This window comes from Pseudomonas brassicacearum (assembly GCF_003732175.1).
In the GTDB taxonomy this organism is placed as follows: Bacteria; Pseudomonadota; Gammaproteobacteria; order Pseudomonadales; family Pseudomonadaceae; genus Aquipseudomonas; species Aquipseudomonas brassicacearum_G.
This window is the reverse complement of the sequence record NZ_MOBI01000004.1, coordinates 56,496-111,577: the sequence shown is the minus strand read 5'-3', so window position 1 is coordinate 111,577 and position 55,082 is coordinate 56,496. Positions and strand designations below refer to the sequence as shown.

The 55,082-nt window shown below is 59.9% G+C and carries 58 protein-coding genes and 1 pseudogene (2 of these 59 cut by a window edge); 30 read left to right on the top strand and 29 right to left on the bottom strand.

The features are described from left to right. Together BK658_RS03390 and BK658_RS03385 are read right to left on the bottom strand one after the other, a co-directional pair. Positions 1–29, bottom strand: partial view of a BRO-N domain-containing protein gene (locus BK658_RS03390; RefSeq protein WP_123581061.1) — the 5' portion only. 499 nt of this gene lie to the left of the window's left edge; 29 of the gene's 528 nt are visible here — the first part of the coding sequence; its start codon is at positions 27–29; the stop codon falls past the left edge of the window. A 420-nt stretch (positions 30–449) separates the two neighbouring features. Beyond that, positions 450–710 (bottom strand): accessory factor UbiK family protein, encoded by a 261-nt coding sequence (locus BK658_RS03385; RefSeq protein ID WP_010465113.1) that lies wholly within the window; start codon positions 708–710, stop codon positions 450–452. Between the two features lie 413 nt (positions 711–1,123). Between BK658_RS03385 and glnK the strand changes: the two genes are divergently transcribed. The 4 genes from glnK (at position 1,124) to sutA (ending at position 3,902) form a co-directional block, all read left to right on the top strand. Next, entirely contained in the window at positions 1,124–1,462 is a 339-nt protein-coding gene (gene glnK / locus BK658_RS03380) for a P-II family nitrogen regulator (RefSeq protein ID WP_002555808.1), read from the top strand. A gap of 33 nt (positions 1,463–1,495) precedes the next feature. Beyond that, positions 1,496–2,833: an ammonium transporter gene (locus BK658_RS03375; RefSeq protein ID WP_123581060.1), complete on the top strand. Its 1,338-nt coding sequence runs from the start codon at positions 1,496–1,498 to the stop codon at positions 2,831–2,833. Between the two features lie 214 nt (positions 2,834–3,047). Then, positions 3,048–3,473, top strand: a complete 426-nt coding sequence (locus BK658_RS03370) for a secondary thiamine-phosphate synthase enzyme YjbQ (protein WP_019694243.1) — start codon at positions 3,048–3,050, stop codon at positions 3,471–3,473. Positions 3,474–3,575: 102 nt separating this feature from the next. Next, positions 3,576–3,902 (top strand): transcriptional regulator SutA, encoded by a 327-nt coding sequence (sutA, locus tag BK658_RS03365; protein WP_123581059.1) that lies wholly within the window; start codon positions 3,576–3,578, stop codon positions 3,900–3,902. 200 nt (positions 3,903–4,102) lie between these two features. Here sutA and BK658_RS03360 read toward each other — a convergent pair whose 3' ends face one another. The 6 genes from BK658_RS03360 to lptM are packed head-to-tail and all read right to left on the bottom strand — an operon-like array spanning position 4,103 to position 8,716. Further along, complete coding sequence (locus tag BK658_RS03360; RefSeq protein ID WP_123581058.1) at positions 4,103–4,807, bottom strand: HAD family hydrolase; 705 nt, start codon at positions 4,805–4,807, stop codon at positions 4,103–4,105. Further along, the gene (xerC, locus tag BK658_RS03355; protein WP_123581057.1) at positions 4,804–5,703 is read right to left on the bottom strand and encodes a tyrosine recombinase XerC; all 900 of its coding nucleotides are present in this window, start codon (positions 5,701–5,703) and stop codon (positions 4,804–4,806) included. The genes BK658_RS03360 and xerC overlap by 4 nt, the downstream gene beginning before the upstream one ends. Positions 5,704–5,705: 2 nt before the next feature. Next, a complete protein-coding gene (locus BK658_RS03350; RefSeq protein WP_123426204.1) occupies positions 5,706–6,431 on the bottom strand; it encodes a DUF484 family protein in 726 nt (241 codons plus the stop codon). A 13-nt stretch (positions 6,432–6,444) separates the two neighbouring features. After that, positions 6,445–7,275, bottom strand: a complete 831-nt coding sequence (gene dapF, locus BK658_RS03345) for a diaminopimelate epimerase (protein WP_123581056.1) — start codon at positions 7,273–7,275, stop codon at positions 6,445–6,447. 4 nt (positions 7,276–7,279) lie between these two features. Beyond that, entirely contained in the window at positions 7,280–8,527 is a 1,248-nt protein-coding gene (lysA, locus tag BK658_RS03340) for a diaminopimelate decarboxylase (protein WP_123581055.1), read from the bottom strand. Positions 8,528–8,536: 9 nt separating this feature from the next. Further along, positions 8,537–8,716 (bottom strand): LPS translocon maturation chaperone LptM, encoded by a 180-nt coding sequence (lptM, locus tag BK658_RS03335; RefSeq protein WP_123581054.1) that lies wholly within the window; start codon positions 8,714–8,716, stop codon positions 8,537–8,539. Between the two features lie 238 nt (positions 8,717–8,954). On the opposite strand from lptM, the gene cyaY reads away from it, so the two are divergent. From cyaY to rnk, 3 genes are all read left to right on the top strand, one after another. Further along, the gene (gene cyaY / locus BK658_RS03330) at positions 8,955–9,287 is read left to right on the top strand and encodes an iron donor protein CyaY (RefSeq protein WP_019694235.1); all 333 of its coding nucleotides are present in this window, start codon (positions 8,955–8,957) and stop codon (positions 9,285–9,287) included. Between the two features lie 4 nt (positions 9,288–9,291). Then, entirely contained in the window at positions 9,292–9,510 is a 219-nt protein-coding gene (locus BK658_RS03325; protein WP_123581158.1) for a DUF1289 domain-containing protein, read from the top strand. Between the two features lie 270 nt (positions 9,511–9,780). After that, positions 9,781–10,191 (top strand): nucleoside diphosphate kinase regulator, encoded by a 411-nt coding sequence (gene rnk, locus BK658_RS03315; protein WP_123581052.1) that lies wholly within the window; start codon positions 9,781–9,783, stop codon positions 10,189–10,191. A 6-nt stretch (positions 10,192–10,197) separates the two neighbouring features. Here the strand turns inward: rnk and BK658_RS03310 are convergent, their stop codons facing one another. The 3 genes from BK658_RS03310 to BK658_RS03300 form a co-directional block, all read right to left on the bottom strand. Next, positions 10,198–13,047: a class I adenylate cyclase gene (locus tag BK658_RS03310; RefSeq protein ID WP_123581051.1), complete on the bottom strand. Its 2,850-nt coding sequence runs from the start codon at positions 13,045–13,047 to the stop codon at positions 10,198–10,200. A 184-nt stretch (positions 13,048–13,231) separates the two neighbouring features. Further along, on the bottom strand, positions 13,232–13,477 hold the full coding sequence (locus BK658_RS03305; protein WP_123581050.1) for a TIGR02647 family protein: 246 nt from the start codon (positions 13,475–13,477) through the stop codon (positions 13,232–13,234). A 267-nt stretch (positions 13,478–13,744) separates the two neighbouring features. Next, positions 13,745–14,029, bottom strand: coding sequence for a hypothetical protein (locus BK658_RS03300; protein WP_123581049.1), 285 nt, complete (start codon positions 14,027–14,029; stop codon positions 13,745–13,747). A gap of 125 nt (positions 14,030–14,154) precedes the next feature. On the opposite strand from BK658_RS03300, the gene BK658_RS03295 reads away from it, so the two are divergent. Next, positions 14,155–14,814, top strand: a complete 660-nt coding sequence (locus BK658_RS03295) for a glutathione S-transferase family protein (protein WP_123581048.1) — start codon at positions 14,155–14,157, stop codon at positions 14,812–14,814. 115 nt (positions 14,815–14,929) lie between these two features. On the opposite strand, the gene argH is transcribed toward BK658_RS03295, so the two are convergent. Further along, positions 14,930–16,324: an argininosuccinate lyase gene (gene argH / locus BK658_RS03290; RefSeq protein WP_123581047.1), complete on the bottom strand. Its 1,395-nt coding sequence runs from the start codon at positions 16,322–16,324 to the stop codon at positions 14,930–14,932. Between the two features lie 252 nt (positions 16,325–16,576). Here argH and BK658_RS30240 point away from each other — a divergent pair. The 8 genes and pseudogenes from BK658_RS30240 to BK658_RS03250 form a co-directional block, all read left to right on the top strand. Then, positions 16,577–16,826 (top strand): annotated as a pseudogene (locus tag BK658_RS30240) (sensor histidine kinase); the annotation flags it as partial. Continuing rightward, on the top strand, positions 16,823–17,569 hold the full coding sequence (locus BK658_RS03280) for a LytR/AlgR family response regulator transcription factor (RefSeq protein WP_123581046.1): 747 nt from the start codon (positions 16,823–16,825) through the stop codon (positions 17,567–17,569). The pseudogene BK658_RS30240 and the gene BK658_RS03280, both read left to right, overlap by 4 nt. Positions 17,570–17,707: 138 nt before the next feature. Beyond that, positions 17,708–18,649 (top strand): hydroxymethylbilane synthase, encoded by a 942-nt coding sequence (gene hemC / locus BK658_RS03275; protein ID WP_123581045.1) that lies wholly within the window; start codon positions 17,708–17,710, stop codon positions 18,647–18,649. Further along, complete coding sequence (locus BK658_RS03270; RefSeq protein WP_123581044.1) at positions 18,646–19,410, top strand: uroporphyrinogen-III synthase; 765 nt, start codon at positions 18,646–18,648, stop codon at positions 19,408–19,410. The genes hemC and BK658_RS03270 overlap by 4 nt, the downstream gene beginning before the upstream one ends. Before the next feature lie 16 nt (positions 19,411–19,426). Then, a complete protein-coding gene (locus tag BK658_RS03265) occupies positions 19,427–20,551 on the top strand; it encodes a uroporphyrinogen-III C-methyltransferase (RefSeq protein ID WP_123581043.1) in 1,125 nt (374 codons plus the stop codon). After that, positions 20,548–21,786, top strand: coding sequence for a heme biosynthesis protein HemY (locus BK658_RS03260; RefSeq protein WP_123581042.1), 1,239 nt, complete (start codon positions 20,548–20,550; stop codon positions 21,784–21,786). The genes BK658_RS03265 and BK658_RS03260 overlap by 4 nt, the downstream gene beginning before the upstream one ends. Positions 21,787–22,016: 230 nt before the next feature. Then, the gene (locus tag BK658_RS03255; RefSeq protein WP_123581041.1) at positions 22,017–22,568 is read left to right on the top strand and encodes a disulfide bond formation protein B; all 552 of its coding nucleotides are present in this window, start codon (positions 22,017–22,019) and stop codon (positions 22,566–22,568) included. 175 nt (positions 22,569–22,743) lie between these two features. Next, a complete protein-coding gene (locus BK658_RS03250; RefSeq protein WP_054594603.1) occupies positions 22,744–23,202 on the top strand; it encodes an Rsd/AlgQ family anti-sigma factor in 459 nt (152 codons plus the stop codon). 69 nt (positions 23,203–23,271) lie between these two features. Here BK658_RS03250 and BK658_RS03245 read toward each other — a convergent pair whose 3' ends face one another. Beyond that, a complete protein-coding gene (locus tag BK658_RS03245) occupies positions 23,272–23,937 on the bottom strand; it encodes an FKBP-type peptidyl-prolyl cis-trans isomerase (protein ID WP_123581040.1) in 666 nt (221 codons plus the stop codon). A 192-nt stretch (positions 23,938–24,129) separates the two neighbouring features. Here BK658_RS03245 and BK658_RS03240 point away from each other — a divergent pair, with 192 nt between their 5' ends. Beyond that, entirely contained in the window at positions 24,130–25,212 is a 1,083-nt protein-coding gene (locus BK658_RS03240; RefSeq protein ID WP_123581039.1) for an AlgP family protein, read from the top strand. Here BK658_RS03240 and BK658_RS03235 read toward each other — a convergent pair. Then, a complete protein-coding gene (locus BK658_RS03235; protein WP_123581038.1) occupies positions 25,209–25,673 on the bottom strand; it encodes a TIGR02444 family protein in 465 nt (154 codons plus the stop codon). The genes BK658_RS03240 and BK658_RS03235 overlap by 4 nt on opposite strands. Before the next feature lie 50 nt (positions 25,674–25,723). Between BK658_RS03235 and BK658_RS03230 the strand changes: the two genes are divergently transcribed. Then, positions 25,724–27,634, top strand: a complete 1,911-nt coding sequence (locus tag BK658_RS03230) for an ATP-binding cassette domain-containing protein (protein ID WP_123581037.1) — start codon at positions 25,724–25,726, stop codon at positions 27,632–27,634. Positions 27,635–27,822: 188 nt separating this feature from the next. Beyond that, positions 27,823–28,455 (top strand): LysE family transporter, encoded by a 633-nt coding sequence (locus BK658_RS03225; protein ID WP_123581036.1) that lies wholly within the window; start codon positions 27,823–27,825, stop codon positions 28,453–28,455. Between the two features lie 63 nt (positions 28,456–28,518). On the opposite strand, the gene BK658_RS03220 is transcribed toward BK658_RS03225, so the two are convergent. From BK658_RS03220 to BK658_RS03205, 4 genes are read right to left on the bottom strand one after another with little or no spacing between them, the layout of a single operon-like run. Beyond that, the gene (locus BK658_RS03220) at positions 28,519–29,262 is read right to left on the bottom strand and encodes a penicillin-binding protein activator LpoB (RefSeq protein ID WP_123581035.1); all 744 of its coding nucleotides are present in this window, start codon (positions 29,260–29,262) and stop codon (positions 28,519–28,521) included. Positions 29,263–29,265: 3 nt separating this feature from the next. Further along, positions 29,266–29,853, bottom strand: a complete 588-nt coding sequence (gene lpoB, locus BK658_RS03215) for a penicillin-binding protein activator LpoB (RefSeq protein WP_123581034.1) — start codon at positions 29,851–29,853, stop codon at positions 29,266–29,268. Between the two features lie 34 nt (positions 29,854–29,887). After that, positions 29,888–30,259, bottom strand: a complete 372-nt coding sequence (locus BK658_RS03210) for a YcfL family putative periplasmic lipoprotein (RefSeq protein WP_054594595.1) — start codon at positions 30,257–30,259, stop codon at positions 29,888–29,890. Between the two features lie 13 nt (positions 30,260–30,272). Continuing rightward, positions 30,273–31,670, bottom strand: a complete 1,398-nt coding sequence (locus BK658_RS03205; RefSeq protein WP_123581033.1) for a COG3014 family protein — start codon at positions 31,668–31,670, stop codon at positions 30,273–30,275. A 308-nt stretch (positions 31,671–31,978) separates the two neighbouring features. Between BK658_RS03205 and BK658_RS03200 the strand changes: the two genes are divergently transcribed. Together BK658_RS03200 and BK658_RS03195 are read left to right on the top strand one after the other, a co-directional pair. Continuing rightward, the gene (locus BK658_RS03200; RefSeq protein WP_123581032.1) at positions 31,979–33,877 is read left to right on the top strand and encodes an FTR1 family protein; all 1,899 of its coding nucleotides are present in this window, start codon (positions 31,979–31,981) and stop codon (positions 33,875–33,877) included. 120 nt (positions 33,878–33,997) lie between these two features. Beyond that, positions 33,998–34,453, top strand: coding sequence for a YaiI/YqxD family protein (locus BK658_RS03195; protein WP_123581031.1), 456 nt, complete (start codon positions 33,998–34,000; stop codon positions 34,451–34,453). Between the two features lie 117 nt (positions 34,454–34,570). Here BK658_RS03195 and elbB read toward each other — a convergent pair whose 3' ends face one another. Then, a complete protein-coding gene (gene elbB / locus BK658_RS03190; RefSeq protein WP_123581030.1) occupies positions 34,571–35,239 on the bottom strand; it encodes an isoprenoid biosynthesis glyoxalase ElbB in 669 nt (222 codons plus the stop codon). 115 nt (positions 35,240–35,354) lie between these two features. Here elbB and BK658_RS03185 point away from each other — a divergent pair, with 115 nt between their 5' ends. Then, positions 35,355–36,590, top strand: a complete 1,236-nt coding sequence (locus BK658_RS03185; protein WP_123581029.1) for a sterol desaturase family protein — start codon at positions 35,355–35,357, stop codon at positions 36,588–36,590. On the opposite strand, the gene BK658_RS03180 is transcribed toward BK658_RS03185, so the two are convergent. Next, positions 36,571–37,203, bottom strand: a complete 633-nt coding sequence (locus tag BK658_RS03180; protein WP_123581028.1) for a DedA family protein — start codon at positions 37,201–37,203, stop codon at positions 36,571–36,573. The two genes, BK658_RS03185 and BK658_RS03180, sit on opposite strands and share 20 nt — an antisense overlap. Positions 37,204–37,410: 207 nt before the next feature. On the opposite strand from BK658_RS03180, the gene hemB reads away from it, so the two are divergent. Next, on the top strand, positions 37,411–38,424 hold the full coding sequence (gene hemB / locus BK658_RS03175) for a porphobilinogen synthase (RefSeq protein WP_123581027.1): 1,014 nt from the start codon (positions 37,411–37,413) through the stop codon (positions 38,422–38,424). Positions 38,425–38,442: 18 nt separating this feature from the next. Then, entirely contained in the window at positions 38,443–40,668 is a 2,226-nt protein-coding gene (gene ppk1 / locus BK658_RS03170) for a polyphosphate kinase 1 (RefSeq protein ID WP_123581026.1), read from the top strand. A 59-nt stretch (positions 40,669–40,727) separates the two neighbouring features. Here ppk1 and ppx read toward each other — a convergent pair whose 3' ends face one another. The 5 genes from ppx to BK658_RS03145 all read right to left on the bottom strand — a co-directional run bounded on the left by ppx (position 40,728) and on the right by BK658_RS03145 (position 45,320). Next, the gene (gene ppx, locus BK658_RS03165; RefSeq protein WP_123581025.1) at positions 40,728–42,230 is read right to left on the bottom strand and encodes an exopolyphosphatase; all 1,503 of its coding nucleotides are present in this window, start codon (positions 42,228–42,230) and stop codon (positions 40,728–40,730) included. A 230-nt stretch (positions 42,231–42,460) separates the two neighbouring features. Further along, positions 42,461–43,198: an amino acid ABC transporter ATP-binding protein gene (locus BK658_RS03160; RefSeq protein WP_123581024.1), complete on the bottom strand. Its 738-nt coding sequence runs from the start codon at positions 43,196–43,198 to the stop codon at positions 42,461–42,463. Continuing rightward, positions 43,185–43,835, bottom strand: a complete 651-nt coding sequence (locus tag BK658_RS03155; RefSeq protein ID WP_123581023.1) for an amino acid ABC transporter permease — start codon at positions 43,833–43,835, stop codon at positions 43,185–43,187. Before BK658_RS03155 ends, BK658_RS03160 begins: the two co-directional genes overlap by 14 nt. Beyond that, positions 43,832–44,500, bottom strand: coding sequence for an amino acid ABC transporter permease (locus BK658_RS03150; RefSeq protein ID WP_123581022.1), 669 nt, complete (start codon positions 44,498–44,500; stop codon positions 43,832–43,834). Before BK658_RS03150 ends, BK658_RS03155 begins: the two co-directional genes overlap by 4 nt. 34 nt (positions 44,501–44,534) lie before the next feature. Beyond that, positions 44,535–45,320, bottom strand: a complete 786-nt coding sequence (locus BK658_RS03145) for a transporter substrate-binding domain-containing protein (protein WP_123581021.1) — start codon at positions 45,318–45,320, stop codon at positions 44,535–44,537. Positions 45,321–45,575: 255 nt separating this feature from the next. Here BK658_RS03145 and BK658_RS03140 point away from each other — a divergent pair, with 255 nt between their 5' ends. From BK658_RS03140 to BK658_RS03120, 5 genes are all read left to right on the top strand, one after another. Further along, entirely contained in the window at positions 45,576–46,280 is a 705-nt protein-coding gene (locus BK658_RS03140; protein ID WP_123581020.1) for a FadR/GntR family transcriptional regulator, read from the top strand. Positions 46,281–46,400: 120 nt separating this feature from the next. Next, positions 46,401–46,730, top strand: a complete 330-nt coding sequence (gene trxA, locus BK658_RS03135) for a thioredoxin TrxA (protein ID WP_003206727.1) — start codon at positions 46,401–46,403, stop codon at positions 46,728–46,730. Between the two features lie 249 nt (positions 46,731–46,979). Continuing rightward, positions 46,980–48,239, top strand: coding sequence for a transcription termination factor Rho (rho, locus tag BK658_RS03130; RefSeq protein WP_007899384.1), 1,260 nt, complete (start codon positions 46,980–46,982; stop codon positions 48,237–48,239). Positions 48,240–48,380: 141 nt separating this feature from the next. Then, positions 48,381–49,847, top strand: a complete 1,467-nt coding sequence (ubiD, locus tag BK658_RS03125) for a 4-hydroxy-3-polyprenylbenzoate decarboxylase (RefSeq protein ID WP_123426241.1) — start codon at positions 48,381–48,383, stop codon at positions 49,845–49,847. Next, a complete protein-coding gene (locus BK658_RS03120; RefSeq protein ID WP_123581019.1) occupies positions 49,847–50,833 on the top strand; it encodes a CDP-6-deoxy-delta-3,4-glucoseen reductase in 987 nt (328 codons plus the stop codon). The genes ubiD and BK658_RS03120 overlap by 1 nt, the downstream gene beginning before the upstream one ends. Here the strand turns inward: BK658_RS03120 and BK658_RS03115 are convergent. Next, positions 50,830–51,309 (bottom strand): sn-glycerol-3-phosphate transporter, encoded by a 480-nt coding sequence (locus BK658_RS03115; RefSeq protein WP_123581018.1) that lies wholly within the window; start codon positions 51,307–51,309, stop codon positions 50,830–50,832. The genes BK658_RS03120 and BK658_RS03115 overlap by 4 nt on opposite strands. Before the next feature lie 342 nt (positions 51,310–51,651). On the opposite strand from BK658_RS03115, the gene BK658_RS03110 reads away from it, so the two are divergent. After that, a complete protein-coding gene (locus tag BK658_RS03110) occupies positions 51,652–52,290 on the top strand; it encodes a gamma-glutamylcyclotransferase (RefSeq protein ID WP_123581017.1) in 639 nt (212 codons plus the stop codon). Here BK658_RS03110 and glpT read toward each other — a convergent pair. From glpT to BK658_RS03095, 3 genes are all read right to left on the bottom strand, one after another. After that, on the bottom strand, positions 52,287–53,636 hold the full coding sequence (glpT, locus tag BK658_RS03105; RefSeq protein WP_123581016.1) for a glycerol-3-phosphate transporter: 1,350 nt from the start codon (positions 53,634–53,636) through the stop codon (positions 52,287–52,289). The two genes, BK658_RS03110 and glpT, sit on opposite strands and share 4 nt — an antisense overlap. Before the next feature lie 226 nt (positions 53,637–53,862). Next, a complete protein-coding gene (locus BK658_RS03100) occupies positions 53,863–54,477 on the bottom strand; it encodes a flagellar basal body-associated protein FliL (RefSeq protein ID WP_123581015.1) in 615 nt (204 codons plus the stop codon). Positions 54,478–54,528: 51 nt separating this feature from the next. Further along, positions 54,529–55,082, bottom strand: partial view of an NADPH:quinone oxidoreductase family protein gene (locus BK658_RS03095; RefSeq protein ID WP_123581014.1) — the 3' portion only. 424 nt of this gene lie beyond the right edge of the window; only the last 554 of its 978 coding nucleotides appear in the window; its start codon lies off the right edge, out of view; it ends in the stop codon at positions 54,529–54,531.

Sequence of the window (55,082 nt, the reverse complement as noted above, 5' to 3'; positions counted from 1 at the left end):
GGGATCAGGTAGGCGTCATTGCTATTCATCGATGCAGCTCCTTTTGCTTAAGGGGCTGCCAGTAATCGTCGCCAAACGATTGGGTGGCAGCTGTACGCGGGTTGGCGAACCGGAGCAAAAGGAACCCGGCAGACCCGAAGATCTCCCACGCACAACCGCCATGACTCGAGTCGACGGGCAAAAATAGCCCGCCATCGGATGGTCGTCGTGCACCTTAAGCTTTCCAGGTCGCCAAACCCAGTGCTGAACACTCAGCTGAAGTGAGCTTAGGAACCGGGGCTTGGCGGCGCAATCGGAAAGCAGTGGTGTTTTTGTAGGACTCAGGCTGAAGTTAGAGATCGTTCCCTCGCTCCCGCGTGGGAATGCATCCCGTGACGCTCTGCGTCACATCCAGGGCGGAACGCGGAGCGTCCCCGGCGGCATTCCCACGCAGAGCGTGGGAACGAGCATCACTCGGCGGGTGGATTCAGCTTTGCTTCCAGCTCGGCGACTTTTGCCTCAAGGCTTTCAAGGCGTGCCCGGGTGCGTGCCAGGACGACCATCTGACTGTCGAATTCTTCCCGGCTCACTAGATCAAGCTTGCTGAAGCCGCTTTGCAGCAGGGCTTTGAACTGGCTTTCGATTTCGCTTTTTGGCAGCGGGGTTTCGCCGCTGAACAAGCGGGAGGCGGTGCCGCTCAGGGCATCGAGGAAGTCTTTGGGTGCGAGCATGAGAAATGTCCTGGAAACAATGGCGGCAGTGTATCACGCAGTGTCTATAGTCATTGACGCGGGCACGAATGCACGCTTTTCGCGCATGTTGTCGGGCGTTCGCGCACTGTTTTTGTGCGTATCGCCGGCGGTGATGGGGCGTTGGCGCCTGTGACAGCGGCCAAGGGATTGAAATCAGTGGGTTTTCACGAGATGGCAAGCTTTCTGCTTAGTCCCAAGTGACCTATGCACTGATGCAGTCGCTGTGACGAATGCAGTGTGGCAGGCGGAGCGGGGAGTTTCGTCAGGAACGGTTAACTGGCGTCGGTCGGGCGAGTAGGGCCGACGATGCGTTACAAAGCCAGGCACTGCGCTTAGACTTGAGTCGGGTTTGTTTTCCTGGGGCAAGTCCACCAATTCGGGAGAGAGTTTTCATGAAGCTAGTCACTGCCATCATCAAGCCGTTCAAACTGGACGACGTACGCGAGTCGTTGTCCGAGATCGGCGTGCAGGGCATTACCGTCACTGAGGTCAAAGGCTTCGGTCGGCAGAAGGGTCACACCGAGCTGTATCGCGGGGCGGAATACGTGGTCGATTTCCTGCCCAAGGTGAAGATTGATGTCGCCATTGACGACAAGGATCTGGACCGGGTTATCGAGGCGATAACCAAGGCGGCCAACACCGGCAAGATTGGTGACGGCAAGATCTTCGTGGTCAATCTGGAACAGGCTATTCGCATCCGTACCGGCGAAACCGATACCGACGCAATCTAAGCCGCCAAACCCAACGCCCCAGGAGAAAACAAAATGACTCTGCGTAAATTCGCAGGGCTAGGAGCCCTGTTGTCCATCGTAATGCCCGGCCTGGCCATGGCGGCAGATCCGGTGGCTCCTCCAGTCCTCAATTCCGGCGATACCGCCTGGATGTTGACCTCTACTGCCCTCGTGCTGTTCATGACCATTCCAGGCCTCGCGCTGTTCTACGGCGGCATGGTTCGTTCCAAAAACGTTCTTTCATTGATGATGCAGTGCTTCGCCATTACCGGCCTGGTCACCATCCTGTGGTTCCTCTATGGCTACAGCATGGCGTTTGACACAACGGGTATGGAAGCCAACGTCGTCAACCTCAATTCCTTTGTCGGCAGCTTCGCCAAGGCTTTCCTTGCCGGCATCACGCCCGCCAGCATTACCGGCCCTACGGCGCTGTTCCCCGAGGCGGTGTTTGTCACCTATCAAATGACCTTCGCCATCATTACCCCGGCGCTGATCGTCGGTGCCTTCGCCGAGCGGATGAAGTTCTCCGCGATGCTGGTGTTCATGGGCATCTGGTTCACCGTGGTTTATGCGCCGATCGCGCACATGGTCTGGAGCGGTCCGGGTTCGCTGTTGGGTGACTGGGGCGTGCTCGATTTTGCGGGCGGCACCGTGGTTCACATCAACGCCGGTGTCGCAGGTCTGGTGGCGTGCCTGGTACTGGGCAAGCGCAAAGGCTTCCCGACCACTCCGATGGCTCCGCACAACCTCGGTTACACCCTGATGGGCGCCGCGATGTTGTGGGTTGGCTGGTTCGGTTTCAACGCAGGTTCCGCCGCAGCGGCCAACGGCACTGCCGGTATGGCCATGCTGGTAACTCAGATTGCTACCGCCGCAGCGGCCTTGGGCTGGATGTTCGCCGAGTGGCTGACCCACGGTAAACCTAGCGCACTGGGTATCGCTTCGGGCGTGGTTGCCGGTCTGGTTGCGATCACTCCGGCTGCGGGTACCGTTGGCCCGATGGGCTCGATGATCATCGGTCTGGCAGCGGGCGTGGTGTGCTTCTTCTGCGCCACGACCCTGAAACGCAAAATGGGTTACGACGATTCCCTCGACGCCTTCGGCGTGCATGGCATCGGCGGTATTCTCGGCGCGATCCTCACAGGTGTATTCGCGGCTCCGTCACTGGGTGGCTTCGGCACCGTGATCGACATCGCGGCACAAGTCTGGATTCAGTGCAAAGGCGTGGGTTTCACGGTGATCTACACCGCGATCACGACGTTCATCATCCTCAAGGTGCTCGACGCCGTCATGGGGCTGCGCATTACCGAGGAAGAAGAGTCGGTGGGTATCGATCTGGCACTTCACAACGAGCGCGGCTACAACATGTAAGCAAGCGCATAAAAATTTGCCCGGCTTGCCGGGCATTTTTTTTGTCTGGATTTTGTCTCTGAAAGCATGGCTGAAAGGTTTTTTCGCACACGTTTAGTGGTGTTTGTGGCGAGTGTTTTTCTGCGGCCAATGGCTTACATGATTGAAGGAATATTAGGGTCTTTGTTTTTTCCCAGAGCGCGCTAGAATGCGCCCCGAACGTGCGGAGAACTGTATGTGGCAACAGACTCTGATAACCCTGCGGGCACGGCCCCGGGGCTTTCACCTGGTAACGGACGAGTTACTCGCCGGCCTGCCTGAACTCCAGGCATGTCGGGTCGGTCTGTTGCATTTGTGGCTGCAGCACACCTCGGCGTCGTTGACCATCAACGAGAACGCCGATCCGGCGGTACGTCGCGACTTCGAACGGTTTTTCAATCGGCTGATCCCACAAGGAACAGCTGGCTATGAGCATAACGACGAAGGCCTGGACGACCTCCCGGCGCACTTCAAGGCCAGTTTGCTAGGCTGTCAGTTGAGTTTGCCGATCAGGGCGGGCCGATTGGCGTTAGGTAGCTGGCAAGGTGTTTATCTGGGTGAGCACCGCGATCATGGCGGTGCTCGCAAAGTCCTCGCCACCGTGCACGGTGAAGAGGCATAAACCGCTGGTTACCAGTGGATGTTGATTTTTTTCCGGCGGTCGTCGACAGACGACAAAGCTGGGCTATAACTAATCTGCTTTTCGCAAGTCATGAGGTAGAACATGAGCGACGATGATCTGGAAAACGACGACCTCGAAGTAGGCGACGAAGACGAGACCGAAGAAGGCCTGGAAGCAGCGGCGGAAGACGTTGCTGACGACGATGGCGGTGATGACACGCCGGTCCCGACCGTCAAAGGCAAGGCCAAGGCTGCGGTGTCTGTAGACGAGCTGCCGAGTGTCGAGGCCAAGAACAAAGAGCGTGATGCTCTGGCGCGCGCGATGGAAGAGTTCCTTGCCAAAGGTGGCAAGGTTCAGGAAGTCGAGGCCAACGTGGTGGCGGATCCACCAAAGAAGCCTGATAACAAGTACGGCAGCCGGCCTATCTAGGCGCCTGCTACGTGCTTGCTGAAAAAGCCCGCCGTCGCTGCGGGCTTTTTCATGGGCGAAACAAAAGCCTGGGAGTTGAGGTGGTCCCCTGTGGGAGCGAGCCTGCTCGCGATGAGGGTGTAGCATTCAGAATTGATGTCGGCTGAAACTCCGCCATCGCGAGCAGGCTCGCTCCCACAGGGTCGGTGTGTCATTCAAGATCAGTGTTGGGTGTTCCACCGCGCCAACAACGCCGGCAGCTCGGTCAAACTGCGAATCTCGGCATCTGGCGCCTTGTTGGCCTCCCACACCTTGCCCGCCGGGTTGAACCAGATCGCCCGCAACCCTGCCTGCTGAGCGCCGGCAATGTCATCACCTGGATGATCGCCGATATGCACTGCGGCCTGTGCCGTTACATCGCCGCGTTTCAAGGCTTCATGGAACAGCCGGGCATCGGGTTTGGCGATGCCGATATCCTCTGCGCACAAGATGAACTTGAAGTAATCCGCCAGCCCCAGGCGGCGCACATCCGCATTGCCGTTGGTGACCACGCCCAAGGCGTAGTGATTGGCCAGAATCTCCAGCGTCGGTTGCACCTCGGGGAAGATTTCCAGTTGATGCCGTGCATGCAAAAACACTTCAAAGCCCTGATCGGCCAGCTCGCAGGCCTGCTCATGGGCGTAACCGGCTTCTTCCAGTGCGTGAAACAGCACCCGGCGGCGCAGGGCGCTGATGCGGTGCTTGAGGCTTGGTTCGTGGCTCAATACCCGCTCACGAATCGCCCACAAATGATCGACCGGCAAGGCACCGAGGTTCGGCGTGTGCTCGGCCAACCACTGGCGCAGCACTGCTTCAGCGCTGTCGATCACCGGGGCGGTGTCCCACAGGGTGTCGTCGAGGTCGAAGGTGATCAGTTGGATTGTCATTGCTCATCGCCTTTGATGCGTTTGGCCCGTGGATGGGCGCTGTCGTAGACCGTGGCCAGGTGTTGGAAGTCCAGGTGGGTGTAGATCTGTGTGGTTTTGATGTCCGCGTGGCCGAGCAATTCCTGCACCGCACGCAAGTCTTGCGAGGACTCCAGCAAGTGGCTGGCGAAGGAGTGTCGCAACATGTGCGGGTGCAGGTTTTGCCCCAGTTCTCGCTCGCCGACGGCTTTGACCCGCGCCTGAACCGCCCGTGAGCCGAGGCGCCGGCCTTTCTGGCTGACGAATACCGCATCGTCCACCGGGTTCGCCATGGCGCGCAGCGGCAACCACAGTTCCAGGGCTTCGCGGGCCTTCTTGCCGACGGGCAGCACTCGGGTCTTGCTGCCCTTGCCGAGTACTTGCACCAGACCGTCTGCCAGGTCCAGCTGTTCAAGGTTGAGTCCGGTCAGCTCCGACAGGCGTAAACCGGACGAGTAAAACAGCTCGAGAATCGCCTGATCGCGGCGAGCCATGAAGTCGTCTTCCACGGCGCCATCGAGCAGTTGCAGCGCACGGTCGGTGTCGAGGGTTTTCGGCAGGCGGCGCTCGCCCTTGGGGGGCGCCAGGCCGTTGGCCGGATCGTGGTCGCAGAGGCCTTCGCGGTTCAGGTAGTGATAGAGCCCGCGTACCGCCGAGAGCAGCCGCGCCAGGCTGCGCGAGGATTGTCCTTGCGAGTGCAGGCGGGCGATCAGGCTGCGCAGGCGCTGGATGTCCAGTGCGGTCCAGCTGCCGATGTTCTGTTTTTTGCAGTGAGCCAGGACCTTGTTCAGGTCACGTCGATAGGCTTCTAGCGTGTGAGACGACACCTGACGCTCACTGCGCAGGTGCTCGCAGTAGGCGTCCAGTTGTCGTTCCATGGTCAGCGTACCGAGCGTAGCGAGGTGTTGACCCGTGGCAGCACGCGGCCCATGACTTCAGCGATGTAGCTGAGGAACAACGTGCCCACCGAACTTTTATAATGTTGCGGATCGCGACTGGCGATCGCCAGGACGCCATGCAGGCCTTGATGACTGATGGTGACCACCGCAGTGGAACCGATCTGCTTGCGCTGTTCTTCGCCAAACAGGAAGTCCAGCTCGTGTTCGCGTAGGCTGCCGCTGACGCATTTGTTTTCCGACAACAAGCCACCAATCGCCTTTTGCGCTTCGGCGCCGGTCACCCAGCGGCCGACCGGCAAGGGCTCGTCGCTGAACAGGATCAGGCTGACAAAAGGCACCTGGAAATCCTGGCGCAGGCTGTCTTCGACACTGATGACCACGTCGTCCAGGCTGCTGGCGTCCATCAAGGCGAGTGTCAGGCGGCGGGTCTTGTCGAACAGCCGGTCGTTGTCGCGGGCGACATCCATCAGTTGCGAGAGACGATGGCGCATCTCGATGTTGCGTTCGCGCAGGATTTTCATCTGGCGTTCGACCAACGAGATGGTGTCGCCGCGCTGGTGCGGAATGCGCAGCGCCGGGAGCAGTTCTTCGTGCTCGACGAAGAAATCCGGATGAGCCTCCAGGTACGCGGCAATCGCCGCCGCCTCCAGGCTTTCGGAAGGGGACTCGTCGGGCTGTGGGGCTGGAACCTGAGGCTGATCAGTCATGTATTTCGCTCACTCAAAGACGCACTTGTCCTTCGTATACGCGTACTGCCGGGCCGGTCATCATCACCGGTTGGCCAGGACCTGCCCATTCAATGGACAAGCGCCCGCCAGGCAGGTCGATCAATAGCGGCGAATCCATCCACCCCTGGCTGATCGCGGCCACTGCGGCAGCGCAGGCCCCGGTCCCGCAGGCCTGGGTTTCCCCGGTGCCGCGTTCCCAGACGCGCAACTGCGCACGGCTCCGGTCGATGACCTGGAGAAAACCGACATTGACCCGCGCCGGGAAGCGCGGGTGGTTTTCGATCTTCGGTCCCAGCTCATGGACCGGCGCGTTGTGGATGTCACTGACCCGCACGACAGCGTGGGGATTGCCCATGGATACCGCGGCCAGTTCAATCGTCTGGCCGTCGACCTCGACCTGATAACTCAAGGCCTGAGCGGGCGCCTGAAACGGAATGTCCGCCGGCACCAGGCGCGGTGCACCCATGTTGACGCTGATCTGGCCATCGTTGCGGATATCCAGTTCGATAATGCCGCTTTTGGTCTCGACGCGAATCTGCCGCTTGGCGGTCAGGCGCTTGTCCAGAACGAAGCGTGCGAAGCAGCGCGCACCGTTGCCGCATTGCTCGACTTCGGAACCGTCGGCGTTGAAGATCCGGTAACGGAAATCCACGTCCGGGTTGCTCGGCGCTTCGACGATCAGCAATTGGTCGAAACCGACACCGGTGTGCCGGTCACCCCATTGCTTGGCGTGCTTGGGCAAAATGTGCGCGTGCTGGCTGACCAGGTCGAGGACCATGAAGTCGTTGCCCAGGCCATGCATCTTGGTAAAACGCAGCAGCATGGGTTTACTCCGGCAGCAGGCTTTCGCCAGCAAACAACTCGGCTACCGTCTCGCGGCGACGCACTTCAATTGCCTGATCACCGTCCACCAGCACTTCAGCGGCGCGGCCGCGAGTGTTGTAGTTGGAGCTCATGACAAACCCGTACGCACCGGCCGAATGCACGGCCAGCAAGTCGCCTTCTTCGAGTGCCAGATGGCGATCCTTGGCGAGGAAGTCGCCGGTTTCGCAGATTGGCCCGACGATGTCGTAGGCGCGTGCCGGAGTTGCACGCGGGCGCACGGCCGTGACGTCCATCCAGGCCTGATACAGCGCCGGGCGGATCAGGTCGTTCATGGCCGCGTCGACGATGGCGAAGTCTTTGTGTTCGGTGTGCTTGAGGTACTCGACCTCGGTCAGCAGCACGCCGGCGTTGGCAACGATGAAGCGGCCCGGCTCGAACACCAGTGTCAGGTCGCGACCATCAATGCGTTCACGTACGGCTTTGATGTAGTCGGCGGCCAAGGGCGGCTCTTCATCGCGATAACGCACGCCCAATCCACCGCCGAGGTCGATGTGGCGCAGGTAGATTCCGCAATCGCCCAGGCGATCGATCAGCGCCAGCAAGCGGTCGAGGGCATCGATGAAGGGTGGCAGGGTGGTCAGTTGCGAACCGATGTGGCAATCGACACCGACCACTTCCAGGTTAGGCAGTTGGGCGGCGCGGACGTACACGTCTTCGGCGTCGGCAATGGCGATGCCGAACTTGTTTTCCTTGAGACCGGTAGAAATGTACGGGTGGGTGCCGGCATCGACGTCCGGGTTGACCCGCAGCGAGATCGGCGCGCGAACTCCGAGCTCAGCCGCGACGAGTTGCAGGCGTTCGAGCTCGTCAGTGGATTCGACGTTGAAGCAGTGCACACCGACTTCCAGGGCGCGACGCATGTCTTCACGGGTCTTGCCGACGCCGGAGAAAACGATTTTGTCGGGCTGGCCACCGGCGGCCAGAACACGTTCCAGCTCACCACGGGAGACGATGTCGAAACCAGCGCCCAAACGCGCCAGGACATTCAGTACACCCAGGTTGGAGTTGGCCTTGACCGCAAAGCAGACCAGGTGCGGCGTACCGGCCAGCGCATCGGCGTATGCCAGGTATTGGGCTTCGATATGCGCGCGGGAGTAGACGTAGGTCGGTGTACCAAAGCGTTCGGCGATGGCGGACAGGGCAACACCTTCCGCGAACAGCTCACCGTCACGGTAGTTAAAAGCGTCCATGATGTTCCCTTAGTAGGTGCTGGTGCTGGTACTGGTGCTGTGCTGGTGCGCTTTGGACTGCGACGACTTCGCCTGTTCTTCAGGGGATTTGCTGTCATCGGGCAGATACAGCGGACCTTTTTGACCACAGGCAGTGACAAGGCAGGCAACCGCGACGAGCGCAGCAAGGGAAGAGATCAGGCGCTTCATGGCGAAATCCTTGAAAATGCGTTAATTGCGCCGGAGTATACCGGCCACCCGGCAGCTTGCCTATGCGACGGACCACCCGTCCGGCGGGCCTTTGCCCAGGCAAGCGATCAAGCGGCGCAAGGCGTGCCGATATTTTCTACTCTTGTCTGGTGCGTGGTCGGTATCCTTTGCAATCGCTCGGGCTCGGCCGTATCTTGCGGCGCTTGAGCGTGAGTAGACATTTTTTGAGGTTCCCGCAATGAGTTTGACTGAAGCCCGTTTCCACGATCTGGTCGATGCCACCCAGCAAACGCTGGAGGATATTTTCGATGAGAGTGGCCTGGATGTTGATCTGGAAAGCTCGGCCGGTGTGCTCACCGTCAAGTTCGAAAGCGGCAGCCAGTTGATCTTCAGTCGCCAGGAGCCGCTGCGTCAGCTGTGGCTGGCGGCCGTGTCCGGTGGCTTCCACTTCGACTATGACGAAGAAAGCGAACGCTGGATGTGTGACAAGAGCGAAGAGCAGCTCGGCGAGATGCTTGAGCGCATTGTCGGCGAGCAGGCTGGCGCCAAGCTTGATTTCGAAGGGCTGTGATCTGGTGACCGAGGCAGCGCCCGCCCGTCCGCCGAAGCCGCTGTACAGCAACGTCAGCACGGCGGTGCCGTCGCCGTGCACCAGCGTCTGTCGGCTGGACGAGCAGAAAGTCTGCCTGGGCTGTTTTCGCCACGTCGAAGATATCCGCGAATGGCGCTCGGCGGACGATGATCGCCGCCGGGTGATTTGCGCCCAGGCTGCTCAGCGCAAATCTGCTGTCTGACACCTGCAGTGTGGCGAGGGGGCTTGCCCCCGTTGGGTCGCGAAGCGGCCCCAAAAAGCTTACGACTGCTGCGCAGCCGAACGGGGGCAAGCCCCCTCGCCACAGGGTTCGCCGGCAAGTCTGAAGTGCCCTCTATCCGGCTGGCTTGTATATTTTTTGAGCTGTGATAGTGTCCGGATACACCTCAACTCATCGAGGTCCGTGAAAACCCCGCCTATTTCTGGCGGGGTTTTGCTTTTGTCGTGCAGAAAAAAGGAGTCTGCCTTAATCATGACCGCACCTTCCATCATCCTTACCCGCCTGGACGTGCAACGTCTGGAACGTTTGATCGACAGCCTGGATGACTCGCTGCCAGGTGTTATCGCGCTGCAAACCGAACTGGATCGCGCCGATACGCTGGTCGGTCACGATGAAGTGCCTGCCGATGTCGTGACCATGAACTCGCGTGTGCATTGCCGTGAAGAAAGCAGCGGCAAGGACTATCACCTGACCCTGGTTTATCCACAGGACGCCAATGCCGATGAAGGCCGGATTTCCATTCTCGCGCCGGTAGGCAGCGCATTGCTCGGTTTGAAGGTTGGCCAGCACATCGACTGGCCGGCACCGGGTGGCAAGACCTTGAAGTTGACCCTGCTTGAGGTTGAGTCGCAGCCCAAGAATGGCGGCGACTGCACGTTCTGATACGCCTCAGACCTGTTCGAGTGCCTTGTTCAATGCGCGCTCCAGGTCTGCCTTGTAGCGCAGGTAAAGATTGCTCGAACCCTGACCATCACCGAGCAGGCCGGACAGGTCCAGGTCGGTAATGTAGCAGCGATAGTGTTGCGCCTCGCGACGCTGCCCGACGATCTCCTGCGCGACCACGGCAAATAGCTGGTCGCCATGCTCCAGCTCGGAAAACTCTCGCTGATTGCAATATAAGGTGACCTGTCCTTGCCCCGGTACGGCTTTGCCGACGATTGCCTGGACGTCGTAGAACGGCTTGTTCACCGGTGTCCGCGGCGCCGGACGCGGCTCGACCCGGCGTGCCCGGTTGGTGCCCGATGGCAGCAGTTGGTAGTACAGGGTTTCCAGCACTGTCATCGGTTGGGCAGTGTCCATCGGCAACAGCGCGTCACGGCGATACAGGATCGATTGCAGGAAACGTTGCAGTGGCACCAGCAGGCTTTGCTCGTCGTGATACGGCTGGCGCTGTTGCCACAGGGCATTGAATTCATCCAGCACGTACAACTCGGCGTGGGCGTCGTTGATGCGGTAAAACACTTGAATGCAGTCGGGCTGGCCCATCGGCAGGATCAGCGCCAGGTCGTGATCCACGAGCGCCATCGGGTCCAGTTGCAGCGGGCTGTAACGGGTCAGGTCCTGGTTCAGGTAATCGAGCAGTGCCGGCAGGCTGGCCAGCGCGACATGATTGACCTGGCCGGGCACCAGTTCCAGTACGTGGTAATGCTGCTGGACCTGGATCAGGTAGCGATGATTGAGTTTGCTGAGCAGCAGGTTCTGCGCGGTATCGAGGACTTCTTCGACCCGTTGGGCGATGAACTGCGCACGGTTATGGCAGAAGCAGCGCACGCGCAATCGGGGCTGTTGGGGCCCGCCCGGCAGGTTGTTCAGGTAATCGCGCAGGCAATCGAGCAGGGCGTGGGCGCCGTCGTAGCGGCTGACCAGTACTTCGTTCCAGCTGTTGAGCGTGACCTGGTCAAGGGTCAGCACCAGATTTTCGCGTACCCCGGCGTAGCTCAGCGAGTCTGTGCGCTCGGTGGTCATCAGGATGTTCAGGTCGCGGTGGTGCTTGAGCGGGTCGATGCCCACATTCACCAGAATCAGCACCTCGCTCGGCACGCTGGCATGCAGCAGTTGTTCTTCGCTGACGCTGGCCAGGGGCAGCGCGATAGCCTGTTGCAGGCTGCCCAGCAGATTGAACAGCTCGAACTCGCTCAGGTCGCTGCTGCCAGGGTGCAAGGCCAGGCGCGTGCTGCTGTCGATAATGCCGTTGCGGTGGCACCAGGTCAGCAGTTCCAGCAGTTCGCGGCTGCGCTTGATCGGCGCGAAATGTTCCCACTCCTGCGCAGCCAGATTGCCGTTATACAAACCCCAGTGGGTCTGCCCGGGTTCTTTCTTGTTCGCTGACTGGACGAGGGTCAGTGTGTCTTCGGCAAGATCCGGGGCGATGCCTGGGTTGATGAACTCGACCTTGTCGGCCTTGCGCTCGAAGGCGGCATACAGCCTGCGACCGAGTACATTGAGGTCGCGCTTGTTGATCAGGCTGACGCTCTGCTCGGTGCGGGCGAACTGGGTCAGGAAGCGGTAGCTGTAGTTGAGTTCATTTACCAGGGCCCGGCGTTCGGCGCTGACCTGACGGACCTTCCATTGGCTGCGGCTGTCGAGCATTGCCAATTGCCGCTGATCCCAGCCCCATTCTTCAGCCAGCCGCTCCAGCAGCAGGCGCTGCCAGCTTTTGCTGCGCTGGCCACTGTTGCTGGTCAGCTTGCGATTGACCTTGAGGTACAAGGCGCGCCGAACCAGCTCCAACCGTTCTGGCTCGCCTCGGGCCGTGAGGTATTCCTCAATGCGCCGGTAGACCACGATGTACGGGTCAAGCTCATCCAGATCGAGGCGGTTGGCGAACACGGCTTGCTTGAAGCGCAGGCTCAGGCATTTGACGTTCGGGTGTTCACTGGCGTAGACCTCGGTCAGCAGCAGTTTGAGCACCGATTTGTAGGGTGACTCGATACCTTTGAACAACTGCCAGAGCCCGGCCCCGATGAATTCGCCGGGCGGAATCTGCGCCAGGTTGCCGAGATCGAGGGTTTCGTCGGCGCGGATAAAGCGTTTGGACAGCAATGTATGGGTGTACTGGTCGTAGCTGGCCTCTTCGTATACCGGTACCAGCCACCAGATCGGTGTGCGCCCGGCGAGCCAGATGGCGGTGCGATAGAACTCATCGAGCAGCAAGTAATGCTGGGTGGTGCCGCAGTTATCGGAGCTCAATTGAGTGTCGCGTTCGCCACGGACGAAACGTTGCGGGTCGATCAGAAAGAAATGCGCCTCTGCGCCCTGGCTGGCTGCCCAGACTTCCAGTAACTGGCATTTTTTCCGCAGCTCGGCGAGTTCGCTTTCACTCAGGTCGGGGGCATGGCAAACCCACATGTCCATGTCGCTTTGATCGGCCTGGGCGAGAGTGCCAAGGCTGCCCATCAGGAACAAACCCTGAATCGGCCGCGGCGGATTGCCGTGGCGGGGCCTGTAGGAAAACGAGCGGGTCAGGCGTTGCGCTTCGGCAAGCGCCGTGGCGTCAGGTTCGAAATTCGACAGCCCGGCCGGCGTGCTGCCCGAGACGTAACCTGGCAACAGCGGGTGATTGACGTGGAAGAACAGCGGCAGCAGGGTCAAAACCCCTTGCTGGCGGGGTGACAACCCTTCCATGGCTCGGGCCAGTCGGCCGTCATTGAGCTTTAGAAAGCGCGCACGCAACTGGCTGAGAACCTTGCGATCGATTCCTTCGTCCAGATCGGGGCGGATTTCGTGGGTGCGGGTCATGTCAGCTCAAACCGGCTCGCAATGCTCGAACGTGGGAAGGTCTCAGGGCGACGGGCAGTTTACAGCCTGATGCTCAGGACTTTTAAGCTGAATTTTGGTTTCTGGCGTCAAATTTCTATCGAGGGGCGACAGTCGGCCCGCGGAAATCCCATAGCAGGGGTTTCCGTGGGCGATTCGGCAACGGTCAGGCGGTTTCTTCGACAGACAAAATGGTCAGAACAGTCTGAATATTCTGCGCGGCGTCACGGCCCAGGCTGGTCAGATAACCGCCATCGGGCTGGGTGATCAACTCTTTGTCGAACAGGCGTTGTGCGGCGGCAATGGCTTTCGGGGCAGCGGTCTGATGGATTTTCAAACCTTCCTGGGAACTGTCCAGGTTGAAGAGTGCAAGGATTTCCAGTTCGGCAACCAGCTCAGGGGTAAGCGACATAGGGACTCCAGACTTTCTAGGAATAGACGACAGCGCCCCTAAGGTGAACGCACTCGGGCGGCGTGTCCAGTGTTGGCTTAGAGCTTTTCCGAACTTGCGATGACTAATGTGGCGAGGGGGCTTGTCGGAACGCCGCATCGCCCCGTTCGGCTGCGTAGCAATCGTAAAATTGGCTGGTGCACCACGCTGGAGGGTTTTGGGGTCGCTTCGCGACCCAGCGGGGGCAAGCCCCCTCGCCACAGAAGCTCGCTCCCAGAGGGTATTCGCTTACTTCTTTTCTGGTGGCAACTCTGGCAATGCGCGCAGCGCGGCTTCATACCACTCGGTATTGAACGCGCGGTCTTCTTCGAGGAGTGCATCAATTTCAATGGCCAGAACGTGAGCCATCAGTTGCAGGATTTCTTCACGTTCGTAACCGACCAGGGTCAGTTTGTTGAACGTCGCCTTGGCTGCTGGCGGGTTGTCGCTTTCGATCTGGTTTTCGATGGCTTCGATCAGAGTGGTTTCGGCGAATTCTTCTTCGTCGTTGTCGATATCGCTAGGCTCGCTCATGGCAGGCTCCAAAAGGAAAGGTCGTCAGTTTACCTGCATTCAGCCGTGTGATGCTGCTGGCGAGAGTGCTCCAGACGTTCTATAACAGTCGCTGCCAACCCCCTGCACGGCCTGGAGGCTATGTGATGCTCAAGCTTTATGGATTTTGCGTCAGCAACTACTACAACATGGTCAAACATGCGTTGCTGGAGAAGGGCCTGCCCTTTGAGGAAGTAGCGTTTTACGCTGGTCAAAGCCCTGAGGAACTGGCCATCAGCCCGCGCGGCAAGGTTCCGGTGTTGGGTGTCGAACAAGGGTTCGTCAACGAGACCAGCGTGATTCTTCAATACCTTGAAGACACGCAAGCGGGGCCAGCGCTGCTGCCCAAAACACCGTTCGAGCGGGCCCAGGTTCTGGCGCTGGCCAAGGAAATCGAGCTGTACATCGAGCTGCCGGCTCGTGCCTGTTTCGGCGAGGCCTTTTTCGGCATGCCGGTGCCGGAAGCGATCAAGGAAAAAGCCAAGGCCGAGCTGCTGCAAGGGATTGCGTCACTGGGGCGTCATGGCAAGTTCGCGCCGTACGTCGCGGGTGCAACCCTGAGCGTGGCGGACCTGTACTTCCTGTACAGTCTCAGCGTGGCCTGTGCGGTCGGCAAAAAGCTCTTCGATCTGGATTTGCTGGCCGAGTTGCCAGCCGCCAAGGCGTTGCTTGAGCAATTGGAGCAGACACCGCATGCCAAACGCATCGCGGCAGACAAGGAAGCGGCGATGCCGCAGTTTTTGGCGATGATCGCTTCCAGGAAGTAAGTCTTGTAGTGATCTGAAGTCAGTCATCGTCGGATCGCCGCCCGGACCAAGCTCGCTCCCACAAGGATCACGCTGAACCTGTGGGAGCGAGCCTGCTCGCGATGCTTTTGGTTACTTAGCGGCTGGCCAACAGCGCCTGACCGCGAACCACGGCTGCCTTCACCTGCGCCGGCGCTGTACCGCCGATGTGGTTACGGGCATTCACCGAGCCTTCCAGGGTCAGAACGGCAAACACGTCCTGTTCGATCTGGTCGCTGAACTTGCGCAGTTCTTCCAGGCTCATCTCTGCCAGATCCTTGCCGGTTTCCACGCCGTACTTCACCGCGTGACCGACGATTTCGTGACAGTCACGGAACGGCAGGCCGCGGCGCACCAGATAATCTGCCAGGTCGGTAGCCGTGGAGAAACCGCGCAGTGCCGCTTCACGCATGATGGCGTGCTTTGGCTTGATCGCCGGGATCATGTCGGCGAAGGCCCGCAGCGAGTCGCGCAAGGTGTCGGCGGCGTCGAACAGCGGCTCTTTATCTTCCTGGTTGTCCTTGTTGTAGGCCAATGGCTGGCCTTTCATCAACGTCAGCAGGCCCATCAGCGCGCCGAACACCCGGCCGCTTTTACCGCGCACCAGTTCCGGGACGTCGGGGTTTTTCTTTTGCGGCATGATCGAGCTGCCGGTGCAGAAGCGATCAGGCAGATCGATGAACTGGAATTGTGCGCTGGTCCACAGCACCAGCTCTTCGGAGAAGCGCGACAGGTGCATCATCGCGATGCTCGCAGCGGAGCAGAATTCGATGGCGAAGTCGCGATCCGAGACGTTGTCCAGCGAGTTGCCGCCTACAGCGTCGAAGCCCAGCAGTTGGGCTGTCAGCTCGCGGTCGATCGGGTAGGTGGTGCCGGCCAGTGCGGCGCTGCCGAGCGGCGTGCGGTTGGTGCGCTTGCGGCAATCGACCAGGCGCTCGTAGTCGCGGCTGAGCATTTCGAACCAGGCCAGCATGTGATGACCGAAGGTCACGGGCTGTGCAGTTTGCAGGTGGGTGAAGCCGGGCATGATGGTGCCGGATTCGCGCTCTGCCTGTTCCAGCAGACCTTTTTGCAGGCGGGTGACTTCACCCAGGATCAGGTCGATCTCGTCACGCAGCCACAGACGGATATCGGTCGCCACCTGGTCGTTGCGGCTGCGGCCGGTGTGCAGCTTCTTGCCGGTGACGCCGATGCGGTCGGTCAGGCGCGCCTCGATGTTCATGTGCACGTCTTCAAGGTCGATGCGCCAGTCGAAGGTGCCGGCCTCGATTTCACTCTGGATGGTCTTCAGGCCGTCGATGATGCTGTCGCGTTCGGCATCGGTCAGCACGCCGACCTTGGCGAGCATGGTGGCGTGGGCGACGGAGCCCATGATGTCGTGACGATAGAGGCGCTGGTCGAAAGTGACGGAGGCGGTGAAGCGGGCGACGAAGGCGTCGACGGGTTCACTGAAGCGGCCGCCCCAGGACTGATTGGTCTTGTCAGTGCTCATGAATTCGCTCGTGATCGGCTGAAGGAAAATGGCGTTAAAACCTGCGGTGGATAATAACAGGGTTGCCAATCCTGTCGGTGACACTGGTCGCTACGTTTTTTTCTTATTTGACCGGCCATACTCAATCGAGTCGCTGCCGCGTTTACGCAACGATATTTGTCAAATGAGCACTGTCGTCGCGGCAAGCGTCTACAGTTGGACGTGAGGGTCAGCGCAATTGTCGATCATGTGCTGAGTCTCATCGAAGCGTGCGACGTCAGTGTCGAAGCCGACTATATAGAGAAGAGGGGTGTTCATATTGTGTAGCAGCAATCCCTACGGTGACGCCACGTCGCGGCTGGCTTCGAATGGAACTGCGCAGGCACCGATAAATATTGCAACCCGACGTACGGCACTTTTTGGCGCTCGCGCTAGTCTTAGCGTGGATCGCGGTGACGGATGTCACTTCACCTGTCTACGCTATCCTTGTGCGAGACTCACGCAGGAATCCAGCGCAATATGAATGTCCTGATCGTTGATGACGAACCCCAAGCCCGCGAGCGCCTGAGCCGTATGGTCGGCGAACTCGAGGGTTACAGTGTCCTGGAGCCCAGCGCCACCAATGGCGATGAGGCATTGACCCTGATCGACAGCCTGAAGCCCGATATCGTGCTGCTCGACATCCGCATGCCTGGCCTCGACGGCTTGCAAGTCGCCGCAAGGTTGTGTGAACGCGAGACGCCACCGGCGGTGGTGTTTTGTACGGCCCAGGATGAATTTGCCCTGGACGCCCTGCAAGCCAGCGCGGTGGGCTACCTGGCGAAACCGGTGCGTTCGGAGCAGCTGCTCGACGCCCTGAAAAAAGCCGAGCGCCCCAACCGCGTCCAGCTCGCGGCGCTGACTCGGCCGGCGGCAGAAACCGGCAGTGGCCCACGCAGCCATATCAGTGCGCGAACCCGCAAAGGCATCGAACTGATCCCGTTGGCTCAAGTGGTCTATTTCATCGCCGACCACAAATATGTGACCTTGCGCCACGAAGGTGGCGAGGTTCTGCTGGACGAGCCATTGAAAGCCCTCGAAGACGAATTTGGCGACCGGTTCGTACGTATTCACCGCAATGCACTGGTAGCCCGCGAGCGTATCGAACGCTTGCAGCGCACGCCCCTCGGGCATTTCCAGCTGTTCCTCAAAGGCCTCAACGGTGATGCGCTGATTGTCAGCCGACGTCATGTCGCGGGTGTGCGCAAGATGATGCAACAGCTTTAGTCCGCCGTTCGCGCACGGATTTCACTCTCCTTTACCGGACAGGTGAGGCCAAGGAGGCTGCGCTGTTTCTGATACAAGTCAAAGCGGATTTGGCTGAGCTGTTATTATCCGCTGTATCTATTCAGTACGGATTGATCCATGTCCCCTCGCGAAATCCGCATCGCTACCCGCAAAAGTGCCTTGGCCTTGTGGCAGGCCGAATACGTCAAAGCTCGTCTGGAACAAGCCCATCCGGGTCTGGTCGTGACGCTGGTGCCTATGGTCAGTCGCGGCGACAAGCTGCTCGATTCGCCGCTGTCGAAAATCGGTGGCAAGGGCCTGTTCGTCAAAGAGCTGGAAACCGCGCTGCTCGAAAACGAAGCCGACATTGCCGTGCACTCGATGAAAGACGTGCCGATGGACTTCCCCGAAGGCCTGGGCCTGTTTTGCATCTGCGAACGCGAAGACCCGCGTGACGCCTTTGTTTCCAACACCTATGCAAGCCTCGACGAGTTGCCTCAGGGCAGCGTGGTCGGCACCTCCAGCCTGCGTCGCCAGGCACAACTGCTGACCCGTCGACCTGACCTGCAAATCCGTTTTCTGCGGGGCAACGTCAACACTCGGCTGGCCAAGCTCGACGCCGGTGAGTACGACGCGATCATCCTCGCGGCAGCCGGTTTGATTCGCCTGGGCTTTGAAGATCGCATCAGCTCTTCGATCAGTGTCGATGACAGTCTTCCAGCAGGTGGTCAGGGTGCCGTCGGTATCGAATGCCGCAGCGCCGACAAAGACATTCATGCCCTGCTTGCCCCCCTGCATCATCAGGACACCGCCACGCGGGTCACTGCCGAGCGTGCGCTGAACAAGCATTTGAACGGCGGCTGCCAGGTGCCGATCGCTTGCTATGCGGTGCTCGAAGGCGAGCAGATCTGGCTGCGCGGCCTGGTGGGCGATCCGAAGGGGGGGCTGCTGCTCCGTGCCGAGGCTCGTGCGCCACGCAGCGATGCCGCAGCCTTGGGTGTGCAAGTTGCCGAAGACCTTCTTGACCAAGGCGCCAACGACATTCTGAAGTCGGTCTATGGCGAGGCAGGTCACGAGTGACGGGTTGGCGCCTGCTGTTGACGCGTCCCGCGGATGATTCGGCGATGCTGGCCGGTATTCTGGCCGAAGAGGGGATTTTCAGCAGCAGCTTGCCGCTTTTGGAAATAGCGCCGATTCCTGTCTCTGAGACAATGCGCGAGGTGATTCAGGGTATGGATCGCTATTGCGCGGTGATCGTGGTCAGCAAGCCGGCCGCCCGAATCGGTGTGGATCTGGTCGATCGGTACTGGCCGCACTCACTGCGCTTGAAATGGTTCAGCGTAGGGGCGGCGACCGCGCAGATTCTCCAGGATCATGGGCTGGACGTCAGCTTCCCGGTGGAAGGCGATGACAGCGAAGCGTTGCTTGAACTGACTCCGTTGCGCGAGGCTATCGCCCGGCCCGATGCTCGTGTGTTGATCATGCGCGGCGAGGGTGGACGTGAACTGCTCGCAGAGCGTTTACGCGAGCAAGGTGCTAGTGTCGATTATCTGGAGTTATACCGTCGCGGCTTGCCGCGGTATGCCGAGGGGGCATTGCCTGAGCGGATTCAAGTGGAACGCTTGAACGGCGTAGTGGTCAGCAGTGGGCAGGGATTTGAGCACCTGCGCCAATTGGCGGGTAGTGCCTGGCCTGAGTTGGCGCGGTTGCCTTTGTTTGTTCCAAGCCCTCGGGTAGCCGAGATGGCGCTGGCCGCCGGCGCCCAAACAGTTGTGGATTGTCGTGGCGCCAGTGCCGCGGCTTTGCTAACGGCGTTGCGGGAAACCCGGCCCGTTCTCTAATGCAAAGGATGGATACGTGAGCGAAACAGCCTTGCCCAAAGATGACGTCCAGCCAGCGCTCGATGCGTCGGTTGAAACTGTAAAGAGCCCTGAGCCGCGTCGTGGCTCAGGGCTGGTGATCCTGGCAATGTTGCTGGGTGCCGCGGGGGTTGCCGCTGGCGGTTGGGGGATCTGGCAGGTGCGTAGCCTGCAAGCCAACAACCAGCAACAATTGGGGCAATTGCAGGCCCTGAACGATCAGGCACAAAGCCTCAAGCTCAATGAGCAGCGCCTGACAGCCCGGCTTGAGCAATTACCGCCAGCCGATGAGCTGGAAGACCGACGACGCCTGGTGATCCAGTTGCAGGGCGATCAGCAGCGCTTGAATCAGCGTCTGGAAACGGTTCTGGGCGCCAGCCGCAAGGATTGGCGCTTGGCCGAGGCCGAGCACCTGCTGCGTCTGGCCAGTTTGCGTCTGTCTGCCTTGCAGGACATCAGCAGCGCTCAGGCACTGGTGCAAGGTGCCGATGAAATCCTTCGCGAGCAAAATGATCCGGGCTCTTTCGCCGCCCGCGAACAGATTGCGAAAAGTCTTGCTGCGCTGCGCAGTACCGAGCAACCGGATCGCACCGGGTTGTTCCTGCAACTGGGTGCCCTGCGTGATCAGGTGGCCGAACTCAGTGAGCTCGCCCCGGAGTTTCATGAACGCAATTCGCTGTCGGCCCTGACTTCCGAAGGCGATGGCGCCAGTCGCTGGGCGCAATGGTGGGACCAGATTTCGCGCTACATTCGCATCGATTTCAATGCCGATAAAAATATTCGTCCATTGCTCGCCGGGCAAAGCCTGACCCAGGTCCGTCTGGCGCTCAGCCTGGCGCTTGAGCAAGCACAATGGGCTGCGCTCAACGGCCAGGCGCCGGTGTATACCCAGGCGCTGACCGAGGCGCGGGATGTGCTCAAGGGCAGCTTCAATCAGGACAACCCGCAAAGCAAAGTGATGCTCGAACAGGTTGCCGAGTTGAGCAAACAACCGGTAACGGTCATCACGCCTGACCTGGCAACCACCCTGAGCACGGTGCAGGCGTACCTGGAGCGGCGTAACGTCAGTGCCGAGGACTCGGTGAAACCTGCCGCGAGCTCTACGTCGGGGAGCACCCCATGAAGCGACTCTATGTGATTGTGTTTTTGCTCATCGCCGCCGCCGGGGCGTTGGGACTGGCCATCGCCCAGCACTCGGGTTACGTGCTGATCGCCTACAAGACCTTCCGCTACGAATCGAGCCTATGGGCGACGTTGGCACTGGTGGCGGTGATCTGGCTGGTGCTATGGGGCATCAAGATGCTGATCGAGTTGGTGGCCACTTCCAGCGGTGTAGTCAATCCTTGGTCGAACCGCAACCGCAGTCGTCGTGTGCAAGTGGCGATCGAGCATGGTCAGCTGGACCTGGCCGAAGGTCGCTGGGCCAGCGCTCAGCGTCACTTGTCTCGCGCCGCTGAAGCCGAACGCCAGCCGCTGCTCTACTACCTGGGAGCTGCGCGAGCGGCGAACGAGCAGGGCCGCTATGACGAAAGCGACAGCTTGCTGGAGCGTGCGCTGGAGCGTCAGCCTCAGGCCGAGTTGGCAATTGCCTTGAGTCACGCGCAGTTGCAGACCGATCGTGGCGATACCGACGGTGCGCTGACCACTCTTCAGGCCATGCACGAGCGTCATCCTCACAGCGTTCAGGTCTTGCGTCAGTTGCAACGTTTGCATCAGCAGCGTGGCGACTGGTCGGCGGTCATTCGCCTGTTACCGGAATTGCGCAAGGACAAGGTCCTGCCGGCCAGCGAGCTGGCAGAGCTGGAGCGTCGTGCCTGGGGTGAAAACCTCACCCTGGCAGCTCGCCGGGAGGAAGACGGTGCGGTTGGATTGCAGGCACTCAATCGCGCCTGGCAACAGCTGACATCCGCTCAGCGCCAAGAACCGCAACTGGTGCTTGCCTATGCCGAACAGTTGCGACAACTGGGGGCTGAGGTCGAGGCAGAAGAAGTTTTGCGCGGGGCGCTAAAACGTAAATATGACAGCCATCTGGCGCGGCTATATGGCTTGCTGCGTGGCAGCGACCCGGGGCGGCAACTGCACGCGGCCGAGGGTTGGTTGAAGGACCACCCCGATGACCCAAGCTTGCTGCTGACCCTGGGGCGGTTGTGTTTGCAAAGCAGCCTGTGGGGTAAGGCGCGGGACTATCTGGAAAGCAGCCTGCGGGTTCAGCGCAACCCCGAGGCCTGTGCCGAGCTCGCGCGTCTGCTCGCTCAGTTGGGTGACACCGAGCGCAGCAATCAGCTCTTCCAGGAAGGCTTGGGGCTGCTGGACAAGCGCCTGCTGGCCTCGCCTTTGCCGGTGCCCGCCCGCGCGTAAGGTGTTGGACGACCGGGTCGCCCGCACGGGCGCCCCGGCGTTTGAATACCGTAAAACTCTTCGTCGTCATACCGGGTATAGGCAGTGTCTTACAAGGGACTACATTTGATCCTGTCTCTTCTGTCGGGAATTCCCTACATCTTTGGCGAAGTCTCCGCACTGCCTTGCCTTGAAAGGCCAGAGGGCTTTCCTCTACCGTAACTGCCTGTCTCTTCTGTTACGGATAAGCCATGTCTTTGGCCTGCACACGTTCCTTGTTTTTCATGGCTTTCATAGCGGGCGCCCTGGCCTTGGGCGCTTCGTACTATCTGGAGTTCTCTATCGGGCTCAAGCCGTGCGGGCTGTGCCTGTTGCAGCGGCTTTTTCTCGCCCTGTTCACGATGGTCTGCCTGATCGCCGCGCTGCACGGGCCCAGGCGCCTGGGCTGTTTATTTTATTGGCTGCTCAGTCTGTTCTGCAGTCTGGCGGGAATGGTGACAGCGTGGCGCCAGGTGGTATTGCAAAGCGATTCGGTTCAACACGTGTCGGGGTGCTCTCCCGGTCCGGAAGGCCTGTTCACCGACATGTCCTGGCTGTGTGCTGTGGAGAGGGTTTTCAGCGGAACGGCTGACTGCGCGGAAATTTCCTGGACGCTGTTCGACCTGAGTATTCCCGAATGGAGTCTGTTGTTTTTTGTCGGAGTGACGATTCTCGGGGCTTATCAGATCGTGCGGCTGGTCTGGTATGCGTATCAGCGACCGCCCAGCGGCGAGTCGTCGCACTGGGGCAGGGCGGGTGATTAAACACTTGTATGAACTTTATCTCCTGCGTACCTTGAAGCTGTTGGCGTGCGGGCATAATCTGGCCCGCACGTATCATTGGAATTGTTGCTCGATGGTACTCAGCCTGGCCAAATCTTGATTTTCAAGTCTTGCGGCGAGTGCGGGCGGCATTACCCATAAGGGAAGAGAGATCACCATGCTCGAAAGTTGTCAGAATGCTCAGGAACGCTGGGGTGGAGTGCATCTGCTGATCGATCGTTGGTTGCAGGAGCGTCACGAACTGGTTCGAGCCTATGATGCTCTCGGCGCCAAGCCCGAGACTCTGGGCGAAAACCGTAAGCCGTTGCAGGAGTTCTGTGGTGTCCTGGTCGATTACGTCTCTGCCGGCCACTTCGAAATCTACGAACAACTGACGGGCGAAGCCAAGGCGTTCGGTGATACACGCGGGCTTGAATTGGCTGAAACCATTTACCCGCGCATCGACGTGATCACCGAGAAGCTGCTGGCGTTCAACGATCTCTGCGATGCAGGCAAGTGCGTTGCCGAGAAATTCCAGGAGCTTGGCGGTCTGTTGCACGAGCGCTTCGAACTGGAAGATTGCCTGATCGAAGTGCTGCACACGGCTCATAAGGAAGAAACTCCAGAGCAAGCCTGAGTTTCTCCTCGATATAAACGATCCCTGAAACGGTGCGCACTGCGCACCGTTTTTCGTTTGTGCGATTGCTCAGCCCGTCGCGCCAAGCAGTTCGATTTCAAACACCAGAGGCGTGAAAGGTGCGATCAGGTCCCCTGCGCCATCGGCACCGTAGGCTTGCGCGGATGGAATCACCAGGCGCCATTTCGCACCCACCGGCATCTGTTGCAACGCACTGCGCCAGCCACTGATCACGCTGTCGAGGCTGAACCATTGCGCCTGGCTGTTCTGATCGAACACCGTGCCGTCGGGCAGCTTGCCAATGTAGCGAACCTGCACCTTGCCATTGGGTCCGGCCTTGGCGCCGTTACCCGCGACCAGTTCGGTCAGCAGGATGCCATCCGCCAGTTCGCGAACCCCGGGTTTTGCCTTCTCGGCCGTCAGGAAACGTTGTTCCTTGTCCAAGGCAACTTCGCTTTGCGGTACGGCGGGCTGCTCGGCCATTTGCGCTTCGTGCTCGGCGAGAATCTGCTCGATTTGCTGATCTTTCAGCGCCAGTGGCTTGCCTTGATAGGCTTGTTGCAAACCGTCTACCAGTGCCTGGATTTGCAGATCGGGAGCCTCCAGGCGTAGGCGTTCACCCAGACTGGCACCGAGGCTGTAGGCGAGATCATGGGCGTCAGTTTCCGTGGCTTTTTCTGCGGCTTGAGCCATTGAAAAAAACACGCACAAGGGTAAAAAAAGGTAACGCGACATGGGCACTCTCCAGCCTGGAATGCAGAGGATTATGCCAGTGAGAATACCGTGACCGGTGAACTGCTTTTAAGTGAGTGCAGAACATTTTCAAATCGGTGCAACGCCTGGCAATCGATACTGTCAAGATGCCCTAGCGGCGGTAGCAGCAGAGGTCTAGTATGAGCCGCACTCACGTCAGCCAGGAGGTAAACCATGTCGGCCAATAAGAAGCCTGTAAATACTCCGTTGCACTTACTCCATCAGCTTTCGGGCAGCTTGCTCGAGCATTTGGAAAACGCTTGTTCCCAAGCCTTGGCTGATGCTGAAAAACTGCTCGCCAAACTGGAAAAGCAGCGCGGAAAAGCACAGGAAAAACTGCACAAATCTCGCACCAAATTGCAGGACGCTGCGGCGGCCGGCAAAGCCAAGGCACAAGCCAAGGCCAAAGATGCGGTTCAAGAACTTGAAGACCTGCTGGACGCGCTCAAGGAGCGTCAGTCCGAGACTCGCAGCTACATTCTGCAACTCAAGCGCGATGCCCAGGAAAGCCTGAAACTGGCCCAGGGTATTGGTCGCGTGAAAGAGGCTGTCGGCAAAACGCTGACCCTGCGTTCGGCCAAGCCAGCCGCCGCTGCTGGCACCACGAAAAAACCAGCTGCCAAACCGGTAGCTGCCAAGGCACCGGCCAAGGCTCCAGCGAAAGTCGCCGCCAAACCTGCAGCGAAAAAACCAGTCGCTGCCAGTGCTGCTAAACCGGCTGCCAAACCGACCGCTGCAAAACCTGCTGCCGCTAAACCAGCAGCAAAACCTACTGCTAAAACTGCCGCCGCCAAACCTGCAGTAGCGAAAACCGCTGCGGCGAAATCGGCTGCCAAACCAGCAGCAAAAACCGCTACGGCGAAACCGGCTACCAAGCCAGCCGCTAAACCGGTTGCTGCAAAACCTGCCGCCAAGCCAGCGGCCAAAACCGCAGCTGCCAAAGCGCCGGCCAAGCCTGCAGCTAAACCAGCCGTCGCTGCGAAACCTGCAACGTCCAGCGCTGCCAAACCGGCTGCTGCCAAGCCTGCAACGTCTGCTGCCAAACCAGCGGCCAAGCCGGCGGTGAAAAAGCCAGTCGTGGCCAAACCTGCTGCCGCTAAACCAGTCGCTGCAAAACCGGCAGCCGCACCAGCTGTTGCCAAGCCTGCGACGCCTGCACCGGCGGCTTCACCTGCTCCATCCGCGAGCACGCCAGCCGCTTCGCCTGCACCGGCAGCGGCGGCAAGCACTACCAACACCCCGACCAGCGCTTCCTAAGTGCCGGTTACCGCGACGCGCAGCTGATTCAGCGCGTCGCGGTTCAAGTTGGCGGCGCTCGCCGCCAACCCTTCCAGCCACACGGCCAGGTCTTTGGCTTGACCCTGCGGCCATGCTTGCGCCGCATTTTCCAGGCGCAACAACAGTTGCCGCTCCGCTTCCAGCTCCAGAGCTTTGACTTGCGTCCTTAACGTATTCAGTTCCTCGTCGTCGAGGGCAGCGGCTTTCCATTGCGTACGCAGTTGTCGAAGCGGTTGCACGACTTCTGCATGCCATGGCCCGGCCAGGTGCTGGAGGTGTTGCAGGCGTTGCGCATTGCATCTCACGCCACGCTGTCCGAGCCAGGCGGCGCACAACAACAGGCAAACGTCGGCGCCGGCTGCTTGCAGCTTCAGGCAGGCGTCCTCAACACCCGCTCGGGTGTAGAGGGTCAGGGAAAAGCTCCACAGGTCAGAGGACATAGTGCTACTCGCGCCAGTTGCGAGCGAAGCTGGTAGACTCCGCCGCCATTATGATTCGACTTCAGAACCTGACTTTACAACGTGGCCCGCAACGTCTGCTAGAAGACGCCGAGCTGACCCTGCACGCCGGTCACAAAGCCGGCCTGATCGGTGCCAACGGCGCCGGCAAATCCAGCCTGTTCGCCTTGATCCGGGGCGAACTGCACCCGGACTCGGGTGACTGCTTCCTGCCGGCCGACTGGCGCATCGCCCACATGCGCCAGGAGATCGAGACGCTCGAACGTCTGGCGGTCGACTACGTGCTCGATGGCGACCTGCGCCTGCGTGAGGTGCAACGCGACCTCGCCGCCGCCGAAGCGGCCCATGACGGCGCCGCACAGGCGCGTCTGCACGCAGAACTCGACAGCGCCGACGGGTACACCGCCGATGCCCGGGCGCGCAAGTTGCTCGCGGGCCTGGGGTTCACCAATGAACAGATGGATCGTCAGGTCGGAGATTTCTCCGGTGGCTGGCGGATGCGTCTGAACCTGGCGCAGGCGCTGATGTGCCCGTCGGACCTGTTGCTGCTCGACGAACCGACCAACCACTTGGACCTCGACGCCATTATCTGGCTGGAAGAGTGGCTCAAGAGCTACCCCGGCACCTTGCTGCTGATTTCCCACGACCGCGATTTCCTCGACGCCGTGGTCGATCACGTGGCTCACGTCGACCAGCGCAAGATTACCCTCTATCGCGGTGGCTACTCGGCGTTTGAGCGTGCCCGTGCCGAACGTCTGGCCCAGCAACAACAGGCCTACGAGAAGCAACAGGCGCAACGTGCGCACATGGAAAGCTACATCGCCCGCTTCAAGGCCCAGGCCACCAAGGCCCGTCAGGCCCAGAGCCGGATCAAGGCGCTGGAGCGGATGGAAGAGTTGTCTGCCGCCCACGTCGATTCACCGTTCGACTTCGTCTTCCGCGAGTCGGTGAAAATTTCCAGCCCGTTGATCGACCTCTCCGACGCCCGTCTGGGTTACGGCGAGCGAGCCGTGCTGGAGAAGGTCGAGCTGCAACTGATTCCTGGTGCGCGGATCGGTTTGCTCGGCCCCAACGGTGCCGGTAAATCGACCCTGATCAAAAACCTCGCCGGTGAACTCGAGCCGTTGTCCGGCCGGTTGACCCGTGGCGAAAATACCGTGGTCGGCTACTTTGCCCAGCATCAGCTGGATTCGCTGGACTCCAAGGCCAGCCCGTTGCTGCACTTGCAGCGTCTGGCGCCGACCGAACGCGAGCAGACCCTGCGCGACTTCCTCGGCGGTTTCGACTTCCGCGGTGCTCGGATCGACGAGCCGGTGCTGAACTTCTCTGGTGGTGAAAAGGCCCGTCTGGCACTGGCGTTGATTGCCTGGGGCCGGCCGAACCTGTTGCTGCTCGACGAACCGACCAACCACCTGGACCTGGAAATGCGCCTGGCGCTGACCATGGCCCTGCAGGAATTCAGTGGCGCAGTGCTGGTGGTCTCCCACGATCGTCATCTGCTCAAAAGCACCACGGATAACTTCTACCTGGTGGCTGATGGCAAGGTCGAAGAGTTCGACGGCGATCTGGAAGACTACGCCCGTTGGCTGGTCGATTATCGCCAGCGCAATGCGCCGGTGAACAACTCGCCGGTCAATCCGGACAAGACCGACAAGAAAGCCCAGCGTCAGGCTGCTGCTGCGTTGCGTCAGCAACTGGCACCGCACAAACGCGAAGCCGACAAGCTCGAAGCCGAGCTGGGCAAGTTGCACGAGAAACTGGCGAAGATCGAAACCAGCCTCGGCGACAGTGCCGTCTACGAAGCCGCCCGTAAGGACGAGTTGCGTGATCTGCTGGCCGAACAGGCCAAGCTGAAGGTTCGCGAAGCCGAGCTTGAAGAAACCTGGATGGAAGCCCTGGAACTGCTCGAAAGCATGCAGGCGGAGCTGGAAGCGCTGTCCTGACGGAGACGTTGCCAGCGTTCGGTATGACGCTGGCGCGGCAGCGAAGAGTTGTCGAGCGGCTTCGGAAAGTAGGTCAGGCTGCCGCTAACGCTGGTCGGTAGGGCCATTTTTCTGCAAAAAATCGATAGTCATTCGCAAGCCAGCGCATTAGCTTAGACGTCTATAACGAGTCTGAGTCGAGGTGTGCGATGGTGCTTGAGACATGGCTGGCGTTTTTTGCCGCCTGTTGGGTGATCAGTCTTTCCCCGGGCGCTGGCGCCATTGCGTCGATGTCCTGTGGTTTGCAGTACGGATTCTGGCGCGGCTACTGGAACGCCCTTGGCCTGCAACTGGGGCTGGCGATGCAGATCGCAATTGTCGCCGCCGGTGTGGGCGCAATCCTCGCTACGTCGGCCACGGCCTTCTACGCGATCAAATGGTTTGGCGTGGCGTACCTGGTGTATCTGGCGGTCAAGCAATGGCGCTCACTGCCCAGCAACATGAGCGATGACGCGGCCATTCGGCAGATCGGCAAACCGCTGGCGCTGGTCTTTCGCGGGTTCCTGGTAAACATCAGCAACCCCAAGGCGCTGGTGTTCATGCTGGCGGTGCTGCCGCAGTTCATCGACCCGCACGCGCCGCTGGTGGCGCAGTACCTGATCCTTGGCGTAACCATGATCTGCGTCGACCTGATCGTGATGGCCGGCTACACAGGCCTCGCTTCCAAGGTACTGCGACTGCTGCGCACACCCAAACAACAGCGGCGGATGAACCGTACGTTTGCCGGACTGTTCATTGGTGCGGCCGGGCTGCTGGCGACCATTCGCAGAGCCGCGGTGTAAAACCCGCAAGGCACAAAAAAGGCGACCTCTTGAGGTCGCCTTTTTCGTTTCCGCATGGGTGGCTCAGCGCAGAATAACCGGCGCCGTATCCTGCGGCAGGTTATTGCGCAGTGGCGCTTGCCCTGGCTGTTGCCGAGCGCCGTGACCGAGTTGTTCGGCCAACTGACGGGCCACGTCCTCACCCAACGACTTGGACACATCACGGACCACTCGTGGACGGTTCAGCGACACTTTGACGTCTTCGCCGTTGACCAGTTTGGTGTCCTGGCCGTCACCCATGGCGGTGAACGCCGAGGTGATTTCAAATGTCCGGGTGTTGATCAGACTGAAGTCCGCGACCAGGTTCAGGCCGAGAATCGCCGAGTAGCTGTCGGTGTTGGCCAGCGCGGTGATGTCGCGAGTGAAGTCGATATCCGACAGGGTTCCGAACAACACATAGTCGGCGCCCTTGTAGTTACCGGCCTTGATCCGCTTGATCACGTCGTAGACATCTTCCTTGGACTTGGCCGTGTACGGCGTGCCTTGCACCAGCTGGAACATCCCGGACTTGAGAATCTCGCCCTTGATGTCGCCGGTGAACTTGCGAAGCTCGCCTTGCTCGATGTAGCTGCTGCTGGCCTCGATCTCGTTGTAGCTCGACGAGCCGCTGGCGTGGTACATGCCCGCCTGCATGTTGCTCTGTGCGGAGACGATGTGAATGTACTGCTCCACCCGCTCTTGGTAAGCGAGGTCGGTGACCGCGATTTTCGGGGCCGCCTGCGCGCTAAACGCACAGGCCAGGGCCATGATGCCAATCCATGCACGCATTGCTTAACGCTCCGTGGTTTTGCGGATCTCTTTCTCGTCCATCCACTCTGCCAAGCCGCTTTCAACGTCGATCAGTTGCAGGCTGAACTTGTAGAAAACGTCCTTGTAATCGCTGCTGCGCTTGACGATCGAGCTGATCGAACCTTCAAGACGGTATTTGGCGGCGACCATGTTGCCGGTCTTGGCCACGGTGCCTTTCTTGTACAGGCCGCTCTGGTTTTGCAGCTTGAGCTGGTCGACCTGGCTCTGCATCGCGGTGTTGTCGCTGGCAAAGCGGGCGGTGCCGGACTTCATCAGTTGAGTCTTGATGCTGGTGGTGATTTCGCGGGTATCGATGTATTCGCTGGTCTTGTTCTTCACGTCGTAGACCTGCACGACCGGGCGGCCCTGCAAGATGCCGGACTGGGCCAGGGAGCGGGTCATGGACTCGGCGATCATCTGCAGGTCAGTGGAACCGAACTCGTTGGTCACCAGCTCAACAGCCTTGCTGTCGCCGTAACCGATGTTTTTCCCGCCCAGGACCGGCGAGTTGTTGGCGCAGCCGCTGGCCAGAAGGGCAACCACAGCGAGGAACGAAAAGCGTGCAAACATGGGAATGTCTCTCTGTCACGAAATAGGGGAAGGCTTAAGGGGTTTTGACTTCAAGGCGGAAGTCAGTGGCCTTGGGCACCGGCGCAATGGCTGGCAGGAACGTGGCCTGCGCGGCATACAGGTTCAGGGTTTTCCAGCTTTCTTCATCGGCCACCGGGAAGCCGTCGTCGCCCAGCCAGACGAAGCGGTAGTACATCGTCATGTTGGTGTGGCTGGTGTTGTTCAGCGCGACCTTGACGGTCAGGAAGCCGTTTTCACGGGCGACCCGCATCGCGCCGATGGCGATGTTGTTGAACTTGTTCATCACCACGACTTTGCTCGCGGCACTGCCAGGCGCAGGTGGCGGCGGGGTGGCGCAACCGGCCAGCAGAGCCAGGGCGGCGACAGCAATCAGTTTGAAACGCATGGAGAAGCTCCGCTTAAGGTTGTTTAACGCTGGCCACGACTTGCGGGGTAGCGCTTGGGATCACGTGGGTAGCGACGCCACTGGCGAACACCTGATTGCCCACCGTACGCAGGCTGATCACCTGGTAGCGCTGATCGACCTTGACCGTGATTCTCGAACCGCCCAGAGCGTTCGGCAGGCTCAGTTGGTGCTCGCCTTTGGCCAGGCGCAGGCGCACCACCTGGGTGTTGTCGGGCAGGGTGCGCCAGGTCCGGGTATCCGCCCCTTCCAGCACCGCCGAGGAAATGCCTACGGCCAGGCCGGCCAGTGGGTTGGTCTCGTTGATCTTCTTTTGCGCCACAGCGCGAGTCACGGCGCGGACGGTGGTGCGCAGGATGATCCCGGGCATATCGTCACGCAGTGCGCGGCGGGACATGGCGGTGGTGCTGTTGAGCTGGGTCAGGTTCTGTTGCTGGCCGTCGACGCCGATCTGCGCGTACGTCACGGTCGAGGTGTCAGGCTTGATCACCGGGAATGACAGCGGGGTAATCACCACGTTGTTGCTGATCGGCAGTGGCAACGGAATGCGGATCGAGTCACGGCTCGGCGCCAGGCCGCTTTGCACGACGATCAGGATGTCGCTCTCTTCGCTTTTGCCGGCCGGCTTGTCCAGGTTCAGCAGCGCTTGTTCGAGCAACGGAGTGTTAGGGCGCAGTTCGGCGGCTTTGCGATAACCCGGCGCGGCCAGGTCTTTTTCGCCCAGGGCTTCGTAGACGAAACCGGCCAGGTAATGGCTGAACGCGCTCTGATAGCTGTTCTTCAGGCCGACCACTTCAGGCGCGTCGAGACTTGCCACCGGGTAACCCTGCAGGTCCTTGTATTGGGTTTTGATGCCTTGCTTCTCGGCCTCGTCCTCGCGCTTGAGGTATTCCTTGTCGCGCAGTTCGGCGATCACCGCTTCACGTTCGTGGGTTTTCTTGATTTCGGTACGGGCGCCGTCGAAATCGTTCACGGCCAGAAGGTTCAAGGCCATTTGCGTGGTCAGCATGACTTTTTCGTAGTCATACCCTTCGTAGCGGCGAACCTTGTCATTGACCAGAAAGCTGCCGAACTGGGCCAGGTACTTGTCGGTGTCCAGCTTGACCGACTCTTCCCAGGTACCAACAACCTGATCCGCGCTTCTCCACGCGGCCTGGCTGCCGGTCAGGTCGCCCTTGGCGCGCAGCAGTTCACCTTTCTCGAAGTAATAGAGCAGGTCCTTGTTTTCACCTGTGTTGTTCTTTTCCAACAGGGTCAGTGCGGCGTCGACGTTACCGCTGGCCAACTGCTGGTTGGTTTGCTGCAGTTCTGTGTCGTAGCTGCGAAAGGCCGAACAACCGGCAAGCAAAGTGACTGCGCTGAGCGCGATCGAGGTGAGGGCGCGGGATGCCATGAGTACTTCTTCCCTGAGTTTAAACAGCCGAGCGTGCTGGTCGGGCTGGGTGAACCAATCGACAGGGAAGATGGCTTTCCATGCCAATTCCTCATAAAAAGAGGAGCTTAAATACCCAATCGCAATAACGAGGGCGCGGCATTATAAGCGTGGATGCTGGCCATGTAATGGCTTTTTAATTTCATTTTTTATTTTGGTGCCACCATGTTGGAGGTGTCTGAATCCACGAACAGTGGACGACAACGCTTGAGTGGAAAGCATTGAGAGTGAACAATGTGTTACTTCGTATTATCAATTGAGATTCATTCATGACTGCCCCGTCCCGTTTCCTGGCCTGGCTGGTGCTCCCTTTGTTTGCCCTGTGCAGTTTCAATCTGCTGGCGGACACGGTGGAAGGTGCGCCACAGGCACTGCATTTGCTCGATTACATTGGTGCCGATTACCCGGCGACCGTGGAGGCGGGCCAGGTCATTGATGACGGCGAGTACCGCGAACAGCTGGAGTTTCTTGGCGTTTTGCAGGGGCTGATCGTTGCGCTGCCGGCCAAACCCGAGCGGGCGGAACTTGAGCAGGGCGTGAGCACTCTGCGCAATGCGGTGACCCTGCGTCAGGACGGTACGGAGGTGGCCCGTCTGGCGCGGCAACTGGGCGCGAAACTGGCGGTGGCCTATGAAGTCAGCCAGGCACCGATCATTACCCCGGACCCCACGCGCGGTGCGCCGTTGTACGCGCAGCACTGCTCGGTGTGCCATGGCGACGCCGGTGCCGGTGATGGTCCGGCAGGTGTCGGCCTGACGCCGCCACCGGCCAATCTGCGTGATGCCACGCGGCTCGACCGCCTGAGCCTGTACGCGATCTACAGCACGTTGGGGCAGGGCATCGAAGGCACGGACATGCCGGCCTTCGCCGATCAACTCGACGAGCGTCAGCGCTGGGATCTGGCGACCTACATCGCCGCGTTCAGCGCCGATCCGGCCACGGCGAAAAGCGCAAAGAACTTCAACCTCGCCGACCTGGCCCGACAGACCCCGGCGGAAGTCCTGGCGGCCGAAGGCCCGGAGGCAGCCGCTACGTTCCGCGCCCAGCGCGCCCAACCACCGCAGGTCAAGCGTGGCCCGGCGCAGTTGCTCGATTACACCGCCGCGACCCTCGACAAGAGCCTGGCCGCTTACCGTGCCGGCGAGCGTGAGCAGGCTTATGACCTCTCGGTAGCGGCGTACCTGGAGGGCTTTGAACTGGTCGAAAGCTCACTGGACAACGTCAACACGGTGGTGCGCAAAGACACTGAAAAATCCTTGATGGCTTACCGTCAGTCGTTGCAGGACGGGCTGGCGATCGAGCAAGTCGAGCAACGGCTGGCGTTTGCCAAAACCAGGTTGAAAGAGTCCGCGGACCTGCTGGGCAGCGATGGTTTGAGCTGGTCGTTGAGCTATGTCTCCGGCTTGCTGATTCTGTTGCGCGAAGGGCTGGAAGCGATTCTGGTCCTGGCTGCGGTGCTGGCGTTCTTGCGCAACACCGGTCAGCAGTCGGTGATTCGCAGCGTCAACATCGGTTGGGGATTGGCGCTGGTGGCGGGTCTGGCGACCTGGGCGCTGGCGGCGTACGTGATCGATGTCAGCGGTGCCCAGCGCGAGCTGCTTGAGGGCTGCACCGCGCTGTTTGCCAGTGTCATGGTGCTCTGGCTCGGGGTGTGGATGCACGATCGTCGTCACGCGGCGGCCTGGCAGGATTACATCAAGAGCAGCCTGGTCAGCGGCGGCGGGCGTTTCGGCTTTGCGGCGCTGGCGTTTTTCTCGGTCTACCGCGAGCTGTTCGAAGTGGTGCTGTTTTACGAAACCCTATGGCTGCAAGCCGGCCCGGCCGGGCATAACGCGGTATTGGCAGGTGGCGCCACGGCGCTGGTGATGTTGATCGGTCTGGCCTGGGTGATCCTGCGCGGCTCGGCGAAACTGCCGCTGGCGCTGTTCTTCGGGATCAACGCCGGTTTGCTCTGCGCGTTGTCGGTGGTGTTCGCCGGGCATGGCGTCAAGGCTTTGCAGGAGGCCGGGATCTTCGGCACTCGTCCGGTGCCATTCTTTGACTTCGACTGGCTGGGGATTCACGCTGACGCCTATTCGCTGGGTGCGCAGGCGGTGGCGATTCTGGCGATTGTGGTGCTGTATAGCCGTAGTCGGCTGGCGGAGAAGCGGCGGGTGCAGGCTTCTTAATCGTATTCGCTGCGCTCATTATCGCGAGCAGGCTCGCTCCCACAGGATTGCGTATAACCTGTGGGAGCGAGCCTGCTCCGGGCGGCGATCCGACGATGCTTTTTGGAAGAGGTAAACGCAATGCGTGTCTGGATTGATGCCGACGCCTGCCCTCGGGCAGCCAAGGATCTGGTGGTGAAGTTCGCCCTCAAGCGCCAGTTTGAGGTGGTGATGGTGGCCGGGCAGCCGCAGATCAAGCCGGGCCTGGCACTGGTGAAGCTGATCGTGGTGCCGAGCGGCCCGGATGCAGCTGACGATTACCTGGTGGAGCACGCAGTACCGGGTGAGCTGGTGATTTGCAGCGATGTGCCGCTGGCCGACCGTTTGGTGAAGAAAGGCGTCGCCGCACTGGATCCGCGGGGCAAGGAGTTCGATGCGCAGAACATGGGCGATCGGCTGGCGGTGCGCAACCTGTTCACCGACCTGCGTGAGCAGGGCCAGATGGGCGGTGGTCCCGCGCCGTTTGGTGAACGGGAGAAGCAGGCGTTCGCCAATGCGCTGGACCGGATCATCACCCGGCTGGTCCGAAAGTCTTGAGCCTTGCAGTGAACCCTGTGGGAGCGAGCCTGCTCGCGATGGGGCCAGCACATCCAATATTTATATCGACGGATAGACCGCCATCGCGAGCAGGCTCGCTCCCACAATTGGCCCGCGTCAGGCGTCGTTTTCGTGGGTGAGTTCGAGGACGCGATCAACCAGCTTGTTGATCCCGGAAGCCGCTTCGCTGATCGATTGCGCCAGCATATAGGCTGGGGTGCTGACCAGTTTGCGTGCCTTGTCTTCGATGATCTCGCCGACAGCGCAATCGACATGGGTCGCACCCATTCGGGTCATTGCGGCGGCAGTGTCAGCGTCATTGCCGATCGTGCAGGTTACGCCCGGGCCGTAGATCTTCGCTGCCAATGCCGGTGAGATGCAGATCAGGCCAACCGGTTTTCCGGCTTCGGCAAAGGCTTCGGCCAGCGCCAGGACATCTGGCTGAATTGTGCAACCGGCGCCTTCGATAGCGAAGTTGGACAAGTTCTTCGCTGCACCAAAACCGCCGGGTACGATCAGCGCATCGAAGTCTTCGGCGTTGGCCTCGCGCAGGTCTTTCACTTGCCCGCGGGCGATGCGCGCCGACTCCACCAGCACGTTGCGCGACTCGGGCATTTCTTTGCCCGTCAGGTGGTTGATCACATGCAATTGCGCGATATCAGGGGCGAAACATTGCACCTGTGCACCGCGTTGGTCGAGGCGCAGCAGGGTCATCACGCTTTCATGGATCTCGGCGCCGTCATACACGCCACAGCCGGAAAGTATCACTGCAACTTTTTTGCTCATGGGTTCTTCTCCAGATTCATGGCGTTAAATGTCCACTAATTTGTCACTCGTTGCCATAGGGTTATTTCACGGCTACACCTAGGATCAGTCATCACCATTGCGATCAGGTCGCGTCATGGACTTCATTCTGTATGCGGTGCCGTTTTTCTTCGTGTTGATTGCCGTCGAGCTGCTGGCGGACCGCTGGCGCGGGATGCGTAATTATCGCCTGGCCGATGCGATCAACAGCCTCAGCACCGGCGTGTTGTCGACCACCACCGGCCTGCTGACCAAAGGTGTGGGGCTGGTGACGTACGCGTTTGCGCTGAAGCATCTGGCGTTGTTCGAGCTGTCGGCCGAGAGCATTTGGGTCTGGGTGTTTGCCTTTGTTGCCTATGACTTCTGCTATTACTGGCTGCACCGCATGGGGCATGAGCGCAACGTCCTCTGGGCGGCGCATTCGGTGCACCATCAAAGCGAGGACTACAACCTTTCCACGGCGTTGCGCCAGACCAGCACCGGGTTCCTGCTGAGCTGGATTTTCTACCTGCCGATGGCGGTACTCGGCGTGCCGCTGCTGGTGTTCGTCAGCGTCGCGGCGCTGAACCTGCTGTATCAATTCTGGGTTCACACCAAACACATTCCCAAGCTCGGCTGGTTCGAATGGTTCTTCGTCACGCCCTCCAACCATCGGGCTCACCATGCACAGAACGCGCTCTACATGGATCGCAACTACGGTGGAGTGTTCATTATCTGGGACCGGCTGTTTGGCTCGTTCCAGGAAGAGGACGACAACGAGCCGGTGATTTTTGGCGTGACCACACCGTTGGCGAGCTGGAATCCGTTGTGGGCGAATGTGCAGTTCTATGCGCAGTTATGGGCCGATGCACGACGCGCCGAGCGCTGGTGGGACAAGCTGCGAATCTGGTTCATGCGCACCGGTTGGCGGCCCGCGGACGTGGCGGCGAAGTACCCGATGAACAAACCGGACCTGAGTCAGTTCCGCAAATTCGAGGTGCCGCTGGACGGGCGACAGCAGGTGTATATCGCGTTGCAGTTTTGCCTGTACATCGCGCTGGGCAGCTACCTGATGAATCTTGCGCAAAGCTTGCCGGCCGCGGCCCTGGTGTTGGGCTGGGGGGCGGTAGCGCTGGGTTTGTTTGTGCTGGGCGTGGCCCTGGAGAATCGCCCGCAGGCGTTGAAACTGGAGTTGCTGCGGCTGGCGCTGAACCTGCCGCTGGTCTGGCTGGCGCCGCTGGTCGGGCTATGGCCGGCCAGCGCGGTGGGCTGGGTCGGCCTGCTCAGTTACAGCCTGCTCAGCGGCATCGGTCTCTACTACTGCAAAAACCGCATCACTCGACTGGCGTCGTAGGTTTGTCGGCCTTGGCATTTTCGGCCTGCAGGACCTGTTCGTCTTCGTAGATCTGCTTGGCGAGGCGAGCATTCTTGAAACGCCGACGCAACCACAGGCAGAAGCCCAGCACCAGCAGGGCGCCCAATACCCACAGCTCGTACTTCTTGACGCTGCCGAGCATGCCTTCGAGCACCGCGCCAAAGTGGTAAGCGGCAGCCGCCAGGGCGCTGGCCCATATCGCCGCACCAATACCATTGAGTATCAGGTAGCGTCCCGGCGGATAACCCGACAGGCCGATGGCCACGGGCATCACCGTACGCAGGCCGTAGACGAAGCGAAAGCTCAGTACCCAGATATCCGGGTGCCTGCGGATGTGCTCTAGCGCCCGATCACCCATCAGTTGCCAGCGTGGTTTGCGCGCCAGCAGTTTGCGGCCGTGTTTGCGCCCCAGGAAGTACCACAGCTGATCGCCGGCGTAACTGCCGAAGAACGCCACGATCACCACCAGGTTGATGTCCATATATCCGCGGAACGCGAGGAAGCCTGCGAGTACCAGAATGGTTTCGCCTTCGAAGAACGTGCCGAGGAAAAGGGCAAAGTAGCCGAAGTCATGCAGAAATTGTTGGAGCATTGTCTGGGTGCTGGCGAAATGAACGCGCAGCCTAACCCTTCAGGCACATTCAGGAAAGTGTCGAAATGTGTCTCGACGTGAACATTTCCTACAAGGACAATGGTTGCGACTACAGGTCACAGGGGTGCACATAACTGTCATACGTTGGTCATAATGGCCGCTTATAACTGTCACGCTCGCCCGCCAGCGCGGGCTCAGGAGTCTGTCGTGAGCTTTACCCCCGCCAACCGTTTGTTTCCTGCAACCCGCCTGCGTCGCAATCGTCGTGATGAATTTTCTCGCCGTCTGGTCCGTGAAAACGTCCTGACCACCAATGACCTGATTCTTCCGGTCTTTGTGCTCGACGGCGAAAACCGTCGTGAAGCGGTTGCCTCGATGCCCGGCGTCGAACGCCTGACCATCGACCTGTTGCTCGAAGAAGCGGCCCGGTGGGTCGAGCTGGGCATTCCAGCCGTGGCGCTGTTCCCGGTGACCCCGGCCGAACTCAAATCCCTCGACGCTGCCGAGGCATGGAACCCGGAGGGTATCGCCCAGCGCGCCACTCGCGCCTTGCGTGCACGCTTCCCGGAGTTGGGGGTGATTACCGACGTAGCACTGGACCCGTTCACCACCCACGGTCAGGACGGTATTCTGGATGAAGAAGGTTATGTGCAGAACGACGTCACCGTCGATGCGCTGGTCAAACAGGCCTTGTCCCACGCCGCAGCCGGTGCGCAGGTGGTGGCTCCGTCGGACATGATGGACGGCCGCATCCAGGCGATCCGTGAAGCGCTGGAGCTGGCCGGTCACGTCAACGTGCGGATCATGGCGTACTCGGCCAAGTACGCCAGTGCCTATTACGGTCCGTTCCGTGATGCGGTGGGTTCGGCGCTGAACCTGGGCAAGGCCAACAAGGCGTCCTATCAAATGGATCCGGCCAACGGCAACGAAGCGTTGCATGAAGTGGCCAGCGACTTGTCAGAAGGCGCGGATATGGTCATGGTCAAGCCAGGCATGCCGTACCTGGACATTCTTTACCGGGTCAAAGAAGAATTTAAAGTGCCGACCTTTGTCTATCAGGTCAGCGGTGAATACGCGATGCATATGGCGGCGATCCAGAATGGCTGGTTGAGCGAAGGGGTTATTCTTGAATCCCTGACCGCTTTTAAACGTGCTGGAGCTGATGGCATCCTGACTTACTTTGCCGTACGTGCCGCTCAATTGTTACGAGAGCAACAATAGCCCTCCCAGGAACATCTGATGAATACCGAAGGACTTACTGAAGTTGCCGTAAAAGAAGCTCAACCCCTGGTTGAGCCTGTCGTCGAAATCGAGCCTGCGCTGGAGCCTGCCCCGCCCGCGGTGGTGGTAGCCGAAGCTGCACCGGTGGCGCCGGCAGTCGCGATTCCGGGCCTGGATGACAGCAGCCTGTACATCCATCGCGAGCTGTCGCAACTGCAGTTCAACATCCGCGTGCTGGAGCAGGCGCTGGATGAGTCCTATCCCTTGCTGGAACGGCTGAAGTTTCTGCTGATCTTCTCCAGCAACCTGGACGAGTTCTTCGAGATTCGTGTTGCCGGACTTAAAAAGCAGATCACCTTCGCCCGTGAACAAGCCGGTGCCGACGGCCTGCAACCGCATCAGGCGCTGGCGCGCATCAGCGATCTGGTGCACGGCCACGTCGATCGCCAATACGCGATCCTCAACGACATCCTGTTGCCGGAACTGGAGAAACATCAGGTCCGCTTCATCCGTCGTCGCTACTGGACCACCAAACTCAAGACCTGGGTGCGCCGCTATTTCCGCGACGAGATCGCGCCAATCATCACCCCGATCGGCCTCGACCCGACGCACCCGTTCCCGTTGCTGGTGAACAAGAGCCTGAACTTCATTGTCGAGCTCGAAGGTATCGATGCATTCGGTCGCGATTCCGGTCTGGCGATCATCCCGGCACCGCGTTTGCTGCCGCGTGTGATCAAGGTGCCGGAAGAGGTCGGTGGCACGGGTGACAACTATGTGTTCCTGTCGTCGATGATCCACGCTCACGCCGACGACCTGTTCCAGGGCATGAAGGTCAAGGGCTGCTACCAGTTCCGCCTGACCCGAAACGCTGACCTGGCGGTCGACACCGAAGACGTCGAAGACCTGGCCCGCGCCCTGCGCGGTGAGCTGTTCTCCCGTCGTTATGGCGATGCCGTGCGCCTGGAAGTGGCTGACACCTGCCCGAAACACCTGTCCGACTACCTGCTCAAGCAGTTCAACCTGAGCGAGACCGAGTTGTATCAGGTCAACGGTCCGGTCAACCTGACGCGGCTGTTCAGCATCACCGGCCTGGACAGTCACCCGGAGCTGCAATACACGCCGTTCACCCCGCAGATCCCGAAACTGCTGCAGAACAGCGAAAACATTTTCAGCGTGATCAGCAAGCAGGACATTCTGCTGCTGCACCCGTTCGAGTCCTTCACTCCGGTGGTCGACTTGCTGCGCCAGGCGGCCAAGGACCCGCACGTGTTGGCGGTCCGTCAGACCCTTTACCGCAGCGGCGCGAACTCGGAAATCGTCGATGCCCTGGTCGATGCAGCGCGTAACGGCAAGGAAGTCACCGCGGTGATCGAATTGCGCGCGCGGTTCGACGAAGAGTCCAACCTGCAACTGGCCAGCCGTCTGCAAGCGGCCGGCGCGGTGGTGATCTATGGCGTGGTGGGCTTCAAGACCCACGCCAAGATGATGCTGATACTGCGCCGCGAGGCCGGCGAGATTGTCCGTTACGCCCACTTGGGCACCGGTAACTACCACGCTGCCAACGCCCGCCTGTACACCGACTACAGCCTGCTGACTTCCGATGACGCCTTGTGCGAAGACGTCGGCAAACTGTTCAGCCAGTTGATCGGCATGGGTAAAACCCTGCGCATGAAGAAACTGCTGCACGCGCCGTTCACGCTGAAGAAGGGCATGCTCGACATGATTGCCCGGGAGACCCAGTTCGCCCTGGACGGCAAACCGGCGCACATCATCGCCAAGTTCAACTCGCTGACTGACCCGAAGGTCATCCGCGCGCTGTACAAAGCCAGCCAGTCGGGGGTGCGGATTGATCTGGTGATACGCGGCATGTGCTGCCTGCGGCCGGGTATCGCCGGGGTTTCGCACAACATCCACGTGCGCTCGATCATCGGTCGCTTCCTGGAACACACGCGGGTCTTCTACTTCCTCAACGGCGGTGAAGAGCAGATGTTCCTGTCGAGTGCCGACTGGATGGAGCGCAACCTCGATAAACGTGTCGAGACGTGCTTCCCGGTGGAAGGCAAGAAGCTGATTACCCGGGTCAAGAAAGAGCTGGAGCTTTACCTCACCGATAACACCCACAGCTGGAGCCTGCAGTCGGACGGCCGTTACATCCGCAATACGCCGACCGGCAACCAGAACCCGCGCAGCGCCCAGGCAACCTTGCTGGAGCGTTTGGGCAGCCCGATTCTGAGTGTTAGTTAACGCAGAAGAGGGACCGGCATGATGCAAAAGGGCGATCCGCAAGGATCGCCCTTTTGTTTTCAGCGAACGTTAAGCACGAAGTTGACGCGGGTCAGCCATTCCGCTTCCAGCGCGAAGTCGGCCTGGGTCAGCTGGTTTTCGTCCAGCCAGTTCTCCGGGAACAGCACATCCAGGGTGTCACCGTTGGCCTGCAACGTGACCTGCGGCATCTTTTGGGTGCCACGGATGTGATGGAACAGAATCGCGAAGCGCAGCAGCACGCAGAGGCGAATCAGCTTGATGCCTTCATCACCGAACTCGGCAAACCTGTCCTTGGGAATGTTGCGGCGGTGGCCGCGTACCAGCAGCGCCAGCATCAGTTGGTCTTCACGGGAAAAACCGGCCAGATCGGAATGTTCGATCAGGTAGGCGCCGTGTTTGTGGAATTGATAGTGGGCGATATCCAGCCCGATTTCGTGGACCTTGGCGGCCCAGCCCAGCAATTCGCGCCAGACGCCGTCATTCAGGTCCCAGTCATCGGCCACCTGATCGAACGCGTGAAGCGCCTTGCGTTCGACGCGGTCGGCCTGTTCCACGTCGACGTGGTAACGCTCCATGAGCGAGCTGAGAGTGCGTTCGCGGACGTCTTCGTGGTGATGACGGCCCATCAGGTCGTAGAGCACGCCTTCACGCAGAGCGCCCTCACAGTGATCCATGCGTTGCAATTCGAGTGCGTCGAAGATTGCCTCAAGAATCGCCAGGCCAGCCGGGAAAATCGCTCGGCGATCCGGTTTTATGCCTTCGAAATCGATTTTTTCGACGTCGCCGAGTTTGATCAGCTTGCGCTTGAGCCAGGACAGACCCTCGGCGTTGACCTCGCCAGCGCCATGGCCGCCAGCCTTCAGCGCCAGGCCGATGGCACGGATGGTGCCCGAGGAGCCGATCGCTTCATCCCAGGTCAGGCGGTGCAAGGCATGTTCAATGCTCATGATCTCCAGCCGCGCCGCAGTGTAGGCCTGGGCGTAACGGGCCGGGGTGACCTTGCCGTCGCGGAAATAGCGCTGGGTGTAGCTGACGCAGCCCATTTGCAGGCTTTCGCGCAGCAGCGGCTCGAAGCGCTGGCCGATGATGAATTCGGTACTGCCACCGCCGATGTCGGCCACCAGACGCTTGCCCGGTGTGTCGGCGAGGGTGTGGGAGACGCCAAGGTAGATCAGGCGGGCTTCTTCACGACCGGAGATGACTTCCACCGGGTGGCCGAGAATTTCTTCGGCGCGGCGGATGAATTCGCCGCGGTTGCGCGCCTCGCGCAGGGCGTTGGTACCGACGATCCGCACGGCGCCCGGTGGCATGCCATTGATCAGTTGGGCAAAGCGCTTCAGGCAATCGAGCCCGCGCTGCATGGATTCTTCGGTGAGTTGGCGCTCTTCGTCGATCCCCGCGGCCAGTTGAACCTTCTCGCCAAGCCGCTCGAGAATACGGATTTCATTGTGCAGGGCCTTGGCCACGACCATATGAAAGCTGTTCGAGCCCAGGTCTATAGCGGCGATCAGGGACAGATTCTTGGCTTGGGATTGAGGCATGGTGAGGGGGTCTCGGTCGATAACCTCGACATCCTGCCACGATCAACCGCTGCCGCCAACGCGTAGTGTTTAAAGCCTTGATCCAGCGCAGGATGCCGTGACCGCTTCGCGCTCAATCGCGAGCAGGCTCGCTCCCACATTGGATTTGTGTCGCCCACAGGACTGACGGCAACAAAGAACCCTGTGGGAGCGAGCCTGCTCGCGATGGCGGCTTGGCAGGAGCCAGAAAATCAGCCCGCGGCTTCCACGGTGCCGATGAAATTCGCCAGCTCTGCCGTCTGCGGATTGGCAAACAACACTTTCGGATCGCCCACCTCGTGCACCTTACCCTGGTGCATGAACACCAGTTTGTCGCCGACTTCACGGGCGAAGCGCATTTCGTGGGTGACCATGATCAGCGTCATCCCGTCCCTGGCCAGTTGCCGGACCACGCTCAGCACCTCGTTGACCAGCTCCGGGTCGAGCGCCGAGGTGATTTCGTCGCACAACAGCACTTTCGGCGACATCGCCAGGGCCCGGGCGATCGCGACACGCTGTTGCTGGCCGCCGGACAGTCGATCCGGGAATGCATCGAACTTTTCCGCGAGCCCGACCCGCTCCAGCATTTGCCGCGCCAGCTCGGCAGCCTTGGTCTTGGGCACTTTCTGCACCACCTGCGGCGCAAGCATGACGTTTTCGCCCACCGTCAGGTGTGGGAACAGGTTGAATTGCTGAAACACCATGCCGACCTTCTGCCGCAGGCTGCGCAGGTCGGCACGGGCGGCGTCGAGGTATTCGCCGTCGACTTCGATCACCCCGTCGTTGATCGACTCCAGGCCGTTCAAGGTGCGCAGCAGGGTCGATTTCCCCGAGCCGCTACGCCCGATGATCGCTACTACCTGGCCTTCGTTGACGCTCAGGTCGATGCCTTTGAGCACATGGTGATCGCCGTAATATTTATGCAGGGCGGAAATTCTAAGCAGAGGCATGCAGTCTCCTTTCCAGGTAGCGGGCACTGAGGGACAACGGGTAGCAGAGCAGGAAGTAACCGAGCGCCACGAGGCCGTAGACCATGAAGGGTTCGAAGGTTGCATTGGCGAGCATGCCGCCGGTTTTGGTGAGTTCGGTGAAGCCGATGATCGAGGTCACCGCCGTGCCCTTGACCACCTGCACCGAGAAGCCCACGGTCGGTGCCACGGCAATGCGCAGGGCTTGCGGCAGGATCACGTGGCGCAGCTGTTCAAAGGGATTGAGCGCCAGGCTTGCCGACGCTTCCCACTGACCGTTGGCGATCGAATCGACGCAGCCGCGCCAGATTTCCGCCAGGTAAGCGCTGGTAAACAGCGTCAAGGCAATCGCTGCTGCCAGCCACGGTGAAATCTCGATCCCGAGCAGCGCTACGCCGAAAAACACCAGAAACAGCTGCATCAACAGCGGTGTGCCCTGGAACAGCTCGATGTAGGTGCGGGCGAAACCTCGTGGCAGGGCGTTTTTCGAGATGCGCAGGGTCATGATCAGCAAGCCGATCAGCCCGCCCCCGATAAACGCCACCAGCGACAGTGCCAGGGTCCATTGCAGGCCGGTGAGCAGGTTGCGGACGATGTCCCAGAAGGTGAAATCGCTCATTGGCCGTTCCTCGCAATGTAGCGTCGCCCAATCCAGTTCAGTAGCTGGCGGATCAACAAAGCCATGCACAGGTAGACCAGCGTGGTCAGGGCGTAGGTTTCGAAAGCGCGGAAGTTGCGTGACTGAATGAAGTTGGCGGCAAAACTCAGTTCTTCCGTGGCGATCTGCGAGCACACCGCCGAACCGAGCATGACGATGATGATCTGGCTGCTCAGGGCCGGCCAGACCTTGCCCAGTGCCGGCAGCAGCACCACATGGCGGAAGGCTTCGAAACGGCTCATCGCCAACGCCGCCGAGGCTTCCAGCTGGCCGCGGGGGATCGCTTGAATGCCCGCGCGAATGATTTCCGTCGAATAGGCGCCGAGGTTGATCACCATCGCCAGCACCGCGGCCTGCCATTCGGAGATTTGCAGGCCCAGCGACGGCAAGCCGAAGAAGATGAAGAACAGTTGCACCAGAAACGGTGTGTTGCGGATCAACTCGACGTAAACCCCGAAAATCCCGGCAAACGGACGGATGTTCCACGCCCGCACCACCGCCCCGACAATCCCCAGGCTCACCCCGAGCAGTGCGCCGATGGCCGTCAGCTCAAGGGTGAACAGCGCACCGCGCAGCAACAAGTCGGTGTTGTGGACCACCGGTAAAAAGTCGAACTGATAGGCCATGGACAGTTTCCTCGATTAAGCGCCGTTGCGACGATCAGAGATCGGCCGGCAGCGGCTGCTTGAGCCAGGTTTGGGCGTTTTTCTCCAGGCTGCCGTCGGTCCTGGCGGCGGCAAGGATCTGATTGACCTTGTCCAGCAGCGCCGGCTCGTTCTTGTTCACGCCGACGTAGACCGGCGAATCCTTGAGCTTCACTTTCAGCGCTGGAATGCGTTTCGGGTTGCGCTCGCTGATGGTCACCATCACCACGTTGCCACTGGCGATCAGGTCGACTTGCCCTGCGAGGTAAGCGGCGACGGTCGAGTTGTTGTCTTCGAAGCGCTTGATGGTCACGCCTTGCGGGGCCACGGCAGTCAACTCGATGTCTTCGATGGCGCCACGGGTGACGCTGACGGTTTTACCCTTGAGGTCATCCAGGCCGTTGATGGCGACGTCTGGCGGGCCGAACACCGCGAGATAGAAGGGCGCATAGGCACGGGAGAAGTCGATGACCTTCTCGCGCTCAGGGTTTTTGCCGAGGCTGGAGATCACCAGGTCGACCTTGCCGGTGGTCAGGAACGGGATGCGGTTGGTGCTGTTGACCGGCGTCAGTTCGAGTTTGACCTTGAGCTGGTCGGCCAGAAGCGCAGCGGTGTCGATGTCGAGGCCACGGGGTTTCATATCGGGACCCACCGAGCCAAACGGCGGGAAGTCCTGAGGTACGGCGACCTTGAGCGTGCCGCGCTTGACCACATCCTCCAGGCCGTCGGCATGGGCGGGGAGCTGACAGAGCATCAGGCTGGCGAACAGGGCAGTGAGCAGGGCGCTGCAACGCTGGGTCATGGCAAATCTCCGGATTCGGCAAGTGATTTCTGCGAATCGACAGAGCACAGGCCATGCCAACCCTCGGTGAAATGCCTGTAAGGCCACGGATTTACTGGTGTTGGTCGGTCTTACTGGTCTGAACAGTTGCTGATATTTTCGCACCTTGATCGGGCATCGCCCAAAGCGCTCGAACCCCCGTGGGGCACGACTTGCCTGACTCGGCGATTAGCTTTACAACTAGCCGCTCACTGGTCTGGCTCGTCTGAAAAAACCATGAATTCGATCTCCCGCGCCGTACCCGAAGTGGCGCTGCACGCCATCCGTAAACTGATTGCCGACCAGGGTTTCGGGCCGGGGGACGTGCTGCCTTCGCAGCGTGATCTGGCACTGCAACTGGGCGTGAGTCGGACGTCGCTGCGTGAGGCGTTGTCATCCTTGAGTGCCTTGGGGGTGATCAGCGTGCAGCCCGGCAAAGGGGTGTTCGTGCAGGCAATCGAGCCATCCCCGGCAGTGTCGGGAGTCAGTTGGCCGTTCGCGGCTCAAGCATCGCCTGTGGATATCTTTCAGTTGCGCTATGCCCTGGAAGGTTTTGCGGCGGGGTTGGCGGCGGTGACATTGAGCGCCGATGAGCTCGATGCCCTTGAGGATAACGTCGCAGCGATGCGCGACGTGTTGCGTGCCGGGGACTTCGACGCGGCGGCGCGGCTGGACTTCGAATTTCATCGGCGAATGCTGCTGGCCAGTGGCAATCAGGCGATGTTGAGCATTCTGACGGCGAGTGCCGAGCTCTTTCTGGAGAGCCAGAAACTACCGTTTATCCGGGCCGAACGGGCCATGGAAACCTGGCAGGAACACCGCAAGATCCTCCGAGCGCTGGCCCGCCGGGCTTCGGGGGCCGCGCAGAAGGCTATGCAGGAGCATGTGCGCAACGCGGCCCTGCGCACTGGAATTTCCTTCGTGACCCCCGCCACGGCGTGACTTGAGCTATACCCAAACTCATGCACCACCATAGCGAGACTCAATCATCTGCGGCTTCCTGAACGAGGGAAGGGCGGCTATGATGGGCCACGTTTTTTTGCTTACAACCTGGAGACTTCCATGAGCAGCGATCTTATCAAACACGTTAGCGACGCTAGCTTCGAAGCTGACGTACTCAAGGCCGAAGGTGCTGTACTGGTCGACTACTGGGCTGAGTGGTGTGGCCCATGCAAGATGATCGCTCCGGTTCTGGACGAAATCGCTGAAACCTACAAAGGCAAACTGACCGTTGCCAAGCTGAACATCGACGAAAACCAGGAAACCCCGGCCAAGCACGGTGTGCGTGGTATCCCGACCCTGATGCTGTTCAAGAACGGCAACGTCGAAGCGACCAAGGTCGGCGCGCTGTCGAAGTCGCAACTGGCTGCCTTCCTCGACGCCAACATCTAAGCGTTGTTGCAAGAGTCATCCAAAAAAGCCCCGCAAATAGCGGGGCTTTTTCGTTATTCAGGGCTAGACGCTCCGAAACTCAGGTGTTACATTCGGCCCCGCACTGGTTTCTCCAGCGCCCCCTGCAAGCCGTCGCCGACGCTCTCCTTTTCGAATAAGTACGCGATCCTGTCGCCTTCTCTGCGGCGCGGCCTCATTAAGCCAAAAGCTTAATTTCCCCCCCTCCATAAATGATTACGTCATTCCTATATGAATCTGACTGAACTCAAGCAAAAGCCGATTACCGAACTGCTCGAATTGGCCGAACAGATGGGCATAGAAAATATGGCCCGTTCGCGCAAGCAGGATGTGATTTTCTCCTTGCTGAAAAAGCACGCGAAAAGCGGCGAGGAAATCTCCGGTGATGGCGTGCTGGAGATTCTCCAGGACGGCTTCGGCTTTCTCCGCTCTGCAGACGCCTCCTATCTCGCCGGCCCAGACGATATCTATGTCTCGCCGAGCCAGATCCGTCGCTTCAACTTGCGCACCGGTGACACCATCGTTGGCAAGATCCGTCCTCCAAAGGAAGGCGAGCGTTATTTCGCACTGCTCAAGGTCGACACGATCAACTACGATCGTCCCGAGAACGCGAAAAACAAGATTCTCTTCGAGAACCTGACCCCGCTGTTCCCGACCGTGCGCATGAAGATGGAAGCCGGTAACGGTTCCACCGAAGACCTCACCGGTCGTGTCATCGACCTGTGCGCCCCGATCGGTAAAGGCCAGCGCGGTCTGATCGTTGCTCCGCCAAAAGCGGGCAAGACGATCATGCTGCAGAACATCGCTGCCAACATCGCTCGTAACAACCCTGAAGTTCATCTGATCGTGCTGCTGATCGACGAACGTCCGGAAGAAGTAACCGAAATGCAGCGCACCGTGCGCGGCGAAGTGGTTGCCTCGACGTTCGACGAGCCGCCAACCCGCCACGTGCAGGTTGCCGAAATGGTGATCGAGAAGGCCAAGCGCCTGGTTGAACACAAGAAAGACGTGGTCATCCTGCTCGACTCCATCACCCGTCTGGCACGTGCCTACAACACTGTGATCCCGAGCTCCGGCAAGGTTCTCACCGGTGGTGTCGATGCCCACGCCCTGGAGAAACCAAAGCGTTTCTTCGGTGCCGCACGGAACATCGAAGAAGGCGGCTCGCTGACCATCATCGCTACCGCGCTGGTTGAAACCGGCTCGAAGATGGATGAAGTGATCTACGAAGAATTCAAAGGCACCGGCAACATGGAACTGCCTCTGGATCGCAAGATCGCTGAAAAGCGCGTCTTCCCGGCGATCAACATCAACCGCTCCGGCACCCGCCGCGAAGAGTTGCTGACTGCCGACGACGAGCTGCAGCGCATGTGGATCCTGCGCAAGCTGCTGCATCCTATGGATGAAGTTTCTGCCATCGAGTTCCTGGTCGACAAGCTGAAGCAGACCAAGACCAACGATGAGTTCTTCCTGTCGATGAAACGCAAGTAAGTCGATCAGGCCAGCAAAAGCCGGGGAAACCCGGCTTTTTGCTATCTGACCTTTGATGATTTTCCTGGTCACTCTTCTGAACGGGTGGGTTCAAGGCTAAACTCATGCCCCCGAACGCCATGGCCAAAACGAGGCTAACGCATGCAGTATCGCGACTTGCGCGACTTTATCAGCGGCCTGGAACAGCGCGGCGAACTCAAGCGCATCCAGGTTCCGGTGTCACCAGTGCTGGAAATGACCGAGGTCTGCGATCGCACCTTGCGGGCCAAGGGGCCGGCGCTGCTGTTCGAAAACCCGACCGGTTATGACATCCCCGTGCTTGGCAACCTGTTCGGTACGCCTGAGCGCGTGGCTCTGGGCATGGGCGCCGAAGCCGTCAGCGAACTGCGCGAGATCGGCAAACTGCTGGCCTTCCTCAAGGAGCCTGAGCCGCCAAAGGGACTGAAAGACGCCTGGTCCAAGCTGCCGATCTTCCGCAAAATCATTGCCATGGCGCCAAAAGTCGTCAAGGACGCCATCTGCCAGGAAGTGGTCATCGAAGGCGATGACGTCGACCTGGCAATGCTGCCAGTGCAGACCTGCTGGCCCGGCGACGTCGGCCCGCTGATCACCTGGGGCCTGACGGTCACCAAAGGCCCGAACAAGGACCGCCAAAACCTCGGCATCTATCGCCAGCAGGTGATTGGCCGCAACAAAGTCATCATGCGCTGGTTGAGCCACCGTGGCGGCGCGTTGGACTATCGCGAGTGGTGCGAGAAGCATCCTGGCCAGCCGTTCCCGGTGTCCGTGGCGTTGGGTGCCGACCCTGCAACAATTCTTGGCGCGGTGACACCGGTGCCGGACAGCCTGTCCGAGTACGCCTTCGCCGGCCTCTTGCGCGGTAACCGCACCGAGCTTGTGAAGTGCCGTGGCAACGACCTGCAAGTGCCGGCTACCGCCGAGATCATCCTTGAAGGTGTGATTCATCCTGGCGAAATGGCCGATGAAGGTCCGTATGGCGACCACACCGGCTATTACAACGAAGTCGACAGCTTCCCGGTGTTCACCGTCGAGCGCATCACGCACCGTATCAAACCGATTTACCACAGCACCTACACCGGCCGTCCACCGGATGAGCCGGCGATTCTCGGTGTGGCGCTGAATGAAGTGTTCGTACCGATCCTGCAAAAGCAGTTTCCGGAGATCACCGACTTCTACTTGCCGCCCGAAGGCTGCTCGTACCGCATGGCCATTGTGACCATGAAAAAGCAGTACCCCGGTCATGCCAAGCGGGTAATGCTCGGTGTCTGGTCGTTTTTGCGACAGTTCATGTACACCAAGTTCGTTATCGTCACTGACGACGATATCAACGCCCGCGACTGGAACGACGTGATCTGGGCCATCACCACGCGCATGGACCCCAAGCGCGATACGGTGATGATCGATAACACGCCGATCGACTACCTCGACTTCGCCTCGCCGATTTCCGGCCTGGGTTCGAAGATGGGGCTCGATGCCACGCATAAATGGCCCGGCGAAACCACCCGCGAGTGGGGCCGGGTAATCGTCAAGGATGAGGCGGTGACACGCCGGATCGATGCCATCTGGAATCAGTTAGGAATAGATTGATGCGTGTAACCTTGCAGCCGTCCGGAGCAGTGCTTGAGATACTGCCCGGCGAGCGGATTCTCGATGGGGCGCGGCGTTTGGGCTATGAGTGCCCGCAAAGCTGCCGTAATGGCAACTGCCACGTTTGCGCGGCGTTGCTGGTCGAAGGTCGGGTCAAACAGACCGGCGATGTGCGCGATCACGGCGAGTTCTACACTTGCATAGCAGAGCCTTTGGAAGACTGCATCGTATTGTGGGATGGCGTCCTTGCGCTTGGAGAGCTACCGGTGCGCAGCCTGTCGTGTCAGGTCATTGAATGCGTAGACGTCGGCGGTGATACCTGGCGGGTTCGACTGCGGGCACCGGCTGGCAAGCCGCCGCGCTATCACGCCGGGCAGTACCTGCTGATCGAGCGCGAGAATGGCGAGAAATCCGCCTTCTCGCTGGCCTCTGCGCCGCATTCAGGGCGGGATCTGGAGCTGCATGTACTGGCGCGCGAAGCCAGTGCGCTCAGCTTGATCGAGCAGTTGCAGCGCAATCGCATGGTCCGCATCGAAATGCCCTTCGGCGATACGCATCTGGCCGAGTTGCCTGACTGTCCGCTGGTGTTGATGGCGGCGGGTACCGGCATGGGGCAGATCCACAGCCTGATCGAGCATTGCCGGGCCAAGGGCTTCAAGCATCCGGTACACCTGTACTGGGGCGTGCGACGGCCAGAAGACTTCTATCAGATCGAGCATTGGGATGAATGGCTGAAGCTGCCCAACCTGTTCCTGCACAAGGTCGTCAGCGATCTGTGCGGTTGGGAAGGGCGTTGCGGCATGCTGCACGAGGCGGTTTGCGAGGACTTTCCCGACCTGAAGTCACTGCATGTGTACGCCAGCGGTTCGCCGGCGATGGTTTACGGCACGCTGGACGCCTTGGTCAACGCCGGGATGGACGCGCATCAGATGCGCGCTGACGTCTTCGCCTACGCGCCCCGTCCGCAAGCAAGCAACCCTGCCTAGAAGCGCACGCCGGTGGTGATCATGGCTGCGTTAAAACCGAGCAGAACCAGTTCGGCGGCGACTGGGCCGTAATGAGCGCCCACTGATGGAATGATCACGGGCGCCACGCCGAAGTGGTTGAGTGGAATCTTGTCCTTGTACTCGCCGCTGTAACCCTGGAGTAATCCACCGGTCAGCTTTATATACACCGGATAGTCGGCGCTCTCGTAACGCTTCCCCGCATAGGCGTAATACGAGCGCTGACTAAATGAGTTACGAAAAGTCACTGCACCAAACAACCAACCGGATGCTTCATTGCGTTCAAGGCCGATCAGGTCCTGATTGTTATTGTGATCAGGGTCTGGCGAATAGTGTTTGGTGTAGAGGCTACCTTGCAGGTACCAAAAGCCCTTGTCTTCTTGAGTCGGGCTTTCGACTGCCAGCGCCGGAGTGGCCAGTGCCAGTAACAGCAAACCGTACATTTTCAGGTTTTTCATCTTGCGACCTCTATTGGTAATTCGGCTTGCGCCTGTGGAGGCTGCTATACGCCTGCATTCAAAGAAGGGGCGGCAGGGTATCAGACGAATACGTCAGAAAGATCCGTTAAATGACTGTTGATTCTGAACGGCCACAAGGCTTATGCATATTTCATTCGGGTATTTAAGATATTTCCCAAAGAGTATTAGGCTATATATCGGGCTCCTTCATAGGTTGCAGTCCTTGATATAGAAGGGTCATACGTCCTTTAGTACTTTTCGTTTTACGTTTACTGCTATATGTTCTATGACATTAATCTTGCTTACATCTTGTAATACTTGTGGGACTGAACGCCCTTTGCCATGACCGCCATTGAATCTGCTTGTTTGAATCTGGCTTACCCTCCGCGGCTCGATCTGGGCGCGCAGCTGACTCACGAACAATTGCTCAGCTCGATGCAGGCCACCATGGCCCGGCACAAGGGTGGGCCGGTCTGGTTATTCGCTTACGGTTCATTGATCTGGCGCCCGGAATGCACAGCCGTCGAGCGGGTGCGCGGACGCGTGCATGGTTACCATCGCGGCTTGTACCTGTGGTCTCACGAGCACCGTGGTACGCCGGAAATGCCGGGGCTGGTGTTTGGCCTGGATCGCGGTGGGTCTTGCAGCGGCTTTGCCTATCGGTTGCCGGAAGACCAGTTGGAAGCCTCGCTGTTTGCCTTGTGGCAGCGCGAAATGCCGGTGCCGTCATATCGCCCGCACTGGCTCAATTGCCGGCTGGAAGACGGCAGCAAGGTTCAGGCATTGGGTTTTGTTTTGGAGCGGCACCTGCCCAGCTATGCCGGCAACTTGCCTGACCATGTGCTGAGCCAGGTGTTTGAAAGTGCCTGTGGGCGCTACGGCACCACTCGCGATTATGTCGAGCAGACCGTCCACGCCCTGCGCAGCCACGCCATGCCAGACCGGAATCTGGAGGCGCGGCTCAAGCGCTGCAAGGCTTAAGCGAGCGCTTCACGTCCCTGACTGGCGACTTGCTTGTGCCACAAGGTCGGTGCCAGGCAAGCCATCGCCAGCAGGCACGCGCCAACCAGCAGCACGAAACCGCCATCCCAGCCGAAGTGGTCCACGGTGTAGCCCATCGCTGCACTGGCCGCGACCGAGCCGCCCAGATAACCGAACAGACCGGTGAAACCCGCAGCCGTGCCGGCGGCTTTCTTCGGCGCCAGTTCCAGCGCTTGCAGGCCGATCAGCATCACCGGGCCATAGATCAGGAAGCCGATGGAGAACAGCGCGATCATGTCGACGGTCGGGTTGCCGGCCGGGTTCAGCCAGTAAACCAGAGTCGCCACGGTCACCAGTGCCATGAACACCATGCCGGTCAGGCCACGGTTGCCGCGGAAGATCTTGTCCGACATCCAGCCGCACAACAGTGTGCCCGGAATACCGGCCCACTCGTAGAAGAAGTACGCCCACGAGGTTTTATCCACGTCGAAGTGCTTGGCTTCCTTCAGGTAGGTCGGCGCCCAGTCCAGTACGCCGTAGCGCAGCAGGTAGACGAAGACGTTGGCCATGGCGATGTACCAGAGCATTTTGTTGCGCAGCACGTACTTGACGAAGATTTCCTTGGCGCTGAATTCGTCTTCGTGGCTGGCGTCGTAGCCTTCCGGGTAATCGTTCTTGTACTTCTCGATGGGCGGCAGGCCTACCGATTGCGGGGTATCGCGCATCACCATGAAGGCGAACACGGCCACCAGCAACGCAACGGCGGCGGGGACGTAGAACGCCGCGTGCCAGTCGTTGAACAGGCCCATGCCAAGCAGGAACAACGGGCCGATCAGGCCTCCGCCGACGTTATGCGCGACGTTCCAGACCGACACCACGCCACCGCGTTCCTTCTGCGACCACCAGTGCACCATGGTCCGGCCACTCGGCGGCCAGCCCATGCCCTGGGCCCAGCCGTTGATGAACAGCAGAATGAACATCATGGTTACGCTGGACGTTGCCCATGGTGCGAACCCGAAAATGAACATGACCCCGGCCGATACCAGCAAGCCGAAGGGCAGGAAGTAACGCGGGTTGGAACGGTCGGACACCAGGCCCATCAAAAACTTCGACAAGCCGTAGGCAATCGCAATCGCCGACATCGCCAGGCCAAGTTGGCCACGGGTGTAGCCTTCGTCGATCAGGTACGGCATGGCCAGGGAGAAGTTTTTGCGCAGCAGGTAATAACCGGCGTAGCCAAAGAAAATCCCGGCGAAGATTTGCCAGCGCAAGCGCCGGTAGGTGCTGTCTACGTGTTCTTCAGGCAATGGAGCCTGATGTGCGGCAGGACGAAAAAAAGCAAACATTCAAGAGCTCCAGATTTCTTGTTTTGACTGCGGATGCGAATGTTACAGTTTCGTTACCGAAAAAAGCACCGCTCGTCGTCAAGGAAATCGAGAGAAGTGAACGAGAATGCATGTTCTTTTATGAACATGTCGTTCAGCTGGATAGAGAAGGAAGAGGGCGGAGGATGGTTTTTTTATGCGCCGGATCGGGATGGATCCGGTGCAAGGGAGGCGGCAGTCCGGATTATCAGCTGCCATCTCCGGGCAACAGGTGCTCCTGGATCTTCTTGCTGTGGGATTCGACCAAACTCCCCTGGTCATCGAAGCGCAAGACGATCAGCCAGTCATACACATCCTCCGGCCAGGGTTTCTGCCCGGTCAATGCTTGGCCGTTGCCGCCGAACGCTGCGATCAAATTGTCGATATGCCCGTGATGCCAGGCGATCAATACGACCGGGGCCTGGTTGTTCTTGCCCAGCGACTTGACCAGTTTGTCGACTTCTTCATCGGCATAGGGTTGCTCGATCGGAAGGTGCAGACGTTGCGACAATGGTGTCAGGGTCAGCCGTGGTCGCGCGCTGGACTTGCTGTCGCTGGTGGCGATCAGGCGTTGCGGTACCAGGTTCTTGCTGCCCAGCTGCAGCGGGTCGAAATAGTGCGCATACGCTTCGGCGCGCTGCTCGCCACGAGGGCTGAGCCCCATGCCCTGATCGGGTTTCTCTGCGTGCCGGACGATCAGCACCGTGACATTTCTCAGGCCCTGAGCGGTCTTGTCACTTTGATTTGCCGGTGCCTGCGTTGAAATCACCAATGCAGGTAAAACGGCCAGACCGAATAACAAATGGCGCAGCATCATGCTCATCCTCCGTCCTGTGATGGGTAAACAGACTCGAAGCGTAGCAGGGAGTCGTGTTCACCGTACCCGCACCACCACCTTTCCAACGGCCTTGCGCTGGCCGAGATCATTGATGGCGTTGGCAGCTTGGGCCAGCGGGTAAACCTGCGACACCAGAGGCTTGAGCTTGCCTTCGGCGAACCAGCCGAACAGTTGCTGGAAGTTCGCGGCGTTGTCTTGCGGCTGGCGTTGGGCGAAGGAGCCCCAGAACACTCCGAGTACGGCTGCACCCTTGAGCAGGGCGAGGTTCACCGGCAGTTCCGGGATGCGTCCGCTGGCGAAACCGACCACCAGCAGGCGGCCGTTCCAGGCAATGGCGCGGATTGCCTGGTCGAACAGGTCGCCACCCACCGGATCGTAGATCACATCGGCACCGTTGTCGTCGGTCAGGCGCTTGATTTCGTCCTTGAGGTTGGCCTCGCTGTAGTTGATCAGCTCATCGGCGCCGGCAGCCTTGGCCACGGCGAGTTTCTCGGCGCTGCTGGCGGCAGCGATGACCCGTGCGCCCATGGCTTTACCGATTTCCACGGCGGCCAGGCCGACACCACCCGAAGCGCCGAGCACCAGCAGGG

Coding starts and splice junctions, on each gene's coding strand:
- BK658_RS03385 (WP_010465113.1), bottom strand. CDS start 710: ATGCTCGCACCCAAAGACTTCCTCGATGCCCTGAGCGGCACCGCCTCC.
- glnK (WP_002555808.1), top strand. CDS start 1,124: ATGAAGCTAGTCACTGCCATCATCAAGCCGTTCAAACTGGACGACGTA.
- BK658_RS03375 (WP_123581060.1), top strand. CDS start 1,496: ATGACTCTGCGTAAATTCGCAGGGCTAGGAGCCCTGTTGTCCATCGTA.
- BK658_RS03370 (WP_019694243.1), top strand. CDS start 3,048: ATGTGGCAACAGACTCTGATAACCCTGCGGGCACGGCCCCGGGGCTTT.
- sutA (WP_123581059.1), top strand. CDS start 3,576: ATGAGCGACGATGATCTGGAAAACGACGACCTCGAAGTAGGCGACGAA.
- BK658_RS03360 (WP_123581058.1), bottom strand. CDS start 4,807: ATGACAATCCAACTGATCACCTTCGACCTCGACGACACCCTGTGGGAC.
- xerC (WP_123581057.1), bottom strand. CDS start 5,703: ATGGAACGACAACTGGACGCCTACTGCGAGCACCTGCGCAGTGAGCGT.
- BK658_RS03350 (WP_123426204.1), bottom strand. CDS start 6,431: ATGACTGATCAGCCTCAGGTTCCAGCCCCACAGCCCGACGAGTCCCCT.
- dapF (WP_123581056.1), bottom strand. CDS start 7,275: ATGCTGCTGCGTTTTACCAAGATGCATGGCCTGGGCAACGACTTCATG.
- lysA (WP_123581055.1), bottom strand. CDS start 8,527: ATGGACGCTTTTAACTACCGTGACGGTGAGCTGTTCGCGGAAGGTGTT.
- lptM (WP_123581054.1), bottom strand. CDS start 8,716: ATGAAGCGCCTGATCTCTTCCCTTGCTGCGCTCGTCGCGGTTGCCTGC.
- cyaY (WP_019694235.1), top strand. CDS start 8,955: ATGAGTTTGACTGAAGCCCGTTTCCACGATCTGGTCGATGCCACCCAG.
- rnk (WP_123581052.1), top strand. CDS start 9,781: ATGACCGCACCTTCCATCATCCTTACCCGCCTGGACGTGCAACGTCTG.
- BK658_RS03310 (WP_123581051.1), bottom strand. CDS start 13,047: ATGACCCGCACCCACGAAATCCGCCCCGATCTGGACGAAGGAATCGAT.
- BK658_RS03305 (WP_123581050.1), bottom strand. CDS start 13,477: ATGTCGCTTACCCCTGAGCTGGTTGCCGAACTGGAAATCCTTGCACTC.
- BK658_RS03300 (WP_123581049.1), bottom strand. CDS start 14,029: ATGAGCGAGCCTAGCGATATCGACAACGACGAAGAAGAATTCGCCGAA.
- BK658_RS03295 (WP_123581048.1), top strand. CDS start 14,155: ATGCTCAAGCTTTATGGATTTTGCGTCAGCAACTACTACAACATGGTC.
- argH (WP_123581047.1), bottom strand. CDS start 16,324: ATGAGCACTGACAAGACCAATCAGTCCTGGGGCGGCCGCTTCAGTGAA.
- BK658_RS03280 (WP_123581046.1), top strand. CDS start 16,823: ATGAATGTCCTGATCGTTGATGACGAACCCCAAGCCCGCGAGCGCCTG.
- hemC (WP_123581045.1), top strand. CDS start 17,708: ATGTCCCCTCGCGAAATCCGCATCGCTACCCGCAAAAGTGCCTTGGCC.
- BK658_RS03260 (WP_123581042.1), top strand. CDS start 20,548: ATGAAGCGACTCTATGTGATTGTGTTTTTGCTCATCGCCGCCGCCGGG.
- BK658_RS03255 (WP_123581041.1), top strand. CDS start 22,017: ATGTCTTTGGCCTGCACACGTTCCTTGTTTTTCATGGCTTTCATAGCG.
- BK658_RS03250 (WP_054594603.1), top strand. CDS start 22,744: ATGCTCGAAAGTTGTCAGAATGCTCAGGAACGCTGGGGTGGAGTGCAT.
- BK658_RS03245 (WP_123581040.1), bottom strand. CDS start 23,937: ATGTCGCGTTACCTTTTTTTACCCTTGTGCGTGTTTTTTTCAATGGCT.
- BK658_RS03240 (WP_123581039.1), top strand. CDS start 24,130: ATGTCGGCCAATAAGAAGCCTGTAAATACTCCGTTGCACTTACTCCAT.
- BK658_RS03235 (WP_123581038.1), bottom strand. CDS start 25,673: ATGTCCTCTGACCTGTGGAGCTTTTCCCTGACCCTCTACACCCGAGCG.
- BK658_RS03230 (WP_123581037.1), top strand. CDS start 25,724: ATGATTCGACTTCAGAACCTGACTTTACAACGTGGCCCGCAACGTCTG.
- BK658_RS03225 (WP_123581036.1), top strand. CDS start 27,823: ATGGTGCTTGAGACATGGCTGGCGTTTTTTGCCGCCTGTTGGGTGATC.
- BK658_RS03220 (WP_123581035.1), bottom strand. CDS start 29,262: ATGCGTGCATGGATTGGCATCATGGCCCTGGCCTGTGCGTTTAGCGCG.
- lpoB (WP_123581034.1), bottom strand. CDS start 29,853: ATGTTTGCACGCTTTTCGTTCCTCGCTGTGGTTGCCCTTCTGGCCAGC.
- BK658_RS03210 (WP_054594595.1), bottom strand. CDS start 30,259: ATGCGTTTCAAACTGATTGCTGTCGCCGCCCTGGCTCTGCTGGCCGGT.
- BK658_RS03205 (WP_123581033.1), bottom strand. CDS start 31,670: ATGGCATCCCGCGCCCTCACCTCGATCGCGCTCAGCGCAGTCACTTTG.
- BK658_RS03200 (WP_123581032.1), top strand. CDS start 31,979: ATGACTGCCCCGTCCCGTTTCCTGGCCTGGCTGGTGCTCCCTTTGTTT.
- BK658_RS03195 (WP_123581031.1), top strand. CDS start 33,998: ATGCGTGTCTGGATTGATGCCGACGCCTGCCCTCGGGCAGCCAAGGAT.
- elbB (WP_123581030.1), bottom strand. CDS start 35,239: ATGAGCAAAAAAGTTGCAGTGATACTTTCCGGCTGTGGCGTGTATGAC.
- BK658_RS03185 (WP_123581029.1), top strand. CDS start 35,355: ATGGACTTCATTCTGTATGCGGTGCCGTTTTTCTTCGTGTTGATTGCC.
- BK658_RS03180 (WP_123581028.1), bottom strand. CDS start 37,203: ATGCTCCAACAATTTCTGCATGACTTCGGCTACTTTGCCCTTTTCCTC.
- ppk1 (WP_123581026.1), top strand. CDS start 38,443: ATGAATACCGAAGGACTTACTGAAGTTGCCGTAAAAGAAGCTCAACCC.
- ppx (WP_123581025.1), bottom strand. CDS start 42,230: ATGCCTCAATCCCAAGCCAAGAATCTGTCCCTGATCGCCGCTATAGAC.
- BK658_RS03160 (WP_123581024.1), bottom strand. CDS start 43,198: ATGCCTCTGCTTAGAATTTCCGCCCTGCATAAATATTACGGCGATCAC.
- BK658_RS03155 (WP_123581023.1), bottom strand. CDS start 43,835: ATGAGCGATTTCACCTTCTGGGACATCGTCCGCAACCTGCTCACCGGC.
- BK658_RS03150 (WP_123581022.1), bottom strand. CDS start 44,500: ATGGCCTATCAGTTCGACTTTTTACCGGTGGTCCACAACACCGACTTG.
- BK658_RS03145 (WP_123581021.1), bottom strand. CDS start 45,320: ATGACCCAGCGTTGCAGCGCCCTGCTCACTGCCCTGTTCGCCAGCCTG.
- BK658_RS03140 (WP_123581020.1), top strand. CDS start 45,576: ATGAATTCGATCTCCCGCGCCGTACCCGAAGTGGCGCTGCACGCCATC.
- trxA (WP_003206727.1), top strand. CDS start 46,401: ATGAGCAGCGATCTTATCAAACACGTTAGCGACGCTAGCTTCGAAGCT.
- rho (WP_007899384.1), top strand. CDS start 46,980: ATGAATCTGACTGAACTCAAGCAAAAGCCGATTACCGAACTGCTCGAA.
- ubiD (WP_123426241.1), top strand. CDS start 48,381: ATGCAGTATCGCGACTTGCGCGACTTTATCAGCGGCCTGGAACAGCGC.
- BK658_RS03120 (WP_123581019.1), top strand. CDS start 49,847: ATGCGTGTAACCTTGCAGCCGTCCGGAGCAGTGCTTGAGATACTGCCC.
- BK658_RS03115 (WP_123581018.1), bottom strand. CDS start 51,309: ATGAAAAACCTGAAAATGTACGGTTTGCTGTTACTGGCACTGGCCACT.
- BK658_RS03110 (WP_123581017.1), top strand. CDS start 51,652: ATGACCGCCATTGAATCTGCTTGTTTGAATCTGGCTTACCCTCCGCGG.
- glpT (WP_123581016.1), bottom strand. CDS start 53,636: ATGTTTGCTTTTTTTCGTCCTGCCGCACATCAGGCTCCATTGCCTGAA.
- BK658_RS03100 (WP_123581015.1), bottom strand. CDS start 54,477: ATGAGCATGATGCTGCGCCATTTGTTATTCGGTCTGGCCGTTTTACCT.